The organism is Pseudomonas sp. FW305-7 (assembly GCF_058786735.1).
In genome coordinates, this window is record NZ_JBYSZA010000038.1 from 1 (window position 1) to 51,131 (window position 51,131).

The following is a 51,131-nucleotide window of genomic DNA, read 5'->3' on the forward strand; positions in this document are numbered from 1 at the left end:
ACCCTCTCCCCCAAGGGGGCGAGGGGGAAAGGGAGCTGATCGGGGGCTGTTCAGATTCTGAGTTCGACTCGATGGATCAGGTCGATGCAGGACGCAAGAACACAGCGATCAGTCCCCTCTCCCTCCGGGAGAGGGTTAGGCGGGCGTCGTTCCGATTAGGGGCTCTTGGCGATTTAGAACGCGCCCATGTAATCACGCTTGCCCACTTCAACACCGTTATGGCGCAGCAGCGCGTAGGTGGTGGTGACGTGGAAGAAGAATTGCGGCAGACCGTAAGTCAGCAGGTAAGCCTGGCCGCTGAAGCGCTTCTCTTTCGGCGTGCCCGGGCGGGTGACGATTTCGATGCCTTCCTTGCCATTGATCTGCTCTGGCTTGATCTCGCCGATGTAGGCCAGAACCTTGGCAATCAGCGCTTGCAGCTCGGCGAAGGTGGTTTCAGTGTCTTCGTATTTCGGCACCTCGACTTCAGCCAGACGCGAGGAAACGCCTTTGGCGAAGTCGACCGCGATCTGTACCTGACGCACCAGCGGGAACATGTCCGGGTACAGGCGTGCTTGCAGGAAGGCGTTCGGGTCGATGTTTTTCTCGGTGGCGTGGGCTTCAGCCTTTTTCAGCACATCGCTCAGGGCGTTGAGCATTTGTTGAAAAACCGGGACGGATGCGGCGTACAGGGAAATGGTCATGGCAGTCTCGTGTAGTGGCTGGGTGGATCGTGGGGGCGATTATAGCCATGCTTGATGACCACACGGCTTGCCTTTTGTTTGGCAAGGATTAGGCTAAGCGCCTTCGACTGCAAAGGGAACGCGCGATGACCACCGAACAAGAATCCACCTTTGACGAGCCACGGCTCAACGCCACGGAAATCCGTATTCTGGGTTCGCTGATCGAGAAACAGGCGACCAGCCCGGAAACCTATCCGCTGACCCTCAACGCGCTGGTAACGGCCTGCAATCAGAAAACCAGCCGCGAACCGGTGATGAACCTCACCCAGGGCCAGGTCGGCCAGAGCCTGCGCGCCCTCGAAGGTCGTGGTTTCGCCAAACTGGTCATGGGCAGCCGCGCCGACCGCTGGGAGCACAAGGTCGACAAGGCGCTGGAACTGGTGCCGGCGCAGGTGATTCTGAGTGGTTTGATGTTTTTGCGTGGTCCGCAAACCATCAACGAATTGCTCACTCGCAGCGGACGCATGCATGATTTTGAAGATGCCGAGCAGGTGGTGCATCAGCTGGAGCGCTTGATTGCGCGCGGGCTGGCGGTGTTGATTCCGCGTCAGGCGGGGCAGCGCGAGGATCGCTATACCCATGCGCTGGGTGATCCGGCGGATATCGAGGCGATTCTGGCGGCTCGGCAGAATCCGGGGGAACGTGCGAGCGGCGGTGTTTCGGTGGAACGAATCGAAGAGCTGGAAGCGCGGATTGCAGCGCTGGAAGAACGCCTGGCGCGCCTCGAATAACCACCACAAATCCAAGGTAGGAGTGAGCCTGCTCGAGATAGCGGAATGTCATCCAAAGATGATGTGACTGACACGACGCCATCGCGAGCAGGCTCACTCCTACAGGGGTTCTACGTTTTATTCCCCATCCCAGTAATCAACGCCATCCGCCTGCCGTGCCACGGCGACAAAGCCTGAGGCGTTGCCCTCGGCATCGACACTGAAGTTGTCCATCACTGCGTACTTGTTCGAATCCGGGTATTCACAGATGTCCGGTTGCTGCTGGGTGCTGACTGCCAGATAACGTAATTCAGCCTGGCTGGTATTGATGATCTGATGCGCCTTTTCCGGGCCACCCGCCGGGCAAGCGATCACATCACCGGCGCGGATCGGGAAGCGCTCGGCGCCGAGGCGCACCTCGCCCTCCCCGGCCACCACGTAAAACATCTCTTCATTGACCCGATGACTGTGAAACGGGCTGCCGCGCATGCCCGGCGGCAACGCATACAAACGATAACCGAGCTTCTGCGCACCGAGTTGCTGACCGATTCGGGCCATGCGCTGCTGGTAGCGCCCGGCGGTTTCGCCTTCGGGGGCCAGGGCTTCGGGCAGCGGTTCGAGTTCGACCTGATGCAGGTTGAGGATGGGCGGATGCATGCTGAACCTCGGTTTTTTTGTGGGTGGGCAAGTCTGTGCTTGCTGGTCGGGCAGTATAGGCAATGGACACCGTGGCGCGGCCATCGCGAGCAGGCTCACTCCTACAGGGGAATGCATTTCAATGTGGGAGCGAGCCTGCTCGCGAAGAGGCCCACACAGGCACCACAAAATCTTGGCTGATCAGCTGCGGGCAAATGCCACCGCTGCCTGAAACTGCTCCTCGGTCGGCCGCACGCCGGTGTACAACACAAACTGCTCCAGCGCCTGGATCGCAATCACCTCAAGTCCGGTAATCACCCGCTTGCCTTCGGCCCGGCCACGCACGATCAGCGGTGTTTCCGACGGAATCGCCACCACATCGAACACCGTCTCTGCGGCCGCGATCACCTCAGGCTCAAACGCCAACTGCCCCGCTTCCGGGCCGCCATCCATACCAACCGGGGTAACGTTGATCAGCATCTGCACACGTTCATCGCCCAGTTCAGCCTGCCAGCGATAGCCCAGCGAGTCCGCCAGCGCACGCCCGGCGCGCTCGTTGCGGGCGATGATCAAACCGTTTTGGTAGCCACCATCGCGCAAGGCACTGGCCACCGCTTTGGCCATGCCGCCGCTGCCGCGCAGAGCGAAAGTCGATGTCTTGGGCACCGCATGGGTTTCCAGCAACTGCGCGACGGCGATGTAATCGGTGTTGTAGGCCTTGAGATGGCCCTTTGTGTTGACGATGGTGTTGATCGACTGGATCGCCGCCGCCGAGGCATCCAGCTCATCGACCAGCGCGATGCAGGCTTCCTTGAACGGCATCGACACGCCGCAGCCACGAATGCCCAACGCCCGAATTCCGCCGACTGCGCCGGTCAGGTCCTGGCTGCTGAAGGCCTTGTAGTAGAAATTCAGGCCCAACTGCTCATACAAATGGTTATGAAAACGCAGACCAAAATTCCCGGGACGTCCCGACAGGGACATGCACAGCTGGGTGTCTTTGTTCGGATTCATCTGCATGAAACTTCTCCTTCAAACGCACTTTCGGATGGACGGGATTAGCCAGCCCATCGGGTTCTGAACGATCATAGCGGCCTGTCTGCACGGTGCTGAGCGGCCATGGCATGGCCCGGTAAAGAAGCCGGTACAGACCTTACACAAAATTTACTCAGTGTCCGTGCTGTTTTTCAAAATGTTGCTGTCTTAGAAGTATCCCCGCGACAACTGTGGGCCTGGTGCAGGCCCGGACGCCGGGTCGAAGAACCGAGGATTTATCATGATTCGTAAACTCCCCATTATGGCCTTAATGATTGGCGCACTCGCGGTCACAGGCCAGGCAGAAGCCGGTGGTGGCCATGGCTGGCAAGGCCCTGCGGTGTTTGGTGCGATCGTCGGCTCGGCCATCATCGGCTCGGCGCTGATCAACCAGGACCGGCCGGTGTACGTGCAGCAACAGCCGGTTTACGTTCAGCCACAACCGGTCTACGTGCAGCAACCGCCTCCACCGGTCTACTACCAGCCAGCCCCGGTTTATGTGCAACAACCGGTGTATGTGCAACCGGCCCCGGTTTACTACGGCCCTCCGCGTGGTTATTACGGCCATCCGCACGGCTACTACGGCGGCCCACGCTGGTAACCGAAAGACAAAGCCCCGCTTTTATAGCGGGGCTTTTTTATGACCGTCGGTCGGCCAACGTCTGAAAAAATCTCGCAAAGGTCGCTGTGAGGACAGTTTCAACCGTTAAAGTCGGCATGATTGAGTCGACCGTTCGCATCTTTCGCTTGAAACGGTCATTTTTTTGTCATGACGGAACCGCACTCTGAATCCGTCCGTAAACAACAGGTTGATAACAACAAGGACGACTCCATGCCTACACAAAATCCGCACCGCATCGTCGGCTTGTGCACCTCCAGCAAGGTGTACAACGTTTTGACCGAGCTCAAGCACCTGGAAGGTCACCGCTGCGCCAAGTTACTTTCGCTGCTGGCGGAAAATCTGGTGCACAAGGGCCTGCTCAATGAGCACGAAGTGGTGCACATGCTTGACCAGGTTGTCGATTGAAACAGCCCTCACTGTTATCAATGACCACTATCGAAAGCGTTGATTGTCCCTGAGGACGGCGAGCCCCTAAGGTAGCCCCATCGTTTGATGGAGGTACGCGTCATGGCTCAGGTTCAAATCATGTCAGTGATCGGTAGCGCCGTTCCCGCACCACTTAGGGAGCTGGGATTGCTCGCCTGTTGGTACGTAGTGCGTGACGGCGAGGCGATCAGCGGCCCGTTGACTTCCTTGCCGGCCGCTCAGGCGCTGTCGCAAAAGATCGTCGGCAGCGCGTTTCACGCCTAAGGCAGCTGGACTTTGGGTTTTGTCTCGATGAACAAGGCCCAGCTCGACATGAACAGCGCGGCAATCAACGGCCCGATGACAAAGCCGTTCAAGCCGAACACCGCCAGCCCGCCCAAGGTCGAGATCAGAATCAGGTAATCAGGCATGCGCGTGTCCTTGCCCACCAGAATCGGGCGCAGCACGTTGTCCACCAAACCGATCACGAACACCCCGAACAAGCCCAGCACCACGCCCTGCCAGATCATCCCGCTGAGCAGGAAGTACACCGCCACCGGCGCCCAGACAATCCCCGCCCCCACCGCTGGCAACAGCGATAGAAACGCCATCAACACCGCCCAGAGCAATGCGCTGGGGATATCGAGAAACCAGAAAATCGCCCCACCCAGTGCGCCTTGCGTGATCGCCACGACCAGGTTGCCCTTGACCGTCGCCCGCACCACCCGGTTGAACTTCAGTTGCAGGCGACGTTTGTGATGCTCTTCCAACGGCACCGCGATGCGTATCTTGCGCACCAGCTCCGCGCCATCGCGCAGAAAGAAAAACAGCAGATACAGCATGATGAAAAAGCTCACCACAAACTCGAACGTGCCCTGGCCAAAACTGAACGCCTGACTCGCCAGCACCTGGCTGCCCTGCATCGCTGCTTTGACGATTTTCTCGCGCACGCCGTTGAGTTCGCCCATGCCGAAGCGGTCGAGCAGATTCTGGAAGTAATGCGGCAGGCTGTGTTTGAACTGCGCCAGATACGCCGCGATATCAAGTTTGCCGCTTTCAATATTGCTGTAGAGCGTCGCGCCTTCCTGCACCAGCAGCACACTGAGAATGATCACCGGCAAAATCGCAATCACCAGGCAGATGCTCAACGTACACAGCGAAGTCAGGTTGCGTTGCCAGCCGAATTTCATCTGCAAGCGGCGTTGCATCGGCGCAAACAGAATGCCGAGGATTACCGCCCAGAACACCGCACCGTAAAACGGCAGCAGAATCCAGATGAAGGCCACCGTGACCAGCACAAGCAGCACGGTCAGGGATTTGAATTGAAGACTTTTTACGTTCATGTCCGGTCCATGTCAGTCAGGCGTCATGCACGCCCCGGTTGTTAGTCAGCCGGAGCGTGCACGAGTGCCATCTTTATTCATGGAGCATAGTTGCGGATCAGCGCGGGCTGATTAGCGAACCGGCAGGTTGATGATCTGCGCGGTGCTCAGCACGTCACCAAAGGTGTCTTCGACTTCCGCCAGCGCCGCGTTGTGCAGTGAATCCTTGTCGATGGAAGCACCATTGGCACGAGTGATTGCGCGGGTCGCCGAGGCATCCGACGCGACGATCACGTTGTAACCCAGCGGCGCGGCATCACGCGCGGCACCGGCGACGCAGGCGTGGGTCATCAGGCCGGCGATGATTACGGTTTCAATTCCGGATTTCTTCAGGCGCTCGTTGAGATCTGTGCTGCCGAACACGCTGACCGTGGTCTTTTGCAGCACAACATCGTTGGCGCGTGGCTGCATGTCCTTATGAAACTTCACCGTTTCGCCATCGAGGGCAAACACCGCCGAACCGGCCGGGGCGACATGCTGAACGTGGTAGACCGGGATCTTGTGGCGATCGGCGAAGGCAATCAGCTCGCGGGTTTTCGCCAGTGCGGCGGCACCGTCGGGGATTGGCATCTTGCCGGTGAAGTATTCGTTCTGGAAATCGATCACCAACAGTGCGGATTTACCCGCCGGCAAATGATCGGTCGGCGTGGCGCCGGACATCGCCCGGATGGTCGGCTGGCTGTCCGCCACAGCGGCGGCGCTGGCCAACACACCGGAAAATGCACAAGCGGCAAGAAAACGACGGGTAAAACGTTGCATGGGACTTTCCTTTTGCTATCGAGTGGGTGGGCAAAGGTTAGCGCGCATCGCCCCATCGAACACAGCGCAACCGGCACATGATCTGTGCTGTTTTTGCACAGATTCCCGCCACTCGCTGAAACATAGATCCAGATCAACAAAGCCGATCTGCAAGCGCATTACCCTGCCGCGCTTTTGCGATCGACGCCGCCATGAACCCCACGCCTGCCCTCGCCGCCCCGGAACTGCTCGCCCCCGCCGGCACCCTGAAAAACATGCGTTATGCCTTCGCCTACGGCGCCGATGCGGTCTACGCCGGCCAGCCCCGTTACAGCCTGCGAGTGCGCAACAATGAGTTCGATCACGCCAATCTGGCACTGGGCATTCGCGAGGCGCAGAGGCAGGGCAAGCGTTTCTATGTGGTGGTCAACATCGCCCCGCACAACGCCAAACTGAAGACCTTTCTCAAGGACCTGGCACCGGTCATCGAGATGGCGCCGGATGCGCTGATCATGTCTGACCCGGGGCTGATCATGCTGGTGCGCCGGCATTTCCCACAGATGCCGATCCACCTCTCGGTGCAGGCCAACACGGTGAACTGGGCCAGCGTTGAGTTCTGGCAGTTACAGGGTCTGAGCCGGATCATCCTGTCGCGGGAATTGTCGCTGGAGGAAATAGGCGAAATCCGCGAACAGGTGCCGGGCATGGAGCTGGAAGTGTTTGTCCACGGCGCACTGTGCATGGCCTATTCCGGGCGCTGCCTGCTGTCGGGGTACATGAACAAGCGCGATGCCAATCAGGGCACCTGCACCAACGCCTGCCGCTGGAAATACTCGGCCCAGGAGGCCACGGAAAACCAGCTCGGCGAGATCGTCCAGATCTTTCAGCCCGAACCGACCCTGGGCCTCGGCGCGCCAACCGACCAGGTGTTCCTGTTGCAGGAAGCCAACCGCCCCGACGAACTGATGCCGGCCTTCGAAGACGAGCACGGCACCTACATCATGAACGCCAAGGACCTGCGCGCAGTGCAGCATGTCGAACGCCTGACACGCATGGGCGTGCACTCATTGAAGATCGAGGGCCGGACCAAATCGCACTTCTATTGCGCGCGCACCACTCAGGTCTATCGGCGGGCCATCGATGATGCAGTGGCCGGGCGCGAGTTTGATCGAAGTTTGATGCTTGATCTGGAATCGCTGGCCCAGCGCGGTTACACCGAAGGTTTCCTGCGCCGTCATGTGCATGACGAGTACCAGAATTATCAGCACGGCAGCTCCGTGTCGGAGCGCCAGCAATTTGTTGGCGAGCTGACCGGCGAGCGGCGTGATCGTCTGGCCGAGGTCAAGGTGAAGAACCGTTTTGCCTTGGGCGATCATCTGGAATTGATGACGCCCAAGGGTAACTTTCACTTTGATCTGCATGAACTGCACAACCTCAAGGGTGAAGCGATCGAGGTGGCGCCGGGGGATGGGCATACGGTGTATGTGCCGATTCCGGATGCGGTGGATTTGCGGTTCGGGTTGTTGATGCGCGATTTGCGTGATGCCTGAAAAGCCCCTCACCCTAACCCTCTCCCCGAGGGAGAGGGGATTGATTGGGGGATATTGCAGAGGTACGCCGACCTGGACGCGCAGCGGCGAATCCATAATCGACTCGAATACTCAGGTCGATGTACAGCGTCAGACACCTCGGGCGGCACGGGCGGCCTTCCGATGAAGGCAGCTTTTCTTACGCCACAAACTCTTCACGCAACATCGCCACAAACGCCTCGCGCGCCGGGTGTACCCCGGCGTTTTCATGCCAATAAAACAGGTTTTCGATGGCGGTCAGTTCAGCAAACTCAAAGCCCACGCACCCCGCGCCTTTGGCGTATTGCTCGAATACGCCTTTGGGCACCAGCGCCACGCCAGCCCCCGCACTCACGCAGCCGACAATCGCACCGTAACTGGCCAGGCTGACTATCGGCAGCGCCTGCCCCTGACGCAACAACCAATGCTCCAGCGCCGCCCGATACGGACAACCTTGCGGCCACATGAACACGGTTTTGTCTTGCAGATCATTGATATCGCGCACCGGCCCAAACGAGGTAGAGGCGATCAGCAGCAACTCTTCGCGATACATCGGCGTGCGTTTGAGCTGCGAGCGTTCGACGTCCACCGCGACAATCGCCCCGTCGAGCCGATGACTGACCGTGTCGTCGAGCAACTGCCCCCAAGTGCCGGTGGTGAGTTCCAGCGCCACCTGCGGATAACGCTTGTGAAACTTCGCCAGCAGCCGTGGCAAGCGCCCAGTGGCTGACGACTCGATCGCGCCGATGCGCAGCGGCCCCGAGGGTTCGGCCGATGGATCGACGGCGCGTTTGGCTTCTGCCGTCAGTGCGAGAATCTTTTCGGCATAGGCGAGAAACGTCTGCCCCGCCGGACTGATCCGCAGCCCCCGCCCCTCACGCAGAAACAGCGCTACACCCAACTCGGCCTCCAGCGCCTTGATTCGCGCGGTGATGTTCGACGGTACACAAAACAGCTTTTCTGCCGCTCGCGCAATGCTGCCAACCTCGGCCACGGTCTTGAACATACGGATTTGTGCCAGCTCCATACCCATCACTCTGAGTGAACATTCAGCGCAGTATAAGTCAGTTGTGGCGAATGATCGGCCGCCCGGATACTCGGCGCATCAACCCCTTGGTGCCTCAATCATGCAGCCTCCCTCTTCCGTGAAAATTGTTCTGGCCATGGCTTTCGTCGTCGGCTGCTGGGCCTATTCGCCGACCGGCATTCACGTCGGCCTGCAAGCCTACGATCCCGGGCATCTGGCGCTGATGAGGTTTCTGCTGGCATCCGTGTTCATGGCGGTCATCGCCGCATTCAAAGGCATTCGCTTGCCGCGCCTGAACGATGTGCCGCTGCTGTTCGCCTTGGGCTTTTTTGCGGTCAGCCTGCATCACGTCGCGCTGAACATCGGCCAGCAAAGTGTCAGTGCCGGGGCGTCGAGTGTGCTGGCGCAATCGAGTCCGTTGTTCAGCACGTTGCTCGCGCGGTTCGTGTTCAAGGATCAGATCAGCGCCTGGCGTTGGGGTTGTGTGTTGCTCGGGCTTGTCGGCGTGGTGATTGTGGTCAGTGGCGATAGCGGCCTCGGCGAAATGGACGCGCATGGCTTGCTGATCCTGCTGGCGGCGCTGTCGTGGAGCATTTATTTCGCCCTGCAAAAGCACCATGCCCGCCGCTATGACGGCTTGAGCCTGGTGTGCTACGCGGTGTGGTCAGGGACGTTGTTGCTGATGGTTTATTTACCGGGATTGAGCGAGACCGTGATGAAAGCGCCGTTGCGGGTGCAATGGGCGGTGTTGGCGCTGGGGATTTTTCCCAGTGCACTGGCTTATCTGGCGTGGGGTTTTGTGCTCAGGCACGTGGATTTGAGTCGGGCTGCCATGACGCTGTACCTGATTCCGCCGACGGCGATGGGAATTGCTTCGGTGGGATTGGGCGAGCGGCCGAGCATGATGGTGCTGGTCGGCTCAGCGGTGGTGCTGATCAGTGTGCTGGCGTTGAATCTGGAACAACGGATTTCGCTGGGGCGGACGGCTGGAGTTTGATCCAGGACTGTGCCGAGGCTGATGCCGCCATCGCTGGCAAGCCAGCTCCCACAGGGTTCAAAGGTGTACATGGCAGTCACGTACACCCAGAGAATTCAGGAGTGTATATAACTGCCGAGTACTCCCGCATAAGTGTGGGAGCTGGCTTGCCAGCGATGAGGCCGATGCAGACAACACATCAGGTAAACCAGATGCTGATCAGCGCCTGTCATCCGACAACGGCGTCGGTTCATCTGCCGGCGGCACATCGTCATCCGCCGCCGGATCCTTCCAGTCGTCCGGCCGGTCAGCATCACTCAACGGATCTCGCCCTGGAGCCATCCCCGGCGGCACATCGTGATCGGCCAGGGTCGGTTCATCGGTACCGGGCAGCGGCCGGGTCGGGTCGGTGGGGAGAACCCCACCCTGAAACAGCAAATCGTTAGCCATGACGCACCTCACCAGGGTGGTCCGGAAAACCCGGGCCGTACAGGTTGGAATCCCGCCTGTGTGAGCCGTGCTATCGAACGGACCAACGGCGATCAGCCTTGTGCAATGAAGCGGTCACGGCTGTTGCTCAGGTGCAGCCACATGGCGGCACGCGCCGCATCCGGATCCTGGCGCTTGATCGCATTCAGAATCGCCTCGTGCTCAAGGTTCGCCAATTGCCCCAGTTTGCTCAAGTCCGCCGCGCCCCGTTCGACGGCATTGACCCGTGCACGGGGAATCATCGCGCTGCCCAGTTGTTGCATGATCTCGCTGAAGCAGACGTTGCCGGTGGCCTCAGCGATCAGCAGATGAAAGCGCCGGTCCGCCTCGACGCAACTGTCGTTGTTGGCCAGCAGCCGTTGATAGTCGTCGAGCGCCTGACGCATCTGCAGCAATTGCTGTTCGCTGCGTCGCTGTGCAGCCAGTGCAGCGGCCTGCGTTTCCAGGCCCATGCGCAATTCGAGAATGCTGCGCACCCCCAGCGCCGTATCCACATTCAGACGTAGCCCCTGCTCCGGTGCACGCTCAATGACGAACGTGCCGATGCCGTGGCGCGTCTCGACCAACCCCGAAGCCTGCAATTTGGAAATCGCCTCGCGCACCACCGTGCGGCTGACTCCGTGCTCCTGAACGATGGCGTTTTCCGACGGCAGCTTGTCGCCGGGCGACATCTGCCCGAGCAGGATGCTTTGAGTGAGTTTTTCCACCAGATCATGCGCGAGGTTGTGCACGCGTTTTCGGGCGGGAGCGTCGAGGTCTTCTTGCATGGTCGGTTCCGGTGAGGGGGCTTGCGGATCGTAGCACTGAGCGGGTGGCTGACAAGCTTGATTCTAGCTAGGAACGTCATTGAACTTGTATGACAACATTCAATGCTTATCGATTTCCTCAGTACGCCCTCCAATTCCAAACAGCGAGAACCAAGCGATAAGCAACTACATCATTTCGCCATGCCGACCAATAAAACCGCGAACAAAATCCGACATAGCATAAAAACAATTCCCATCAGAGGAAATTAATCGGTCCTCCCCACTTGTAGGACAAAAAAATCAGGTTGTATGATGTCTATCAACATCGCAACACACAGACCTACCCCGCATAAAAATAATCAGTGGGAGAAAACCAAGTGAAAACCTCCGTCTCCGGGATGAACGAGGGCGTTGATTCAACGCTGGCGTCCGCCATCTCGAAAGTGAAACGCCACGTCCTGCCGCTCTTCGTGATCATGTTCATCGTCAATTACATTGACCGGGTGAACATCGGCTTCGTCCGCGCCCACATGGAACACGACCTGGGCATCGGCGCCGCCGCTTACGGCTTCGGCGCCGGCCTGTTCTTCATCGGTTACGCGCTGTTCGAAGTGCCCTCCAACATGCTTTTGCAGAAAGTCGGCGCGCGCATCTGGCTGACTCGCATCATGCTCACCTGGGGTCTGGTCGCCGCCGGCATGGCGTTCATCCAGAACGAAACCCACTTCTACGTTCTGCGCTTTCTGCTCGGCGTGGCCGAAGCCGGGTTCTTTCCCGGGGTGATTTATTACTTCACCCGTTGGCTGCCAGGCGTGGAACGCGGCAAAGCCATTGCGATCTTCCTCAGTGGTTCGGCCGTGGCGTCGCTGATCTCGGGCCCGCTGTCCGGGCTGCTCCTGCAAATCGAAGGTCTGGGCCTGCACGGCTGGCAATGGATGTATTTCATTGAGGGGATGTTTTCGGTGTGCCTGTGCGTGTTCGTCTGGTTCTGGCTCGACGCCAAACCCCACGACGCAAAATGGCTGACCCGCGCCGAACAGGATGCGCTGGTCACGGCCATCGACGACGAGCAGAAGGCCCGCGAGGCCGCCACACCGATCCGGCCATCGATGGGCAAACTGCTCAAGGACCGCCAGATCATTCTGTTCTGCCTGATCTACTTCTTCATTCAACTGACGATCTACGCCGCGACCTTCTGGCTGCCGAGCATCATCAAGAAGATGGGCGAAATGAGCGACTTCCAGGTCGGCTTGTTCAATTCGATCCCGTGGCTGCTGTCGATTGTCGGCATGTATGCCTTCGCCACGTTCTCGGCCAAGTGGAAACACCAGCAGGCATGGGTCGCTACCGCCCTGTTGATCGCTGCGGCGGGGATGTTCATGTCCACCACCGGCGGGCCGATCTTCGCCTTCGTCGCGATCTGCTTTGCGGCGCTGGGTTTCAAATCCGCCTCGTCGCTGTTCTGGCCGATTCCCCAGGCGTATCTGGATGCGCGCATCGCCGCCGCAGTCATCGCCTTGATCAACTCGGTGGGCAACCTCGGCGGCTTCGTTGCGCCGACCACGTTCGGCCTGCTCGAAGAACACACCGGCTCGATTCAGGGCGGGCTCTATGGCCTGGCCGCGACCTCGATCATCGCTGCAATCATCGTGTTCTTCGCACGGACTACAGCGAAACCCGCACCGGCCATCGCCGTGGCCGACGCCACGCCGAAACACGCCTGACTTTCCGTTTCCAGGGATAAAAACAATGAACGCACACGACACCGCCAAAGCCCCGATCATTACCGCCATGCAAGTCGTCCCGGTGGCCGGTCACGACGGCATGCTGCTCAACCTCAGCGGCGCCCACGGGCCTTTCTTCACCCGCAACATTGTCATTCTCAAGGACAACGCCGGGCACACCGGCGTCGGCGAAGTGCCCGGAGGCGAACGCATTCGCCATACCCTGGAAGACGCACGCAGCCTGGTGATCGGCAGCCCGATCGGCACGTATCAAAAGATCCTCAACCAAGTGCGTCAGACCTTCGCCGACCGCGACGCCGGCGGCCGTGGCCTGCAAACCTTCGACCTGCGCATCACCATCCACGCGGTCACCGGCCTCGAAGCCGCCCTGCTCGACCTGCTCGGCCAGCACCTCGACGTACCGGTCGCGGCGCTGCTCGGCGAAGGTCAGCAGCGTGATGAAGTGAAGATGCTCGGCTACCTGTTTTATGTCGGCGATCAGCGCGAAACCGACCTCGCCTATCGCAGCGAACCGGATGCGGATAATGACTGGTTTCGCCTGCGTCACGAGAAGGCCATGACCGCCGACGCCGTGGTACGTCTGGCTGAAGCCGCGCATGCGAAGTACGGATTCAAGGACTTCAAGCTCAAGGGCGGCGTCCTCAGTGGCGATGCCGAAATCGAAGCGGTGACGGCACTGGCCGAGCGCTTCCCGGAGGCGCGGATTACGCTCGATCCGAATGGTGCATGGTCACTGAAGGAGGCGATTCGTCTGTGCCGTGATCAGCATCATGTGCTGGCTTACGCAGAAGACCCGTGCGGTGCGGAAAACGGTTACTCCGGCCGCGAAGTGATGGCCGAATTCCGCCGCGCCACCGGGCTGAAAACCGCCACCAACATGATCGCCACCGACTGGCGCGAGATGGGTCACGCGATCCAGTTGCAGTCTGTCGACATCCCGTTGGCCGACCCGCATTTCTGGACCATGCAGGGTTCGGTGCGCGTGGCGCAGATGTGCCATGAGTGGGGCCTGACCTGGGGCTCGCACTCCAACAATCACTTCGATATTTCCCTGGCAATGTTCACTCATGTAGCTGCCGCAGCACCGGGCGACATCACCGCCATCGACACCCACTGGATCTGGCAGGACGGCCAGCGCCTGACCAAAGCGCCGCTGCAAATCGTCGACGGTTGCGTGCAAGTGCCGCAAAAACCGGGGCTGGGCGTAGAACTGGACATGGACCAGTTGGCCAATGCCCACGAACTGTATAAAGGCATGGGCCTGGGCGCGCGGGATGACAGCGTGGCGATGCAGTTTTTGATTCCCGGGTGGAAGTTCGATAACAAGCGGCCGTGTCTGGTGCGCTGACGCTTTCAATGCAAACTCCACCGTCCCTGTGGGAGCTGGCTTGCCAGCGATGGCGGTGGATCAGCCGAATAAATGTCGACAGACCTGACGCCATCGCGGGCAAGCCCGCTCCCACAGGGTTCAGGGCTGCCCTGAGATTTGTAGCAGCCAGTTTTTGAACGCGAGCATCGCCGCGCTCTCCGGCCGCGACTGCAACCGTGTCAGCCAATAACTGCCAGTGGTGATCTCGATGGCAAACGGCTGGCAAATCGCATCGGCCGCCAATTGCCGGGCGAACATCAGCGGCGGCGCCAATGCCACCCCGCCGCCCTGCAACGCCGCTTCCATCATTGCCAGTGACGAGTCGAAGACGATGCTCTGTGGCGGCGCTGCCTGGGTCGCCAAACCCGCCGCCTGAAACCACTCCGGCCATTCATCGGTGCGATAGGAACGCAGCAAGGTCTGCTGCAACAGGTCCCCGGGCGTATGTAATTGCCGGGCGATTTCCGGCACGCACAACACCGACAACGGCGCGTCGAGCAACCGCGTCGCTTCGATACCATGCCAGGCGCCAGCGCCGAAGCGGATCGCGTAATCCAGCCCTTCAGCGGCAACATCCACCCGGTTGTTATTGGTCGACAGCCGCAAATCTATGAGCGGATGTTTCAATCGAAAGTCCGCCAGCCTCGGCAACAGCCAACCCACGGCGAACGTGCCGACCGCGCCAACAGTCAACATCTCGCGGTACTGTCCCCCGGCAAGGCGCTCAAGAATCTGCGCGATGTGGTCAAACGAAGTGCTCAACACCGGCAACAAGGTTTCGCCTTCACTGGTCAGCATCAGCCCACGGGGCAGGCGTTTGAACAGAGTTACGCTGAGCTGCGCTTCAAGGCTTTTGACCTGATGGCTGACGGCGGCCTGGGTCACGCACAGCTCCACGGCAGCACGGGTGAAGCTCAAATGACGCGCCGACGCCTCGAAAGCGCGCAGTGCGTTGAGCGGCAATTGCGGTCGAATCATGCCCAGCCCCCAATTTTTCTAATGGCTCATCCGAGTTTTCATCGTTTGTCGATGAATGCCAGACTGCCTAAATTGTCGGCGCTGATCAGCCACCTGACGTTTCAATTGCCCGCAGTCTAGCGGGATAACGCCATCAACACTCATGGAGAGTGGTTCACTCATGTCATTCATCAACCCAAGCAAAGTCATTTCCCGCAGCGCTTTCGGCCTGTTCTTCGGCGCCGCTGCCTGCGTTGCCGCACCGCAAACCGACGAACAACTGCAAGCAGTGGTCAACGCTGCTGTCACGCCCGTGATGCAACAACAGAACATTCCTGGCCTGGCCATCGCCCTGACCGTCAACGGTAAGGCGCATTACTTTAACTACGGCGTCGCCGCCAAGGACACCGGGCAGAAAGTCAGCGAAAACACCCTGTTTGAAATTGGCTCGGTGAGCAAAACCTTCACCGCAACGCTCGCCGGCTACGCCCAGGCGACGGGCAAACTGGACCTGTCGACCAAGGCCAGTCAACTCTGGCCGGAACTCAAAGACAGTGCCTTCGACAACATCAGCGTGCTGCAACTGGGCACCTACAGCGCCGGCGGTTTGCCGCTGCAATTCCCTGCAGAGGCGGATTCGGCGGACAAGATGCTCGGCTATTACCAACAATGGAAACCGGCTTATCCGCCAGGTAGTCATCGTCAGTATTCCAATCCGAGCCTGGGTTTGTTCGGTTACCTGACCGCAAAGAGCCTTGGCCAGCCGTTTGATCAGGCCATGAGCGAAACCCTGCTGCCGAAACTGGGCCTCAAACACACCTACATTCAAGTGCCCGCATCCGAAGAGCACCTGTATGCCAAGGGATATGACAAGCAGGATCAACCGGTTCGCGTGAGTCCGGGAGCATTGGATTCCGAAGCCTACGGCATCAAAACCAGCGCGGCGGACATGCTCCGTTACGTCGAAGCCAACCTGAAACCGGCGAGACTGCAACAGCCGCTGCAAAACGCCGTCGCCGCGACCCACACCGGTTACTACAGCGTGGGCGACATGACCCAAGGCCTGGGCTGGGAGCGCTATGCCTACCCGATCAGCCTGAGCAAACTGCAGGCCGGCAACTCGACAAAGATGGTGACGGACGCGCACAAGGCCAATTGGCTGAATCCGCCACAGCCTGAACCGGCCAATGTGCTGTACAACAAAACCGGCGCGACCGGAGGTTTTGGCGCGTACGTGGCGTTTGTGCCGTCGAAGGATCTGGGCATCGTGATCCTGGCCAACAAGAATTACCCGAATGCGGAACGGGTGAAGATTGCGCATGAAATCTTCAGCGCTCTGAAGGACTGACCCTCACCACAGGGTTCTCTACTCACAAAAAAAATGGGCGACCTCTTGAGGTCGCCCATTTTGTTTCAGCGCTTAAAGCTGCGCCTGCAACCGCCACCCGATGACATCCATCAAGTCACAACTGTCACGCAACGGAATCGCCAACACCCGGGCGAAATCCTGCAACAGCAGCGCATCGTGTCCCTTGCCCTCTTCCAGCGACAGGGTTTCCATCAACTGCGTCACGCAGCGCAAGCGATACGCCGCCGTGCCGTGCAACACGTCGATGGGCGCTTCGCTGTCGATCAGCAGGCATGGAATCTTGCAGTCGATACCGGTGATGGGAATGTAGCGCGCCATGGTTGAACCTCCGTGTTCAATGTTGAGTTGCGATGTGCAGTGGGTCGAGATTGTCCAGTGCGCGGTTGACCAGCAACTCGCCAATCACGGCCAACTGCTGAATCGCCAAGGCGAGGCTGCGCTGGGAATCGTCCAGTTTGCAGGCCATGTCGGTGGTCAGAACGTTAAGTGAGGCGAGGGTTTCGCAGGCGTGGGTGAGTAGCGTGGGGGTGTCGATATCGGGGCGGAGGGTGAAGACGTAGCTGACGGGATCGGGGTGATTGGGGGCGCGGAGGCGATTGTTGCGGGAGTCGAAGGATCCTGAATCGGTTGATGATTCGGGAGGATTCGGAGTGTGTTTTTTCATAAGTGAAGACCTCAATTTATTGAAGAAAAAACTGCCGAACTCACTTCCACGAGAGGGTGGCAGCTTTGCGCAGGTGTGGAAGTCCGGGTGAGGCCGAGGAACCCGGTGCACTCGTGAGTGCTCCTGCGCATAGCTGCCATAAGCAAACAATGTTGGCATAAAAAACACCAACATGTGTTTACAGGCGCACATGCGCTCACGACCATCCCGGACTTCCACATCCGACCACTGTTTTTTTCAGTGGCCAAAGAAGGTTATCCCCCTGCCCCACAACGCACCAGTTCACCAACGCCGCGCGTCTTGCAGGAAATATCCGCGGTAGACGCAGGCCTTTGCCTCAGACATTTCTGTAGGAATATGCTGCAACGAATTTTGAGGAGCGACTGAATTTGTTGTATCTACACTGCATCGAATCAATCCGTGGCCACGAGTGACATAATGCGCGCCAAAGCATACAAACCGACTGAGCGGCAAAGGGCGTTGTAATGGAAATTAAAGGATTCAAGCTCACCGATGTCGGACCATTTTCCGATTTGAGCGCGGCATTTGCCCCTACCCTAAAACATCACTCGAAAATTACGGTTCTGGTAGGCAACAATGGCGCCGGAAAAACCACCCTTTTAAGATCACTTGCCACCTCGCTGAGCTGGCTCATCGCAAGAATTCGCACTGAAAAAGGCACTGGTAACCACCTCATTGATGAGGACATTCGAAACGGTGCCCCCGGGGGCGTAATAACTATTGGTGTAGCGGACGTTACCCATCCAAGGGTACTTGCTGCGGACGGCGACTCAGAAAGCGAAGTGTTTGTATGGGGTATTGCTCGTGCCAAACAAGGACGCAAGGCTTCTTACCATAGCTCTTTAGGCGAGGTAACACTGCTCGCAGACCACTACCGTACCCAACTTACCGCCAGTAACAAAGCCTCCCTCCCCCTGATCGCCTACTACCCGGTCGAACGCTCCGTCCTCGAAATTCCGCTAAAACTCCGCACCAAACACACCTTCGACCAACTCGACGGCTACGACAACTCGCTCAACCGAGGCGTCGACTTCCGCCGTTTCTTCGAATGGTTTCGCGAGCGCGAAGACAGCGAAAACGAGACCGGCATTTCCGACACGGCACTGGCCGAAATCTCCGAAAAATTCGGCACCGACAGCGACGTCTGGAAAACCCTGGCCAATCTGAAAGCCTCCTCCCGCGACCGCCAGTTGACCGCTGTGCGCTCGGCCATCGCCGCATTCATGCCCGGTTTCACCAACCTGCGCGTCCAGCGAAAACCGCGCCTGCACATGGCCATCGACAAGGACGGCGTCACCCTCAACGTCGCCCAACTCTCCCAAGGTGAGAAGTCGATGATGGCGCTGGTCGGCGACATCGCGCGACGTTTGGCGATGATGAACCAGTCGCTGGACAACCCGCTGCACGGTGACGGCATTGTGCTGATCGACGAGGTCGATTTGCACCTGCACCCGAGATGGCAACGCAGCCTCATTCGGCAGTTGAGCGAAACCTTCCCGAACTGCCAGTTTGTCCTGACCACCCATTCACCGCTAGTGATCAGCGACGCTAAGGATGTGCTGGTTTACGTACTCAATGACGGCGAAATCCACGAACACAACGGCCTGTATGGACTGGATGCCAATCAGGTTTTGCTGGAAGTCATGGACACCGACATCCGCAACGAAGACGTACAGAAAAGCCTGAATCAATTGCTGAAGTACGTGCAGGACGGAAGTCTGGATAAAGCCAAAAAACTCTTCGCCGAGCTTTCAAGCGAACTTCCCGAAGGTCACCTGGAGCTGGCAAAAGCCGCTTTGCTGATCCGCAAACTGGAGTTGCGTCGTGCGTAAGATCATCAAAGGAACTGAGCCTGTATCACTCACTCGATGGAAACGAGCAAACAACACCGCGACTTATCGGGATTTACCAAACGAAGAGAGCCGATCCATTCGCACAGTCTGCATCAGCGAACAGTTCGGTCTGTGCGCTTATTGCTGCCAGTCCATCAACGTCGATGCAGCGCACAACGAGCATGTGCAGGCCCAAGATAAAACGCCTGCTCGCACTCTGGACTTCACCAATATCGTTGCCAGTTGCGAGAACCGCCATCACTGCGGACACGGTCGAAAAACTCAGCCGCTCAAACTCACACCGTTCATGGATGAATGCGAAACCGAACTCAAATTCTATCTGTCGGGTTTGGTCGTTGGCGAAACCGCACGTGCCCAAACAGCCATCGAAGCGCTGAACCTTGGCCACACCGAGGAGAGCAATCGGGGGCTTATCGGCAGGCGAAAAGCGTTGGTTGATGCCCTGATTTACAGAGCAGGTGTACTCCCTGACGAGTTGCCGCAGATTGAAGATAAAGAACTTCTCGACCTGATCCTGGACGATCTACTGGTCCCAAAAGGGCAAAAGCTTGAGCCCTTCTCACCGGTACTGGTCAACGTAATTCGGCAAATACCGGCGTAAAAAAAGGCGAGAGGCTAAATCCTCTCGCCTTTTGTCGTTGGAAACCACTCCTACAACAACCTTCAATCATCCGGCATTTCCGGTGGCTTGCTCGGTTTTGCAGACTTGGTCGGCTTGGCGCCTTTTGCACCTTTGGCCGGTTCCGGCGCGGTGGCGGCCGGGGCCTGTGCGGCGGCCGCAGCGGCCGCTTCCTTCTCGGCCATTGGCATGGCGTCGATGGTGTCGAAGATTTTCTTCAGGTCCACTGACTTCGCTTCGTCCCCCGATGCCGAGAGTTTGGTCTCACCGTCCTTGCCCACCAGGAACACTTTCGGATATGCCCCGGCACCCAGCTTCAGCGAGCGCAGCAGTGCCATGGTGTCCTGCTGACCGAGGTCCTTGCCATCGAGCTGACCGGTCATGTTGAGGATGGTGTAAACCTTGATGTTGCGGTCGGCGACGCCCTTCTTGTTCACAGGATCCTCCAGCGACTTTTTCAGGCTCACCCACACGGGGTCAACGGTGCTTTGCGCGATGACGATCAGCGGTCGGGCACGGCCTATGTCTCCGGCAATCGGCGAATCGTTGTCAGCGGCGAACAAGGGGCCGGCAATCGCCAGCAAGAGTGTCAGGGTCATTGACCTGATGAGCATGCGCATCTCCTTTTGATATCCACGCTCTAATGATTGCGCATCGTGGCGATTGTTCCGGGGTGAGCCGGCAAATATGTTTCGCCTTGTCAGAAGCTTAGGTCAGGCCCGACATTGCGCAACCGGATGCGCGCAATCGTGAGGTGGATTTGATTACCTTGCATGAGCGCATTAGGGTGGCAGTTCTGCCGACGAAACGGAGTTCACCCGCATGCACATCGATTACCTTTGCGATCACCCCGAATTGATTGAAGAACTGGCCGAACTCAACTTTAAGGAGTGGGGTGAGTTCCGGACAGGTGACACCCTTGAGGCGCGCACCGAACGCATGCGCGCGGCATGCGGCAAGGGTGCGATTCCCAGCGTCGTAGTGGCGATCGAAGACGGCAAGTTGCTCGGTGGCGCGCTGCTGATCGACAGCGATATGAAAACCCGCCCGGACCTGACGCCGTGGCTGGCCGGGGTTTATGTGAAAGCCGAAGAACGCGGGCGCGGTATCGCTTCGCAACTGGTCAATCGAATCGTTGAAGAGGCTGCGGGGCTGGGTGTGCGGGAGTTGTATCTGTACACCGACGCAGCGCAATCACTTTATGCGCGGCTGGGTTGGGAGGTGGTCGAGGATCTGGTCTACGAAGACTTACCGGTGACGATCATGAAGTACACTTTCGCCGACTGAGACAATCCCTGTGGCGTGGGTGCTTGTCTCAGCCCAGTGCCAAATCGAGTGCCGCCAGTAATTGTGACGGTTCAATGCAGTGCTCGCCGAGTCTGAGTACCCCGCCGTCGAGATCAACGCTCAGCATTACCGATGCGCGATCTCCAGGATATTTGCGCAGGAGCAAGTCGATGCCACTGGCTGTCTCGTCCGCCGTGCCGATCAAATCCCATAGGCTATCGCCAAGATCCAGCAACACTTGCTGACGCTGCTGATCAACCACAAGCGGCGCATACAGCCAATGGCTCATACGCATTTCTCGCGGTTCGACGGTAATTGCGATGCGGCCATCGCAATGAAAGGTGGTTTCACTCATGGTCTTTCATCAAAACGCCAATTTGTAACCGATCAACACCAGCATCGTCGCCAGGCACGGGCGCAGCACTTCATCGGAGATGCGTCCGGTCAGGTGGCTGCCGAGCCAGATGCCCGGCAATGAACCCACCAGCAAAAAGCCCAGCACGCCCCAATCCATGTTGCCCATGCTCGCGTGGCCAAGACCTGCCACCAGTGTCAGCGGCACGGCGTGAGCGATTTCGGTGCCGACCAGACGGCGGGTCGGCAGCAGCGGATAGAGGATGAACAGCGCGACCGTGCCCAGGGCGCCAGCGCCGATCGAGGTCAGGGCAACCATGGTGCCGAGGATCAGACCGGTGATCACCGTCATCACGTTCAGCCGCGAACCGCTCGGGTTGTAGTTGCCACCCGCGCGTTTGTGGGCGAATTCGAGCAGGCGTTTCTTGAAGAAAATCGCCAGCGCCGTCGCGAACAGTACAAAACCCAGGGCCTGTTTGATGATGGCGTTCATCGCGTCCGGCGCGGTGTGCAGGGTGCTGAGGAACCACAAGGTCATGGCCACCGCCGGCACGCTGCCGAGGGTCAGCCAGCCGGTAATGGCCCAATCGATGTTCTTGTTCTTTCTATGGACGAGCACACCACTCGATTTGGTGATGGCCGCATACAGCAGGTCGGTGCCCACCGCTGTCGCCGGGTTGATGCCGAACCACAGCAGGATCGGCGTCATCAAGGAACCGCCGCCGACACCGGTCATGCCGACGATAAAACCTACCACCAGCCCGGCAATCACCAGGCCGAAATTTGCCAAATCCATTAAGACGTCCAGAAAAACGACAGGAAAAAACTGGCCCGCAGCATAGCGATTTTTCTTATAACCACATATATCGATGCGGTCTATCGTTATGCCATATAGAACTCCCAATCGCTCTACTGTAGGAGTGAGCCTGCTCGCGATAGCGGTTTATCAGTGACCGATTCAGTGACTGACCCAACGCTATCGCGAGCAGGCTCACTCCTACAGGGGATATTTTGGTGAGCCGCAGATTAGTGCACTCGCCGACCCGGTTTGAAGCTGTGGGTTTTGTTGATCCACACCGTCGCCAAGGCGATCAGCGAAAGGATCAGCAGCGCCCACGGAAACGACATCGCGCCTGCCCGATCCAGCAACAAGCCGCCAAACAATCCGCCGCCGGCAATCGCCACGTTCCAGGAGGTGGTGAGCATCGCTTGCACCACGTCGACATGCTCACCGGCCGAGTCCGCCGCCGAGGTCAGTAGCAAGGTGGCCGAGCCGCCAAATGACAATCCCCACACCGCCATGCAGGCAAAAATGAGCAATGGTGACGGTGTAATCAGCGCCAACACCAGTGCCGTCAGAGCAAACACCGCGAGACTGATCAGCGTCAGCCAGCGCAACCAGCGATCCACCAAAAAGCCGATGATCCAGATCCCCACCAGCGAGCACAGGCCAAACACCAGCAACACCAGATCGACCCGGTCCGCGAGACTGGCCTGCAGCAGAAACGGTGAGATGTAGGTGTAGAGAATGTTGTGCCCGAGCATCCACGTCAGCACCACGAACAGCACCGGCCGCACGCCCGGCAGACGCAACGATTCGAGCAATGGCAGACGCTCGTCACTGGCCTGCCCCGGTCGATCCGGCACCGCAATGACAATCCACGCCGCCAGCACCAGGGCCAGCGCCGACATGATCCCGAACGAGGCACGCCAACCGATCAGATTGCCCAGCCATGTCCCCGCCGGCGTGCCCAACGACAACGCCACCGGGGTGCCGAGCATGGCAATCGCCAGCGCCCGCCCCTGTTGATGCACCGGCACGATCCCGCGTGCATACCCGGCCATGATCCCCCACGACAGCCCCGCCGCCATCCCGGCGAGAAAGCGCGAAGCCAGGGTCAAACCGTAATGGCTGGAAAACGTAGTGATGGTGTTGAACAGCAGGAACCCGCCCACCGTCATCAACAACACTCGACGCCGAGGCCAGCCACGCGTGGCAACGGTCAGGGGAATCGCCGCGACAATCGAGCCAAGGGCATACAGCGTTACCAGTTGCCCGGCGAGCACTTCGCTGACGTTCAGCCCTGCGCCGATCTGCGGCAGCAGCCCGGCCGGCAGGGTTTCGGTGAGGATGGCGATGAAACCGGTCATGGCGAATGCCAGCAACGCGGCATAGGGCAGTTTGTCGGCACGGGCGGTGCGATCGACACGGCTGAAATCGGCGCTTGCAGGATCGGTCATGAGGGGTGCGGCTCCATTTTGATCAATAGCGGCGATGGATTGTATACAAAAAACCGCACTGGCTATCCGTCAATGTGGGAGCTGGCTTGCCAGCGATGAGGCCCCGTCAGGTGACATTGTGTTGCCTGACCCACCGCCATCGCTGGCAAGCCAGCTCCCACAGGGTTTTGTGCTGCATTGATCAGCATCGCCACCCCAACCGAACTCACTGCACCGGCAAGAAATTCAGGAACAGCAGACTCTGCGCGTAGTTCAGACCGATCCGCCGGTAGCGCTCATCGAGCATTTGCGTCAGCAAATCCAGGCGCGCGACGATTTTGCTGAACTCGGTGGCGAAGCTCAGGTTGCTGCCCTCCTCCGAGATCTCATTGGAGAACAACAACGGCTGGCCTTCCTTGTTCTGCCGTTGCGACAGAATCCACATGGCCTTCTCAATATTGCGCGCCGAGTTGTGCACAAACGTCGGATTGATCGCGTCGGTCATGTAGAACTCGGTGCGATTGCCATGGGCAGTCACCAGCATGCTGCCAATGGCATAGATGAACGCACCGACCCGGTCACCGAGAAACTCCGGGCTCATCGCATAGCTGAGCGCGGCCAGATCCTTGCGACCGCCGAGCACCGGCAGCGGCTGTTGCTGCTCGATCGCCAGGCGCACCTGTTTCACCGCCGTGTTGATATTGAGGGAACCGGATTTGCGCAGCTCTTCGGGGTTACGCAGATACAGCTTGCCCATCAAGCGGTAGAGGCTGTTGAGGTTGTCGCGCATCGCCATCGTGGCCATGCGATCAACGCTGGTCTGCAGGAATTCCTGCGGCTGACCTTCACGCATCTGATTGAAGAAACCGTTGCCGTCCTGATGGCTGCAACCGCTGAACAACAGCGACGACAGACACACCAGCAGCAAGCACGGTCGGCGAAAAAATACGGTGATCAGGTCAAAAACGCTCGGCATGAATTCTCGAACAGGCACATTCCTGTGCGGCGGGAGTCACCGCATCCTGGCCATGGATAGAGCCGCCGATTGCAAAAAAGTGCAGTGCTCACAGTGTTTCCCGACCTTCGGCAACCATTTAGTCCGACTTTATCATTGCAATAAACGCTTAGTCGGCTATAAATTTTCACTCACATCTTAAATAGCATGACTATTACCATCCCTATGTAGGAACGGCCTGCGGCAGCTCCTATACCGGGATTTGAAAACAACAACAAAAAGGAAGGTCAACCATGCTTCAATCCCGTCACCTGCTCTCCGGCCTCGGACTCTCTCTGATGATCGCCACCCTTTCCGCCAACGCGGCGGGCCTCAGCGCCGAACACAAAGCCTTCGGCAAAACCAATGACGGCACGCCCGTCGAGCAATACATCCTGCGCAACAGCCATGGCATGCAAGCCACCGTCATCACCTACGGCGCGACACTGCAATCGCTGAAAGTGGCGGACAAGCACGGCAAGTTCGACGACGTGGTGCTCGGCTTCGATGATGTGCAGGGCTATCAGAAAGGCACCGCGTATTTCGGCGCGACCATCGGCCGCTTCGGCAATCGCCTCGCCGAGGGCAAGTTCGAACTCGATGGCAAGCGCTATCAAGTGCCGCAGAACGACAAGACCAATGCCCTGCACGGCGGCACATCAGGCTTCGATAAAAAAGTCTGGAAAGCGCAGGAAACCAAGGACAAGGATTCGGTCGGCGTGACCCTGACCTATCTGTCGCCGGACGGCGAAATGGGCTTTCCAGGCAACCTCACCACTGAAGTGACCTATCGCCTCACCGACAACAACGAACTGCGCATCGACTACAAGGCCAGCACCGACAAACCGACGGTGCTCAACCTGACCAACCACAGTTACTTCAATTTGGCCGGCGCGGGAAATGGCGACATTCTCAAACAGGTCGCGACCCTGCATGCCAGTCATTACACCCCCGTCACGGCCAAGTTGATCCCGACCGGCGAACTGGCGCCGGTAGCCGGCTCGCCGATGGATTTCAGCAAACCGACAGCGATTGGCACGCATATAAAAGCTGATCATCCGCAGTTGAAATTCGCCGAACCAAAACAGGGCGGCTTCGATTTCAATTGGGCGCTAGATACCAAGGGTGATGTAAACAAGGTCGCCGCTGAAGTCAGCGATCCGCAGTCAGGCCGGCATCTGCAACTGTTTACCAACGAACCGGGCGTGCAGTTCTACACCAGCAACTTCCTCGACGGCACGGTCAAGGGCAAGGGTGGCAAGGTGTATCCGCATTGGGGGGCGTTTACTCTGGAGACGCAGCACTATCCTGACTCGCCGAACCAGCCGGACTTCCCGAGTACGCGTCTGGACCCAGGGCAGACTTACACCCAAAGCGTGGTGCTGAAGTTCTCCGCAAAATAGATCCACACTGGATCTGTGGCGAGGGAGCTTGCTCCCGCCGGGCCGCTAAGCGGCCCCCCGTCATCTATCGTTTTCGAAGCTTTTGGGAACGGCAAAAACCCTGACAATATCCTCACCACAGGCAACGTCATAAAACCTGCTTTCGTAGAAATCAAAGAGCGTCTCTACACCGCAGTTGGAAAAATGCCTTCTGACTTCTTCCATCTCTCGCGACACCGTTGCGACGGGGTCACTCTTTAATTTCTCCACAAAACCAATAGAGGATGGTTTTGGATAAACAAAGATATTGGGGATCGCTACACCCTGCTCCTCCAGAGCTTCGAAATCGGTGTAAGTCACAGCATAAAAGTGCTTGTTATCAGCGCCCGCCGCAGTCAACGCCTTTATTGAGTTCAGAAGAAATACGGCGAGACCGGTCAGAAAATCGGAGACTCGGTCACTGCTCATCTGCGCCTGCAAAAACGCCAATCGGCTGTATCGTGAAACAAGCGGTATCTCTTCAAAACTCTCATAGCTTGAAAAGAACACCCCCATATCGTTATAGGGTTCCTGGCTAATCACCTTGCTATAAAAGTCTGTCAGCTTCATCTTCCCGAACATTCCATCAGATCTCAAAACCCTCTACTGTCCGCTGTGCAATGCTGGGCCGATTAATTTGTCGTACTGTTCGCGCCATCGCCCAGCCACCAGTAGAGAAGCGTTTCGTCTTCTATATCATCGATATTCTTGTAAACGTTCGCGTAATACCATTGAAGCCCGGTCTCCTCGCGGAACGCGTCGAAGAACAGTGCGATGTTATCCATTCCGGTCTTCGCGGGAATGGCCAAAGTCAAATTCCCTTTGTATACGCCGTCCAAGGTACCGTTGAGATGGTTGGCAACGTCCGCCTCCAGCCTCGCCAGACGGTCTGGCGAAATGTGGCTGGAATAGATGTGAATACAGAAATTACCTCCCCTTCTCAGTACCTCAGCGTGTGTCTGAGAATTTTCCAGGGAAACCACATCGCCTCTGGCCAGATTCAACGCCAGCCCCGGTGATGAAAGCAATTCATAGGTATGCTCAGCCAGTTTTCTCGCGGGTAAAGATTCAAACACCGCCCCTTTGGAGTTCTTTCCGGCATACACGCGAATATGTTCTACAGATCCTTCGTCTACCATCCAATACTCCTAACCTGGTGCTCTAAAGCAAAATCAGACCCTGTACACACAAAGCGAGGATCAAATGCGGTGCTCAAGAAAGCTGTAGAAATTGCTGATGAAGTCTCTCCGTAGACCCGGCAGTATCCTCTTCAAGATCAGGAAATAAAGATAGACCGGTGTGCCGCCATCCCCTTCCTCTTCCCAGATTTCCTCTGTGCCAAAGCAATAGAGCACAGCCCGAACAAAATTTACAAAACACTCATCCGTCTTACGGTACTGCTGCTCCATCTGCCAGAGTTCAACCTTGAGCTTCTTTCGGAATGCCTCATCACCTTCTATTCTTTCCCGCGAGAGGCCTGCCTTCAGATAGGGAAGCAACAACTCCAATTTGGCACTGGAAATAGCGTCAAGCTTGCCTCTCTGGATAAGACCCAATAGATAACGAGTGTACTCACAGGTCATTTCTCCAAAAGACACACTCGCCTCAAGCAGCTGTTCTTCCAGGCGATCAAACTCATTATTTTCCAAACTATCCAGCATCATAAAATGCTTCTTCCATTTCTGACCGATGCGTGGCTACAGCAGACGCAGTTGTCGACTGTTACAGAAAAAGGCCCACTCTTTACTGGGCCTTTAAATCACAGACGCTCGCGTTCAGTGAGCGTCTGTTGTATCTGACCTGTCAGATCACCCCTCGATCAGCCCGGCGCTTTTCAAGCCCTCGCGCATGCCCTGATCCGCCTGTTCGCACCACTGCTTGAGCGTCAGACCCGATGGCAAGTTGGCTTCAAGCTTCTGGTATTTACCTTCCGTCAGCACTTCCCCCTTACGACCGTTGGCTTCGCTCTTGTCGCCCTCGCTCTTGTCCATCTCACCCGGCATCTCGGAGACAAACCCCACCATTTTATTAGCGTTATCCACGCTGTCAGCTTTCAGCAAGCCCTTGTCAACGCAATGCTTGATCAGGCCGGCCGTGTTACGCCCCATGTCGTAAATCCCCTTCAGCGTGGCAGCGTCCGGCCCCTCCGCGTGGGCAACATTGACGGTGCCGAAAGCGGCGGTGATTGCAAAAATGAAAGCGGCTTTTTTCATGTTTATTCCTTTAAAGATGAGGCGGGTTGTTGAATACAGAACTATGACTGAGGCTTCCTACTTGCGAAATTATATCTCGCCATACTGACAACACTTTCACTCTCGTCCTCAAGCAGCTTCTCCAGGATTGCAATAGGCGCTTTTCTATTTGCAGCTATTGCCCCCCTGACAAGAGAATTGGGGTCTTGAGAAAGACGCTCAAACAATGTTTGCGATAACTTTCGCTTTGAAGCAACAAAATACCGGACGTCATCGAATACACACAGCTCTTCAAGAATTTCCACCGGCACCGTTTTATTGTGCGCAACCCATCTTCTGTACTCGGGGAATTTCTCGATCACCTCACGCCATACCGCAATCGGCGCCTCTTCCATAGCGGCTCGATCGTACTCGTCTTTTACTTCACTTCCACGCAGTGCCACAAACTCTTCAGCAGAGGTAATCATATTGCTTCCTTACATTCATTGCAGTGACCTTATGCACCGTCACCACCAGGTACGTCATCCGTAAACTGCTTCATGGCAGGCCTGACCAGCAGTGCGGATTAGAGCGCTGCAATCAAACGATTAAATGCACGTGCGCAGCCCCGTTGTTTTGCATCTCTAATCATTGAATCGTGAGTGAACGGTTCAAGCGTTTCGCGAACCGCTTTCGTAGCTATTGCATTGAAGTGTGCATTATCAAAATCACACTCCAGCGTTGAAACCCTATAAGAATTGCGCTTGGACCACTGATCGAATCGTATTACGATTTTCTCGTCAAAAATCAGTGCCCCATCACTTTTATCCTCGAAAAAGAAGAACTCCTTACGATTCGTATCGACATGCCCCGTTGATGTAGCAAATGGCTGCTTTCTTAAAAGCGAAGTCAGCCTTACCCCACCTGCAATACCAAGACCTCCCCCCAGACTCTCACTCGCGAAAAAATACTGCTTGAAAACAACCATTATTTTTCTACGAAAATAAGGAACTTCGTATGCTTTCTCGAAAGAATGAAAACCATTCGGATCGCCGATCAGTTCAAAATCGGCACTTATCAAATCCGCCCCGGAGAAGCCGTTCAACCCAAAAATACCTGGCTGAAGATTACCCGCCCTCTCTATAAACAACTGAACAAGCTGATGAAAATCAGTAGAAATCACATATTCCCTTATTACGCGCTACCGGCGTTCGTACCCGCGGCATGCTCCTCACTAACAATGGCTCCCAGCTGTTTCAGTTCAGGCACACGCGAAGAGTCTGGATCTGAATCGATGCCCGCTCCTGCGGATTTCTTGAGCCGATCCACACTCATCGTTTTATCGAGGCATCTTAAAACACACTAGCAGGCTAACGCTATTGCCGGTCAGAATGGCGATGAGTGATCAAACTTCATGCCAGATATCACAAAGCCCTGCGGATCAAGGTGCTGAGCGAAACCTACCGTCTTCCTGCGTCACTTGAACCGAATCAACAATGAAAAGTGCGCAACTTCTTGCGCACTTGCCCGGGCAGGTGTTTAACGAAAAATTGTTAAATGAAAAGCGCAAGATCAAAAGATCGCAGAGGAGCTGCCGAAGGCTGCGATCTTTTGCGTTGTGAGCCTCATGGAACCCCTGCGCTATCCTGCTGCCCACTAAAAGGTATCGACACGTTCAGAAAGGAGGATTGCATGCGTACTCTCGAGTTGGCCGGTGTGCAGGTGCCGGTGATTGGCCAGGGCACCTGGCGCATGGGCGAAGACCGTTCGGCGCACACGCGTGAAGTGGCGGCGCTGCGCACGGGTATTGAGTTGGGCATGACCCTGATCGATACAGCGGAGATGTACGCCGAGGGCGGTGCCGAAACAGTCGTCGGCGAGGCCATCGCCGGGCTGCGCGATCAGGTGTTTCTGGTGAGCAAGGTCTACCCGCACAACGCCAGCCGCACAGGCATCCCACAGGCTTGCGAGCGCAGCCTGCGTCGGCTCGACACCGATTACATCGACCTCTATCTGTTGCATTGGCGCGGCCAGTATCCGCTGGAAGAAACCGTCGAAGCGTTCGAACGCCTGCGCGAAGAAGGCAAGATCGGCCGCTGGGGTGTGTCGAATTTCGATGTCGACGACCTCGAAGAACTCTCCAGTTCAGCCTGTGCGACCAATCAGGTGCTCTACAACCTGGAAGAGCGTGGCATCGAATTCGATCTGCTGCCGTGGTGCCAACACCAGCGCATGCCGTTGATGGCCTACTGTCCGATTGGCCAGGGTGGCGCGATGCTGGCTGAACCGCTGCTGAAGCAGATAGCCATTCGTCATGGCGTCACTCCCGCACAGGTTTCGCTGGCGTGGATTCTGCGTCAGGATGGTGTGATTGCGATTCCCAAGGCTGTGCGACCGGAACATGTGCAACTCAATGCACAAGCGGCGCAGCTGCAATTGGAGGCCGGGGATCTGGCGGCGCTGGACCAGGTGTTTCAGGCGCCACAACGCAAGCAGCGACTGGCCATGGTCTGAGCCAGCGGCTGGCGAGGGCTTCGCGATGAGAAGCACTGATCAGTACGACCCCTTCAACCTGCAACGATTTGTCCAGGCCCAGGACCCGGTGATCGAACGGGTCCAGCGTGAACTCGACGAGGGCCGCAAACGCAGCCACTGGATGTGGTTTGTCTTCCCGCAGTTCGCCGGGCTGGGCGGCAGCGAAATGTCCCGACGCTATGCCATCGGCTCGGCCGAAGAGGCCCGAGCCTATCTCGATCATCCATTGCTCGGGGCGCGGCTGCGCACCTGCACGCAACTGGTATTGAATGTGCAGCAACGCTCGATCGCCGAGATTTTCGGCCATCCCGATGACTTGAAATTTCACTCCTCGATGACGCTATTCGCCCAGTTCACCGCTGACGACAGCTTGTTCAATCAGGCGCTGGAACGCTATTTCCACGGCATTCTCGATGAATGGACGCTGCAGCTGCTCGACTCAAAACAGGCCCAGTTGCCCCCCGATCAGGGTTGAGAAATCGTCGTCGACAAACGGCAGAATCGCATCCGCCACCGGTTGCAGCTGCCGGGTGATGTAGTGGTCGTAGTCGATGGCGGCGCGGCGCACTTCCAGCGGCTCGGGGCCGGCCAGGGTGATGAAGTAGCTGATCCAGCCGCCATTCTGGTATTGCCGAGGGCGCCCGTGCTGGGCGTTGTAATCGTCCGCCAGGCGCGCCGCACGCACGTGCGGCGGGACGTTGCGCTCGTAATCGTCGAGTGTGCGGCGCAGGCGCTTGCGGTAGACCAGTCGCTCGTCGAATTCACCGGCGAGGGTTTTGCGCACGTAGTCGCGTACGTAGTCTTGATACGGCTTGCGCTGGAAGATCCGCTCGTAGAGTTCCTGCTGAAATTGCCGGGCCAATAGCGACCAGTCGGTGCGCACGGTTTCCAGGCCTTTGTAGACCATTTCCTCAGTACCATCGGCGCGGGTGACGAGACCGGCGTAGCGCTTCTTGCTGCCCTCCTCCGCGCCGCGAATGGTCGGCATCAGAAAGCGTTTGTAGTGAATTTCGAATTGCAGTTCGAGGGCGCTTTCCAGACCGTACTCATCACGTACATGCGCACGCCACCAGTCGTTGACGTGTTTGACCAGCGCATGGCCGATGGTTGCCGCTTCTTCTTGCCCGTGCGGGCGACGCAGCCAGACGAAGGTCGAGTCGGTATCGCCATAGATCACCGCGTGACCCTGCTCTTCGATCAGCTTGCGCGTGCGCAGCATGATCTCGTGGCCGCGCAGGGTGATTGATGAGGCCAGCCGCGTATCGAAGAAGCGGCAGCCGCTGGAGCCGAGCACGCCGTAGAAGGCGTTCATGATGATCTTAAGCGCCTGCGACAACGGCGCGTTGTGCTCGCGCTTGGCCGTCTCGCGGCCCTCGGCGACCCGCGAGACGATGGCCGGCAGGCAATGGCGGGTGCGCGAGAAACGTGCGCCACGGAAGCCCGGCACCGAGTCGGCGTCGTCGGGGTGCTGCAAACCTTCGATCAGCCCCACAGGGTCGATCAAAAAGGTGCGGATGATCGACGGATACAAACTCTTGTAATCGAGCACCAGCACCGATTCATACAGGCCCGGTTGCGAGTCCATGACAAAACCACCGGGGCTGGCCTGCGGCGGGTTGGTGCCGAGGTTCGGCGCAACAAACCCCTGTCGATGCATCAACGGCATATACAAATGGGTGAACGCCGCCACCGAACCGCCGCTGCGATCCGCCGGTAGCCCGGTGACGCTGGCGCGCTCCAGCAAAAAGGTCAGCAGTTCAGTCTTGGCGAAGATCCGCGTGACCAGTTCGCAGTCCTTTAGGTTGTATTTGGCCAGCGCCGGTTTGTCCTCGGCGAACATGCGGTTGATTTCGTCCATACGCTGGTACGGATTGTCGATGGACTTGCCTTCACCAAGCAGGGTCTGCGCGACGTTCTCAAGGCTGAACGAAGGAAAACTCCAGGTCGCCGAGCGCAGCGATTCGATGCCATCGATGATCAGCCGCCCCGCCGCCGAGGCGAAGTAGTGATTGCGACTGCCGTGTTCGCGCCACTGCATCTCTTCGCCGCCACGGCCGATTTTCAGCGGCACGCCGAGGCGTCGCGCGTGTTCGTGGAGGATGCGCAGATCGAACTGGACGACGTTCCAGCCAATGATCGCGTCGGGGTCGTGCCGCGCAAACCAGTCGTTGAGTTTCTTCAGGATGAGCGTGCGCGAGTCGCAGTATTCGAGGTCGAAGTCGACGATGCTGGCGTCACCGTTCGGCGCACCGAGCATGTACACCTGGCGCTCGCCGCAGCCTTCCAGGGCGATGGAATACAACTCACCGGTTTCGGTGGTTTCGATGTCCAGCGAGACCAGGCGCAGTGTCGGCCGGTACTTGGGGTCGGGTTTCAATTGCGCGTTGAGCAATACGCCGTCGGTATCGGCGGTACCGTTGAACAGTACCGGCGCGGTGATGAAACGCTCCATCAGATAGCGTTCCGGCGGGCGCACATCAGCTTCGAAGACATCGACACCGGCACGATTGAGCGCGGTTTCCAGGCGCATCAACTGGCCGTGTTGCTGGCAATACAGGCCAAGCACCGGGCGATGCTCGAAATCCTGCAGGGCCAACGGGCGCAGTTCGACATTCTTTTCGTCGTGCAGCAGGCGTTCGGCCGCCTCGCGCTGTTCGGCGGGGATAAACGCCACCGACGGCTGATGCGGCAAGCGCACACGGCGCGGCCCGGCGTCGGTCGCCAGCCAGAACTCGACTTCGGTGCCGGCCGGGGTATCGCGCCAATGCCGGGTCAGGACGAAGCCCTGCTGTAAATCCACCACTGCGACCTCAGGAATTGAAACAGAGGGGCATTCTACGCTGCCCTTCCGGAGATAACCCCATCCCCTGTGGTGAGGGGATTTAGCGAAACGTCGCACCGCCCCGATGGGTTGCGAAGCAGCCCCAAAACCATCCGACACGGTGTATCAGGCAAGCCCGACGGGCTGATTCTGGGCCTGCTGCGCAGGCCATCGGGGATGAATCCCCTCGCCACAAGGCTCCACTGGCCCCAAAGCCTCTTTGCAGGTTGAGAATATCGAGTAAATGACGTTTTTTGCGTGTTATCTGCCGCTTTGCCACCTTGCTCTGCGCGCTTGCGTCTACGATGCTTGGATAACAACGACAACACCTGAGTAACCGCCATGAAGACCGTCGCCCAACTGCTCAAGCTCAAAGATCAGAAAAATCAGGAAGTACACCAGATCAAGCCTGATCACATGGTGCTCGAAGCGCTGATGAAGATGGCCGAGAAAAACGTCGGCGCCTTGCTGGTGGTGGAAAACGACGAAGTGGTCGGCATCATCAGCGAACGCGATTACGCGCGCAAACTGGTGCTGCATGGCCGCTCATCGGTGGGCACGCCGGTTCGCGACATCATGGTGGCGAACGTGATCACCGTGGATACCCACCAGACTGTCGATACCTGCCTGGGCATCATGTCCGACAAACGTCTGCGCCACTTGCCGGTGGTGGAGAACGGCAAGCTGATCGGCTTGCTGTCGATTGGTGACCTGGTCAAGGAAGCGATTGCCGAACAGGCTGAGCTGATCAAGCAGCTGGAGCAGTACATTCGCGGGGAGTGACCCACGTCCTCCTCATGATCATTCCCACGCTCCGCGTGGGCATGCCTCCGGTGACGCTCTGCGTCACGCTTTGGGACGCAGAGCGTGGGAACGATCACCTCGGTCAGGCTGGCCAATGCCGGGCGAACACCGGTGCCAATACCGGATGCCGGTCGATCCGCTGTAACCACGCATAAAACCCCGGCCGAGTCTGACGCAAATGCTCGCGGCTCCCGGCCCAGCGCGTCACCACCGCCGCCAGCACATCCAGCGCCCCCGGAGTTTCGTCATCCAGATACAACTCCGCTGAAAACTGATCAGCAAACACCTCCCAACTCCAATGCAAACGTTCTCGAGCGCCGGCAATCAGGTTTTGCCGCGACGCTTCGTCGGGCATCACCAGCCAGCGCTCGGGGTAATCGATGACGCCGATCGCCGAGTAACAATTGCTGACGATGTAGACCACACCACGAATCGCCTGATCGCGATCCTCCGCCTTGACCGGCAATAAACCGGACTTGGGAAAGGTCAGGCCCAGATGAATCAGAATCGCCGCGCTTTCGGTGATGGCGCTGCCATCGGGCAGTTGCAGAGTCGGAATCTGCTTCAGTGGATTGAGCTGCGCCAACGCCTCGGCGGCTTCGGTACTGGCTTCGACATCAATGAAGCGATAAGCGATCTGACACAACTCCAACGCCGCTTCGATGGCGGCTGCGCCTGAATTTCTGTGCCCATACAGTTGATACATAAATCCCCCCTTCTACTGGCTACCCATCCCCTGTGGCGAGGGAGCTTGTCGGAACGCCGCCCGTCCCGCTTGGCTGCGCAGCAGTCATAAAATCAGAGACTGCGGTGTATCAGTTGTAGTGCATTTACCGGGTTTGGGCCTGCTTCGCAGCCCGGCGGGACGGGCGGCGTTCCGACAAGCTCCCTCGCCACAAGAGCGAATTTGTCAGCAGTTGTATCGGTATTGGCACGTTTTCCCATGCACTCGCGACTTGCGAATTCAAACCTCGCAAAACAGCGCTGGCGGTGCCCATCCCGCACCAAGTGCATCAAGAACCCGTGGGAGCTGGTTTGCCAGCTCCCACAAGTAACGAGGTGATTGAAAAATATTTGTCGGATTCTGCATCCAATTGCCTCCGCCACGGGTAGTCCCTGTAACAGCCCTCCTCGGCTGCCAGCGGTCTACCCTTTTCGGAGAAACACTGATGAACATCACCCAGCTGATTGGCCTCACCGGTTTGCTCGCCCTCTCCTCGACAACCTTCGCCCAAAGCAGTTACCCCGACGCGATCAAAGTCCCGGATGGCCACAAGATCGCGATGGAAACCACCGGGGTCGGCGAGATCACCTATGAGTGCCGCGACAAGCCCAATATGGCCGGGCAGACCGAGTGGACCTTTGTCGGTCCGAAAGCGGTGCTCAATGACCGCAGCGGTAAACAGGTGGGCACCTACTTCGGCCCGCCCGCCACTTGGCAGGCCAAGGACGGTTCGAAAATCACCGGTACGCAGTTGGCCGTGGCGCCGTCGAGCCCGGGTAACCTGCCTTATCAACTGGTCAAGGCCAACCCGGCCGAAGGTAAGGGCGCGATGAGTGGCGTGAGTTACGTCCAGCGCGTTGCGCTCAAGGGCGGCGTGGCGCCAGCGAGCGAATGCACAGCGGCGAACAAGGGCAAGCAGGAAGTGGTGAAGTACCAGGCCGATTACATTTTCTGGGCGGCGAACTGAAGTCACAGGCCCAACACAAAACCTGTGGGAGCGGGCTTGCCCGCGATAGCGGTAGATCAGTGAAGTAGAAGTTGGCTGACACGACGCCATCGCGGGCAAGCCCGCTCCCACAGGGGTTCCGTGTGCTGAAGTTAAATGTGAGCTAGATTGCACGACATGTCTTTGCCTGAATCAGTGTTCGATTATGAAGCCCGTCTCGCTGCCTGTGCCCGCGGCGAGCAGTCGGCCCTGCGCGATTTGTATCTGCAGGAAGGCCCACGCCTGCTCGGCGTGGCCAGGCGACTGGTGCGCGACACCGCGCTGGCGGAGGACATCGTGCATGAGGCATTCATCAAGATCTGGAACGGTGCCGCCGGGTTTGACCCGGCGCGCGGTTCGGCGCGGGGCTGGATGTTCAGCGTGACCCGGCATCTGGCGCTCAATCTGCTGCGTGATCAGGGTCGGGAAACGCCGTTCAGCGAAGACCATGAAGTGCCGACACACGACGATGATGCCTTCGATGCGCACTCACACTCGGCGCGCATCCATCGCTGTCTCGAACAGCTCGATGCGCAACGTCGACGCTGCATCCTCCACGCCTATGTCGACGGCTACAGCCACGCGCAAATATCGGCGCGCCTCGACACACCGCTGGGCACCGTCAAAGCCTGGATCAAGCGCAGCCTTAACGCGTTGCGGGAGTGCATGGGATGACCACCGAATCGGCTCAGGAACGCGATGAACTGGCCGGCGAATACGTGCTCGGCACGCTCTCTGCCGAACAGCGGCGCGAGGTGCAGAAACGTCTGGTGCATGAGCCGCCACTGCGTGCGGCAGTGGATGCCTGGGAGCGACGGCTGCTGGAGTTGACGGACTATGCCGAATCGCAGCAACCGTCGGCGCAGTTATGGCCACGAATTGAACGCAGTGTCGAGCGCTCGACGCACAAAGCGCCCTCAACTTCCTGGTGGAATCTGCTGCCATTGTGGCGCGGGCTGAGCGCTGCCGGGCTGACCGCGACCTTGATTCTGGGCGCGATCCTGCTGACCCAGACCACACCGAAACCGAGTTATCTGGTGGTTTTGGTCGCGCCGCAGGACAAGGCGCCGGGCTGGGTGATCCAGGCCAGCAATGCACACGAGATTCAGTTGATTCCACTGGGTGTGGTCGAGGTGCCGGCGGACAAGGCACTGGAGTTCTGGACCAAGGCTGACGGCTGGCAAGGGCCGGTGTCACTGGGTCTGGTCAAGCCGGGGCAGGCGCTGTCGGTACCGCTGGACAAGTTGCCGCCACTGCAACCCAACCAGCTATTCGAGCTGACGCTGGAGGGCGCCAACGGCTCGCCAATCGGCAAGCCGACCGGGCCGATTCAGGCGATCGGGCGCGCGGTGAAGGTGTTGTAAGGCTCTGGCGCGGGGGTTCTGGCAATCATCATTGGCGTCGATGTTCACCATTACATCAATGAAGTTCTCATAAAAAATCCCCGGCGTAACATCCGCTCCATACCAACCAACAACACCCCGGAGCACACCATCATGAAACGCCAGACTCTTCTCAGCATCGCTTTCTCGGTTTTCGCAGTAAACGCTTTCGCCGCCACGCCAGCTCACACGATGATCGCCGCTGATGGCTCGGATCGTCTGTATCAAAACGCTGTTGCGGCTGATGGTTCCGATCGTCTGCAAGGCAACACCGTCGCCGCTGATGGTTCTGATCGCCTGCAAGGCAACACCGTCGCCGCTGATGGTTCCGATCGTCTGCAAGGCAACACCGTTGCCGCCGATGGCTCCGATCGTCTGCAAGGCAACACCGTTGCCGCCGATGGCTCCGATCGCCTGCAAGGCAACACCGTCGCCGCCGATGGCTCCGATCGCCTGCAAGGCAACACCGTCGCCGCTGACGGTTCCGATCGCCTGCAAGGCAACACCGTTGCCGCCGATGGCTCCGATCGTCTGCAAGGCAACACCGTCGCCGCTGATGGTTCCGATCGTCTGCAAGGCAACACAGTTGCCGAAGGTGGTTCGGATCGTCTGAACGAACGTCGCGCTGTTTGAATGAATGGCGTTACCGCAACAACCCAGAGAAACCCGGCTCCCGTCAGCCGGGTTTTTTACGTCTGCGTGAATCAGCCGCCCTTGGCCATGCAGCGCTTGTAACGTTCATCCACGCGCTTGGCGAACCAGGCAGTGGTCAATTTTCGGGTGATTTTCGGGCTCTGCAGCACGATCCCCGGCAACACCGCACGCGGCAGTGGTTTACCTTCTGCCTTCTCCGCCAGCTCGAACACGCGTTGATAGAGTCTGGTCTCTTCGAACTCCAGGGTTTTGCCCTTCTCCAATTGATCGCGAATGGTCGGATTGCGCATGCCCAGCGATTTGCCGAGGGTGCGTACCGCCAGTTCGGTGCCGCCGGGCATGATCGAGTCGTAGCGGATCAGGTCGCCGTCCAGCGCCAGCGGGATGCCCGAAGCGCGGCTCACCGCATTCTGGAATGCCGCATTGCGACTGGCGTACCACCCGGCATTGAAGTCGGCGAAGCGGTACAGCGGCTCGCGATAGCTGACCGGATAACCGAGCAGATGCGCGATGCCGAAATACATGCCACCGCGCCGGCTGAACACCTCGCGGCGGATGGTGCCGTCCACCGGGTACGGATAATCCTTGGCGTGCTGTTCGGCAAATTCGATGCTGACCTGCATCGGCCCGCCGGTGTGCACCGGGTTGAAGCCGCCGAACAGCGTGCGGCCCATCGGCACTCGGCCAATGAAGTCATCGAAAATGGCACTCAACTCTTTTTCGCTGCGCGCCGCGCTCAGGCGCTCGCTATAGGTTTTGCCGTTGGTTGAACGCACTTGCAGGGCGCCGCTGACCAGCAGGCTGGGGATGTGCACTTTGGCGGCGCGGCGGTCGATTTCGTCACGGGCAATTTTGCCGAGGCCGGGCACTGTCGGGTCGGCTTGAAAGGTGGATTCCTGTTCGGCCACGGCGAGCACCGAACAGAGATTCTGTGTGGTCGGGCTGATGTTCTGCGCGGCGAACGCGGCATAGATATCCGTGGCCCAGCCCTGGCGGTCGGCGGTTTTGGCGGGCATCAGCCGCACGATCTCGGCCTTCACTTCGGCGGGGGCACGGGGTGCAGGCTCGCTGCTGCGCTGACCGGCACAACCGGCCAACACCAGCAGTGCGGCGAGGGTGATCAGTAATCGAGAGTTGTGCATGAAGCTTCATCCAGTCCGTTGAGGCGGGTTCACCATACGATCAATGGGGTTCCACAAACCAGACTTACACAGACCTTGTGGCGAGGGGATTTATCCCCGATGGACTGCGCAGCAGTCCCCTTGGAAATCAAAAACGGGGGCCGCTTCGCGCCCCATCGGGGATAAATCCCCTCGCCACAAGGAAGCAAATCAAGCCGTGGATTAGAGGTTTCAGCCGTAATGACAAACTGATTGCAAAACGTTACTGAGAAAAACTATCATTTGTGCCTGGAGTCGCATTTGCGCAAGGAGTTCCCGCGCCGCCCTTACTTTTCTCACTGGCCGTGCGCCTCCAGGTACAAAAATGCCCGCTCCAGCTCGACTTGCCGTGCCCTTTCGCCCGACGCTTCTCGCCCTGCTGTGCTCTCTGACCATCACCGCCCACGCTGCTGAAAAAGACAACAAAGCGCTGGTGCTGGACGACGTCAACGTCAACGCTCAAGCCCCGACATCCAACGCCCTGCCCCCGGTCTACTCCGGTGGTCAGGTCGCACGCGGCGGCCAACTTGGCGTACTGGGCAATCAGGACATGATGGACGTGCCGTTCAGCGCGGCCTCCTACACCGAGCAACTGATCCAGGATCAGCAAGCCGAGGACGTCGCCGATGTGCTGCTCAACGATTCCTCGGTGCGCCAGGCTTCCGGTTTCTCCAACCAGGCACAGGTCTTCATGATTCGTGGCCTGCCGCTGAACGGCGACGATATTTCCTATAACGGCCTCTACGGCGTACTGCCTCGGCAGATCATCTCAACCGACGCCCTGGAGCGCGTGGAAGTGTTCAAAGGCCCGAACGCCTTTATCAACGGCGTGACCCCGACCGGTTCCGGCATCGGCGGCGGCGTCAACCTGCAGCCAAAACGCGCCGGCGACGTGCCGCTGCGCCGCTATACCACCGACATCAACAGTGAAGGTCGCGTCGGGCATCATTTCGATATCGGCCAGCGTTTCGGTGAAGACAACCGCTTCGGCGCGCGGATCAACCTGTCGCAACGTGAAGGCGATACCGGCATCGATCACGAAAACCAACGCTCGAAACTGTTCGCCATCGGCCTCGACTATCGCGGCGATGCGCTGCGGATTTCCGGCGACTTCGCCTACCAGAAAGAACGCGTCAACGGTGGTCGCAACTCGGTCAACCTCGGCACCGCCACGCACATTCCGGACGCACCATCGGCCGACACCAACTACGCGCCGAAGTGGGGCTACACCGATATCGAAGACACCTTCGGCATGCTTCGCGCCGAATATGACCTCAACGACAACTGGACCGCTTACGCGGCCGGTGGCGCCAAACACACCCGTGAAGTCGGGCGCTACAACTCGACCACGCTGGTCGGCAACAGCGGCGCATCGTTCACCACTGGTTCGTTCATCCCTCACGATGAAGACAACACCAGTGTGATGGCCGGTCTCAATGGCAAGTTCAACACCGGCCCTGTCAGCCACAAGCTGAACTTCGGCTTGACCGGCATTTGGGCCGAGCAGCGCAGCGCCTATGACTTCGACCTGACCAAGTACGCCAACAACATCTACCACCCGGTGGAAACCCCGGCGCCGGTCGGCAACTTTTCCGGCGGCGACCTCAATGACCCGGGCATTGTCGGCAAGACCTTCAACCGTAGCCTGGCGATTTCCGATACCCTCGGCTTCTTCGATGATCGCCTGCTGATCACCGCCGGCCTGCGTCGTCAGCAAATGGTGGTGCAAGGCTACAACTACGCCAGTTGGGGCAGCGGCGGCCGTAAATCGAGCTACGACGAGTCGATCACCACACCGGTCTACGGCTTGGTGTTCAAGCCGTGGGAGCACGTGTCGTTCTATGCCAACCACATTGAAGGCCTGGCCCAGGGGCCGACTTCGCCGACCAGCAGCGGCGGCTTTCGTGTGACCAATGGCAACGAAGTCTACGCACCGGCACGTTCCAAGCAGACCGAAGCCGGGGTGAAAGTCGACATGGGCACCTACGGCGCGAGCCTGGGGGTGTATCGCATCGAGCAACCGAGTGACGGTTACTGTGAAATCAACAGCGCCACCACTTGCACCTACGTGCGTGAAGGCGAGCAGGTCAACAAAGGCGTGGAACTGAACGTGTTCGGCGAGCCGATCAATGGTCTGCGCCTGATCAGCGGCCTGACGTTGATGGACACCGAACTGAAAAACACCCTCAATGGCGCCAACGACGGCAACCGTGCGATTGGCGTACCGACCTTCCAGTTCAACGCTGGTGCCGATTGGGACGTACCGGGCCTGCAAGGTGTAGCGCTGAATGCGCGGATGCTGCGTACCGGCGGCCAATATGCCGACGCTGCGAACAACCTCAGCCTGCCGACGTGGAACCGTTTCGATGCCGGTGCGCGTTATGCGTTCAAGGTGTCGGAGAAGGACGTGACGCTGCGTCTGGGCGTCGAGAACCTGGCGAACAAGAAGTACTGGGAATCGGCTCAGGGCGGCTACCTGACTCAGGGTGAGCCGCGAGTGGCGAAGTTGTCGGGGACGATCGACTTCTAAGCCGCTGTCGAACACACACCTGTGGTGAGGGAGCTTGCGCCCGCTGGGTCGCGAAGCGGCCCCCGCTTCTTTGACAGAAGCGGACTACTGCGCAGTCCGGCGGGAGCAAGCGCCCTCGCCACAGAATCTCTGCCAGAAATCAAAAAGGCCCCGCCGCCCCAACGCTGCGGGACCTTTTTCCGTCTGGCTGATCAACTGGCCACCCTCTCCTTCTGATCCATACTTGCTGCACAGCAAACGGAGAACAGGCCCATGAACCGCAGCGACGTCCTGATCATTGGCGCCGGCCCGACCGGCCTGGTGCTCGCCCTGTGGCTGAGCAAACTGGGCGTGCAGGTGCGCATCATCGACAAATCCTCCGCCCCCGGCACCACCTCCCGGGCGCTGGCGGTGCAGGCGCGCACGCTGGAGCTGTACCGGCAACTGGATCTGGCCGACACCATCGTGCGCAGCGGCCATCGCGTTGCGGCAGCCAATTTCTGGGTCAACGGTAAACCGGTCGCGCAACTGCCGCTCAATCGCATCGGCGAGGGCCTGACACCTTATGCGTTCATCGAAATCTTCCCGCAGGACGAGCACGAACGGCTGCTGATCGATCGGCTCGAAGACTATGGCGTAAGCGTCGAACGCAACACGACGCTGGAGAGTTTCGAGGAAACCGGCGACGGTCTCACCGTGCATTTACGCCTGCCCGATGGCGAACAGGAAATCTGCCAGGCCTGCTATCTGGCCGGTTGTGACGGCGCGCGATCGGTGGTGCGTAAAACCCTCGACACCGGTTTCCCCGGTGGCACCTATCAACAGATTTTCTACGTGGCGGATGTGCAGGCCAGCGGGCCGGCGATGAATGGCGAGTTGCATCTGGATCTGGACGAAGCGGACTTTCTCGCGGTGTTCCCGCTGGCCGGAGCAGGCCGCGCACGGCTGATCGGCACCGTACGCGACGAACGTGCGGAACGCGTCGACACACTGGAGTTTTCCGACGTCAGCAGTCGCGCCATCGAGCACCTGAAAGTGCATATCGAAGAGGTCAACTGGTTCTCCACCTATCGCGTGCATCACCGAGTGGCGGAGCATTTTCGCAGTGGTCGCGCGTTCCTGCTCGGCGACGCGGCCCACGTGCACAGCCCGGCGGGCGGTCAGGGCATGAATACCGGCATCGGCGATGCGATCAATCTGGCGTGGAAACTCGCCGCGGTCATCAGCGGTGGCGCCGAGACCCGACTGCTCGACAGCTACGAAACCGAACGCATCGCCTTCGCCCGGCGGTTGGTCTCCACCACCGACAAAGTCTTCAGTTTCGTCACCGCAGAGGGGCGCATGGCTGATCTGCTGCGCATGCGTGTGGCACCGTTTCTGATCCCGAAAATGGCCTCATTCGAAGCGAGTCGCGAATTCCTTTTCCGCACGGTGTCGCAAGTCACCCTCAACTATCGCGGCATGTCGCTCAGCCAAGGCGTGGCCGGACACGTCCACGGCGGTGATCGCCTGCCGTGGGCGCATGACGGTGAAGGGGATAACTACGAGCCACTGCGTCAGCCTTGCTGGCAAGTGCATGTGTACGGTGACACCAGCGACGAGATGATCCAATGGTGCAACGAACATCACCTGCCGCTGCATGTGTTCGACTGGCGACCGGCGTTTGAGACGGCAGGATTGGGGCGCAACGGCTTCTACCTGCTGCGCCCGGATACCTACGTGGCGATTGCCGATAACAGCGCGGATCCGAAGGTAATCGAGCGCTACTTCCGTGATCACGGCATCCGGCCGTTCTTCAATTGCGCGTAACCAAAGAACAACATAGAAACCTGTGGGAGCTGGCTTGCCAGCGATAGCGGTGGCTCAGTCAACATTGATTTTGAATGTGCTGGCCTCATCGCTGGCAAGCCAGCTCCCACAGGGTTACACGATGTGGCCTAGATCCCGGCCAGGGCCAGATCCATCGCAAAGTAAGTGAAGATCAGATCCGCACCCGCCCGCTTGATCGCGCCCAGGCTTTCACGCACCACACGATCCTCATCAATTGCCCCGGCCTGTGCGCCGAACTTGATCATCGCGTATTCGCCGCTGACCTGGTACGCCGCCAGCGGCAGGTTCGAGGCCTCGCGAATATCGCGGATGATGTCGAGGTAGGCGCCGGCCGGTTTGACCATCAGCGCATCGGCGCCTTCCTGTTCGTCCAGCAGCGATTCGCGCAGGGCTTCACGGCGGTTCATCGGGTTCATCTGATAGCTTTTGCGGTCGCCCTTCAACGCGCTGCCACCGGCCTCGCGGAACGGGCCGTAGAGCGCCGAAGCGAACTTGGTCGAATAGGCCATGATCGGAATCTGGGTAAAACCGGCCGCATCGAGTGCCTGACGAATCGCCCGTACCTGACCGTCCATTGCCGCCGACGGCGCAATCACGTCAGCGCCGGCACGAGCCGCTGACACAGCCTGTTTGCCGAGATTGATCAGAGTCTGGTCGTTGTCGACTTCATGGTTGTGCATCACGCCGCAATGGCCATGATCGGTGTACTCGCAGAAGCAGGTGTCGGACATCACGATCATTTCCGGCACAGCATCCTTGGCGATCCGCGACATGCGCGAGACCAGGCCGTTTTCACGCCAGGTGTCGCTGCCGTTGCTATCCAGATGATGGGACACGCCGAAGGTCATTACCGACTTGATGCCGGCGCGAGCATAACGCTCGATCTCACTGGCCAGTTTGCGCTCGGGAATGCGCATCACGCCGGGCATGCTCTTGATCGGCACGAAGTCATCGATCTCTTCTTCGACGAAAATCGGCAGCACCAGATCGTTCAGGCTGAACTCGGTTTCCTGGAACAGACTGCGCAGGCTCGCATTGCGGCGCAGACGGCGGGGACGTGCTTCGGGGAACTGACTGGACATGGGGCTTTCCTGAAAACGCAAGATGAGACGAAAGTCGTAGGGGGCGAAGCTTATGCCTTGCGAGGGTTGGCGTACAAACCTGGATCAATCAAGAGTGCATTACTGAGCGCGCAACAATCCTCCAGACCACCATAAAACCCTGTGGGAGCTGGCTTGCCAGCGATGGCGGTGGGTCAGTCAACATGGATGTCGACTTGCCGGCCTCATCGCTGGCAAGCCAGCTCCCACAGAGTCATGTGTCATTCAAGAAGGAATGGTCAGGCCTCGGGTGACCGCCGGCCGCGCCAGGAAGCGCTCGAGCACACGAGTCACATTGGGGAAGTTGCTGATGCCCACCAGATCGCCCGCTTCATAAAAACCAATCAAATTGCGCACCCACGGAAACGTCGCGATGTCGGCAATGGTGTAACGCTCGCCCATGATCCAGTCGCGGCCTTCCAGACGTGTGTCGAGCACCTTCAGCAGACGTTTGCTTTCGTCGACGTACCGGTCACGCGGACGCTTGTCTTCGTAGTCCTTGCCGGCGAATTTGTTGAAGAAACCGAGCTGGCCGAACATCGGGCCGATACCGCCCATCTGGAACATCAGCCACTGAATGGTTTCGTAACGCAGCGCCCCCTCCTGGGCCAGCAACTGGCCGCTTTTGTCCGCCAGGTAAATCAGGATCGCGCCGGACTCGAACAGCGGCAGCGGCTGATCTTCAGGGCCATGAGGGTCGAGGATCGCCGGGATCTTGTTGTTCGGGTTCAGCGACAGGAATTCCGGGGACAACTGGTCATTGGTGTCGAAACCGACACGGTGCGGCTCGTACGGCAGGCCGATCTCTTCAAGCATGATCGAGACCTTGACGCCGTTGGGGGTCGGCAGGGAATAGAGCTGAATCCAGTCAGGGTACTGCGCCGGCCATTTCTGGGTGATCGGGAACGCGGACAGATCGGTCATGGGAAGCATCCAGTCACAAATTAAAGGCTGATCATAATGTAGGGGCTGCCGAAGGCTGCGATCTTTTGATTTTGACCTTTGAAGCAAGATCAAAAGGTCGCAGCCTGCGGCAGCGTCTACAGGAACCGTAACATTCAGTGATTAATCTCCTCCGCAAGCCGATCCAGGTTGCCGTTAGAGTGCCGCGCACGCTTGCGGATCGAACCAAAAGGGCCTCAGGGGACTCTGAGCTATGCCCTTGTTGCAGAGGAAGCGCTTCACGACATGGAAACCACCCGGTGCTGGGAGCCCGTGGTGCAAAGGTTTGTCAGCCTTAATCGAACACGCTGAAGACTCTTTTATTTCATGACGAACCTTATGCGTTTCGCCAAACGTTTCAAACATCGCGCGTATGTGGCCCTGCCCTCCCTGTTGGCGGTCAGCGCGCTGTTCCTGTCGCTGGAATCCAGCGAAAGCCGTGCCCAAACGGTGGACGGCACCCAGACGTTGGTGTTCCTGCGTCACGCGGAAAAACCCGAAGGCGGTCTCGGCCAGCTCAATTGCCAAGGCCTGAACCGGGCCATCGACCTGTCGACGCTGCTGCCGGAAAAATTCGGCAAGGCCGATTATGTGTTCGCCGCCAACCCGACACGCAATGTCGAGGAAGGCGAGCTGGACAATTCCTACAGCTATATTCGCCCGCTGATGACCATCAGCCCGGCCGCGATCAAGCTCGGCCTGCCGGTGAATATCGAGTTCTCGGCCAACGACACCAGCGATCTGGCGCGCGAACTGCTCGAAGACAAATACCACAACTCGACGATCTACACTGCCTGGTCTCACGGCTACCTGCCGGAACTGATCAACAAGGTTGCAGGTAACGCGGTCGGCAAGAAACAGAACATCACCGATGACTGGGCGGGCAACGACTTCGATTCGCTGTATGTGCTGACCCTGACGTGGCACAACGGCAAGGCCAGCCTGCAGAGCCACAGCTACAAGCAGGGGCTGGATAATGGCAAGGCGACCTGCCCGACCTGAGTTTTTTGCTGTCAGTCAGGGCCTCATCGCTGGCAAGCCAGTTCCCACAGCGTTTTGTGGTGACCGCCACTATGGGCATCACTCAAGACCTGTGGGAGCTGGCTTGCCAGCGAAGGGCCAGTCAATACGCCATCAACCCGGCTGACTCAGCCGCTCCCACAGGTACTCAAGTACCGCCCCGCGCTCCCCCGCGAACTCGATCCGCCCACCCTTCTTCTCGCGTTGAAACGCATACATCGGGTCGTAATATTCGCGCAGCAAGCCTTCGATCCAGCCCCGGTGCAAATCCACAGCACCACTGCGGCCCTGCTCGGCCAGAGCGTCTTCCATGAGGATCAGCATCCGTCGATGGCGCTCGCCGCCGAGACGTTTCTGCACGTTGTTCAAACTGTCCAGCAAGCGCTCGGCAAACAGGGCAAAACCCTGCTCGCCATGCACCAGCGAAAACTCCGCCGACAGATCCACCACATAATCACGCAGGATCCGCTCGACACGATCTTCAAAGCGATCCTCCAGCCAGACCATCGGGTACTGCTGCATTCCCTGATACAGCGGCAACGGCAAGGCACAACTACCGACGACCCGGCTCTCGTCCTCCAACACGAACTGCCCGATACCGGCATCGCGCTTCTTCAGAATGTCGATGGCCAGGCGGTTTTCAAAATCGATGTTCGACGGCTGCCCGGTGGCTCGTTTGCCGAAGCTTGAGCCGCGATGATTGGCGTGACCTTCCAGGTCCAGCCCGTTGCGCAATTGCACCAGCACTTCGGTCTTGCCCGTGCCGGTCATGCCGCCCAGCAAGACGAAATCGCACTGGGCGATGGCCTGCTCAAGCGTGTCGATCAGGAAGCTGCGCATCGCCTTGTAACCACCGCCGATGCGCGGGTAATCGATGCCCGCCTCGTCACGCAGCCACTGTTGAGTGATCTGCGAACGCAAGCCGCCACGAAAACAATAAATGAAGCCCTCGGGGTGAGCCCGGGCGAACTCGGCCCAGGCCTGAATGCGCTCGGCCTTCACCGTGCCGGACACCAGTTGATGCCCCAGTTCGATGGCGGCGTGCTGCCCGTGCTGTTTGTAACAAGTACCAATCTTCTGCCGCTCGCTGTCATTCATCAGCGGCAGATTGACCACGCCGGGGAACGCGCCTTTGTGAAATTCGACCGGCGCGCGGGCGTCCATCAGCGGTCGGTCGTTGAGGAAAATATCGCGGTAATCGGTGCAGTCGCGGAACATCAAATCACCTCGACTGCGTTCGTCTGTCGCTCGACCAGTTCACCGATTGGCGCAAGGTTCAGGCCCAGTTCTTCGGCCAGGGCAAGAAACTCGTCATTGCCTTCTGGGGTAACAGCAATGAGCAGACCGCCACTGGTTTGCGGGTCGCAGAGCACGCGTTTGTGCAGCTCTTGCACGCGACCGACCTTGGACGAATAACTGTCGAAATTTCGCAACGTACCGCCAGGCACACAGCCCTGATCGAGGTAGTACTCGACGCTGTCCAGACGCGGCACCCGGTCGTAAGCAATACGGGCAGTGAGTTTACTGCCGTCCGCCATTTCCACCAGGTGCCCGAGCAGGCCGAAACCGGTGACGTCGGTCATTGCAGTGACGCCGGCGAGTTTGCCGAAGCGACTGCCGGGTTTGTTCAGGGTGCACATCCAGTCGCGGGCGACGCCAACATCGCTGTGGCGCAATTTGCCCTTTTTCTCCGCCGTGGTGAGGATGCCGATGCCCAGCGGTTTGGTCAGGTACAACAGGCAACCGGCGGTCGCAGTGTCATTGCGTTTCATGTGGCGCTTTTCCACCAGACCGGTGACGGCGAGGCCGAAAATCGGTTCCGGCGCATCGATCGAGTGCCCGCCCGCCAACGGAATGCCCGCCGCATCACACACCGCGCGACCGCCACGAATCACTTCCCGCGCCACCTCCGGCGCCAGCACATTGACCGGCCAGCCGAGGATCGCAATCGCCATCAACGGGTCGCCGCCCATGGCGTAAATGTCGCTGATCGCGTTGGTCGCAGCGATGCGGCCGAAGTCGAACGGATCGTCGACGATCGGCATAAAGAAATCGGTGGTCGACACCACGCCACGCTCGGCATCGATCTCGTAGACCGCCGCGTCATCACGCGAGGCATTGCCGACCCACAGTTTCGGATCAAGATTCTGCGCCCCGCTACCGGCCAGAATCACCTCCAGCACCTGCGGGGAAATCTTGCAGCCGCAACCGGCACCGTGGCTGTATTGGGTCAGACGAATCGGCTCGCTCATGGGGGCAGTCTCAGGCTGGGGAATGGGGCGAATTCTAGCAGAGCGCAGGAAAGCTGATTTTTGCGCTGAATGCCAAGGCCCCTTCGCGAGCAAATGGCTGCCCGATTGCTCACTGACCTGCATAACTTTCATGCACGACGCTTGCCGGCTGATGATGTTTTTTGGACCTCGGCAAAAATCTCCGTGATGGGCCGGTGCGGTTGGCGTTTTTGCATTTGTCTTACCTGCTCACTCAGCCGCAGCAACTCCTCACTCGGCTTGGCCCATTGATCTTCCGGCAGCGGCTCCGACCATTCGCGCATGGATTCGGGCAACGTCTGCTTGCCAATCCTTTCGAGGCGCCGCACTTCCCATTCGACGAGACGGTTGGGAATCGTCCACAGGGTCATGACGTGGTACAGGTACCAGAAAAACCCTGACAGCCGAGTGCGCGAGCTATCGCGTATCTGCTGGTGCATGCGAGCGCGGGCGTTGCGAAAGGTGTGCAGGCCTTCGTGGGGCGGGTCGTCGGGGCCTTGGAGGTCTTGTAGGTCCTGAATCGATTTGAGGTCGTTGACCTCGTATTCCATGTAGCCGCGAATGGCTTCCCAATGGCTGATGGCGAGCGGCAGGCCGGCGCAGGGGAATTCGAGGCTGGTGAGGGTTTCGCCGTGGTAGAAGCCGATGCCCATGCCGTATTGGCGGTGGAGGCCATATTGGGTCGCGCCTTGGGCTTCGATGATCCAGGCGGAGAGGGATTCCCAGGGGACGAAGACGGGGTCGGTTTCGCCTTCGGGCATGAAACAGACTTCGCGGCGTTGACGGTTGAAGCGGGTTGGGATGATTGAGGCGCGTTTTTTGTGGTTGTGATGCCAGACGGCGAGGCCTATGAAGAGACTTAGAAAGCCTGCAATTAAAGAGACTCCGTAAGCCTCCTGAAAAAGGCCCACTATGGCGTGAGAGATGTCACCCCATCCCATCCCAAATAAAAAGAACATGAAACCGCCAATGAGAGGGAACAAACAAGCGGTCATAAAAGTGCCACTCAACGGTCCTCCCAATATGACCTGCCACGAAAACACCTGCGGTAATCCCAACCCAAAATCCATATAAACATTATTCAGCTCGCCTATATGAGGACCGTATGGCGGCAATGGTGTTGGAAGAGGCAGCGGTGCGAGATAGGTAATCTTTCCACTCGGAAAGGGCTCGACATCTCCTGCTCGCTGCTGCTCAAGCCGTTCATGGACGGGCACATCGTGATTACTCGGCATGATCGGCCAGTTCCAGAAATTGGGTCTCGACAAGCAAAACTGGTGGGGACTCTTTAATCAACTGAGGAGAAACCACCGAAAAATGTCCCTCACCCCGAGGGTCCAAATGTATGACGCGTGTTCGCGATGACCACTCACCGTTGGTATTCAAGGTTTGTATGCAGACTGCCAGTTCCAGCGTCTCTCTGGCAGGCGTAAATTCAGAACCGAGACCCACCGGGTACTGAAGACAGAGCACGAGTCCCTCCGGGGATGACTTTACGATGCGCAAGCTACTTACGACCTCATCGCTGATTATGTCCTTGCGTTCTCGGGGCGCTCCTTGACTGTGTAATGGCAGAGAAATACGGTGAGCGCCGATGCCTAGACGATGTGTCGACTTACCGCCAAAGGGAGGCAGCAGATCACTCAACGTCAGTCTTGGCAGCACCAGATGGATATCGCTGGGTTTGGCTTTGAACAACAGTTTTTTCAGCCAAGAGTCGTACGGGTTTGGGCCAAGTTGGGCGTAAGGCGCGTGAATCAGAAAAGCCAGATACTTTTGATAGTCATCCAGTGAGTGATCACCGCACATTTCCGCATCCCGGCTCCAAGGCGTGATTTGCAGCCATTTATCGTGAGCGCTTAGGTTGTAGCGGTTAAATAGCCAGGTGCCGCTCAGCTCAAGCACAGTGAACAGCGCCCCTGCGAGATTGAAGCGGAAAAATACAGTGGACAGACGTGTGCCCGCGGCCGCCCAAGCGGCAGTTCGCGCGGCACGATTCGGTGCAGTCAATACCTTGAACGTGGCGTGGGCGGTGTTGCTCAAGCCATAGGCGTTGACTGTCACCATTCCACCTGCTCCGAATGTACCAAGTGCTGCACTGTTACTCGCCGCTCGATTTCCACTTCGAGTAGCCTGCTCCCAGTTCTTGTGTTGTGTGCGAAGACTAATTGTGGAAGCCACCAACCCTAAGAAGAAGTTTAAAAAGCCTAGCCCTATGTGCAACTTCCCCATCTGCACATATACATGCTGCAAGGCATGAGGTTGAAGCGCAGCTACAAGCGCAGTGCTACGAGC

General features: G+C 58.6%; 53 protein-coding genes and 1 pseudogene. 23 read left to right on the forward strand and 31 right to left on the reverse strand.

The window, feature by feature from the left end:
- Positions 1-173: 173 nt before the first annotated feature.
- Complete coding sequence (locus tag AC3WMT_RS28180) at positions 174-683, reverse strand: DUF1993 domain-containing protein (RefSeq protein WP_103306618.1); 510 nt, start codon at positions 681-683, stop codon at positions 174-176.
- A 125-nt stretch (positions 684-808) separates the two neighbouring features.
- On the opposite strand from AC3WMT_RS28180, the gene AC3WMT_RS28185 reads away from it, so the two are divergent.
- Positions 809-1,453, forward strand: a complete 645-nt coding sequence (locus AC3WMT_RS28185) for a YceH family protein (RefSeq protein ID WP_103306619.1) — start codon at positions 809-811, stop codon at positions 1,451-1,453.
- Positions 1,454-1,570: 117 nt separating this feature from the next.
- Here the strand turns inward: AC3WMT_RS28185 and AC3WMT_RS28190 are convergent, their stop codons facing one another.
- Positions 1,571-2,089 carry a cupin domain-containing protein gene (locus tag AC3WMT_RS28190; RefSeq protein ID WP_103306620.1) on the reverse strand — a complete coding sequence of 173 codons (519 nt, stop codon included), beginning with the start codon at positions 2,087-2,089 and terminating at the stop codon, positions 1,571-1,573.
- A gap of 180 nt (positions 2,090-2,269) precedes the next feature.
- Entirely contained in the window at positions 2,270-3,088 is an 819-nt protein-coding gene (locus tag AC3WMT_RS28195; protein ID WP_103306622.1) for a shikimate 5-dehydrogenase, read from the reverse strand.
- A 256-nt stretch (positions 3,089-3,344) separates the two neighbouring features.
- Here AC3WMT_RS28195 and AC3WMT_RS28200 point away from each other — a divergent pair, with 256 nt between their 5' ends.
- The 3 genes from AC3WMT_RS28200 to AC3WMT_RS28210 all read left to right on the forward strand — a co-directional run bounded on the left by AC3WMT_RS28200 (position 3,345) and on the right by AC3WMT_RS28210 (position 4,415).
- On the forward strand, positions 3,345-3,704 hold the full coding sequence (locus tag AC3WMT_RS28200; protein ID WP_103306623.1) for a hypothetical protein: 360 nt from the start codon (positions 3,345-3,347) through the stop codon (positions 3,702-3,704).
- Positions 3,705-3,935: 231 nt separating this feature from the next.
- Positions 3,936-4,130 carry a hypothetical protein gene (locus AC3WMT_RS28205; RefSeq protein WP_103306624.1) on the forward strand — a complete coding sequence of 65 codons (195 nt, stop codon included), beginning with the start codon at positions 3,936-3,938 and terminating at the stop codon, positions 4,128-4,130.
- Positions 4,131-4,232: 102 nt separating this feature from the next.
- The gene (locus AC3WMT_RS28210) at positions 4,233-4,415 is read left to right on the forward strand and encodes a hypothetical protein (protein ID WP_103306625.1); all 183 of its coding nucleotides are present in this window, start codon (positions 4,233-4,235) and stop codon (positions 4,413-4,415) included.
- Here AC3WMT_RS28210 and AC3WMT_RS28215 read toward each other — a convergent pair.
- Together AC3WMT_RS28215 and AC3WMT_RS28220 are read right to left on the reverse strand one after the other, a co-directional pair.
- Entirely contained in the window at positions 4,412-5,473 is a 1,062-nt protein-coding gene (locus tag AC3WMT_RS28215) for an AI-2E family transporter (protein ID WP_103306626.1), read from the reverse strand. The genes AC3WMT_RS28210 and AC3WMT_RS28215 overlap by 4 nt on opposite strands.
- A gap of 111 nt (positions 5,474-5,584) precedes the next feature.
- Positions 5,585-6,271 (reverse strand): cysteine hydrolase family protein, encoded by a 687-nt coding sequence (locus AC3WMT_RS28220; RefSeq protein ID WP_103306627.1) that lies wholly within the window; start codon positions 6,269-6,271, stop codon positions 5,585-5,587.
- A gap of 191 nt (positions 6,272-6,462) precedes the next feature.
- On the opposite strand from AC3WMT_RS28220, the gene trhP reads away from it, so the two are divergent.
- Positions 6,463-7,800 carry a prephenate-dependent tRNA uridine(34) hydroxylase TrhP gene (trhP, locus tag AC3WMT_RS28225; protein WP_103306628.1) on the forward strand — a complete coding sequence of 446 codons (1,338 nt, stop codon included), beginning with the start codon at positions 6,463-6,465 and terminating at the stop codon, positions 7,798-7,800.
- Positions 7,801-7,978: 178 nt separating this feature from the next.
- Here trhP and AC3WMT_RS28230 read toward each other — a convergent pair whose 3' ends face one another.
- On the reverse strand, positions 7,979-8,845 hold the full coding sequence (locus AC3WMT_RS28230; RefSeq protein WP_103306629.1) for a LysR family transcriptional regulator: 867 nt from the start codon (positions 8,843-8,845) through the stop codon (positions 7,979-7,981).
- Positions 8,846-8,945: 100 nt separating this feature from the next.
- Between AC3WMT_RS28230 and AC3WMT_RS28235 the strand changes: the two genes are divergently transcribed.
- A complete protein-coding gene (locus AC3WMT_RS28235) occupies positions 8,946-9,842 on the forward strand; it encodes a DMT family transporter (RefSeq protein ID WP_103306630.1) in 897 nt (298 codons plus the stop codon).
- Between the two features lie 198 nt (positions 9,843-10,040).
- Here the strand turns inward: AC3WMT_RS28235 and AC3WMT_RS28240 are convergent, their stop codons facing one another.
- On the reverse strand, positions 10,041-10,271 hold the full coding sequence (locus AC3WMT_RS28240; protein ID WP_103306631.1) for a hypothetical protein: 231 nt from the start codon (positions 10,269-10,271) through the stop codon (positions 10,041-10,043).
- Positions 10,272-10,363: 92 nt separating this feature from the next.
- On the reverse strand, positions 10,364-11,077 hold the full coding sequence (locus AC3WMT_RS28245; RefSeq protein ID WP_103306632.1) for a FadR/GntR family transcriptional regulator: 714 nt from the start codon (positions 11,075-11,077) through the stop codon (positions 10,364-10,366).
- A 356-nt stretch (positions 11,078-11,433) separates the two neighbouring features.
- On the opposite strand from AC3WMT_RS28245, the gene AC3WMT_RS28250 reads away from it, so the two are divergent.
- On the forward strand, positions 11,434-12,780 hold the full coding sequence (locus tag AC3WMT_RS28250) for an MFS transporter (RefSeq protein WP_103306633.1): 1,347 nt from the start codon (positions 11,434-11,436) through the stop codon (positions 12,778-12,780).
- A gap of 25 nt (positions 12,781-12,805) precedes the next feature.
- Positions 12,806-14,149: a glucarate dehydratase gene (gene gudD, locus AC3WMT_RS28255; RefSeq protein ID WP_103306634.1), complete on the forward strand. Its 1,344-nt coding sequence runs from the start codon at positions 12,806-12,808 to the stop codon at positions 14,147-14,149.
- 120 nt (positions 14,150-14,269) lie between these two features.
- Here gudD and AC3WMT_RS28260 read toward each other — a convergent pair whose 3' ends face one another.
- Positions 14,270-15,148: a LysR family transcriptional regulator gene (locus AC3WMT_RS28260; protein WP_103306635.1), complete on the reverse strand. Its 879-nt coding sequence runs from the start codon at positions 15,146-15,148 to the stop codon at positions 14,270-14,272.
- Between the two features lie 160 nt (positions 15,149-15,308).
- Here AC3WMT_RS28260 and ampC point away from each other — a divergent pair, with 160 nt between their 5' ends.
- Positions 15,309-16,475, forward strand: coding sequence for a class C beta-lactamase (gene ampC / locus AC3WMT_RS28265; protein WP_103306636.1), 1,167 nt, complete (start codon positions 15,309-15,311; stop codon positions 16,473-16,475).
- A 72-nt stretch (positions 16,476-16,547) separates the two neighbouring features.
- On the opposite strand, the gene AC3WMT_RS28270 is transcribed toward ampC, so the two are convergent.
- Both AC3WMT_RS28270 and AC3WMT_RS28275 read right to left on the reverse strand, forming a co-directional pair.
- Complete coding sequence (locus AC3WMT_RS28270; protein ID WP_103306637.1) at positions 16,548-16,814, reverse strand: hypothetical protein; 267 nt, start codon at positions 16,812-16,814, stop codon at positions 16,548-16,550.
- 16 nt (positions 16,815-16,830) lie between these two features.
- Entirely contained in the window at positions 16,831-17,160 is a 330-nt protein-coding gene (locus AC3WMT_RS28275; RefSeq protein ID WP_103306638.1) for a DUF6124 family protein, read from the reverse strand.
- Between the two features lie 485 nt (positions 17,161-17,645).
- Here AC3WMT_RS28275 and AC3WMT_RS28280 point away from each other — a divergent pair, with 485 nt between their 5' ends.
- Positions 17,646-19,013, forward strand: a complete 1,368-nt coding sequence (locus tag AC3WMT_RS28280) for an AAA family ATPase (protein WP_103306639.1) — start codon at positions 17,646-17,648, stop codon at positions 19,011-19,013.
- A complete protein-coding gene (locus AC3WMT_RS28285; RefSeq protein WP_103306640.1) occupies positions 19,006-19,635 on the forward strand; it encodes an HNH endonuclease family protein in 630 nt (209 codons plus the stop codon). The genes AC3WMT_RS28280 and AC3WMT_RS28285 overlap by 8 nt, the downstream gene beginning before the upstream one ends.
- 62 nt (positions 19,636-19,697) lie before the next feature.
- On the opposite strand, the gene AC3WMT_RS28290 is transcribed toward AC3WMT_RS28285, so the two are convergent.
- The gene (locus AC3WMT_RS28290) at positions 19,698-20,267 is read right to left on the reverse strand and encodes a DUF4174 domain-containing protein (RefSeq protein WP_103306641.1); all 570 of its coding nucleotides are present in this window, start codon (positions 20,265-20,267) and stop codon (positions 19,698-19,700) included.
- A 208-nt stretch (positions 20,268-20,475) separates the two neighbouring features.
- Here AC3WMT_RS28290 and AC3WMT_RS28295 point away from each other — a divergent pair, with 208 nt between their 5' ends.
- Positions 20,476-20,940, forward strand: coding sequence for a GNAT family N-acetyltransferase (locus AC3WMT_RS28295; RefSeq protein WP_103306642.1), 465 nt, complete (start codon positions 20,476-20,478; stop codon positions 20,938-20,940).
- 28 nt (positions 20,941-20,968) lie between these two features.
- Here the strand turns inward: AC3WMT_RS28295 and AC3WMT_RS28300 are convergent, their stop codons facing one another.
- The 4 genes from AC3WMT_RS28300 to AC3WMT_RS28315 all read right to left on the reverse strand — a co-directional run bounded on the left by AC3WMT_RS28300 (position 20,969) and on the right by AC3WMT_RS28315 (position 24,490).
- A complete protein-coding gene (locus AC3WMT_RS28300; RefSeq protein ID WP_103306643.1) occupies positions 20,969-21,295 on the reverse strand; it encodes a hypothetical protein in 327 nt (108 codons plus the stop codon).
- A 9-nt stretch (positions 21,296-21,304) separates the two neighbouring features.
- A complete protein-coding gene (locus AC3WMT_RS28305; RefSeq protein WP_103306644.1) occupies positions 21,305-22,090 on the reverse strand; it encodes a sulfite exporter TauE/SafE family protein in 786 nt (261 codons plus the stop codon).
- 230 nt (positions 22,091-22,320) lie between these two features.
- Positions 22,321-23,535, reverse strand: a complete 1,215-nt coding sequence (locus AC3WMT_RS28310; RefSeq protein ID WP_103306645.1) for an MFS transporter — start codon at positions 23,533-23,535, stop codon at positions 22,321-22,323.
- A gap of 205 nt (positions 23,536-23,740) precedes the next feature.
- Complete coding sequence (locus AC3WMT_RS28315) at positions 23,741-24,490, reverse strand: hypothetical protein (RefSeq protein WP_103306646.1); 750 nt, start codon at positions 24,488-24,490, stop codon at positions 23,741-23,743.
- Between the two features lie 272 nt (positions 24,491-24,762).
- Here AC3WMT_RS28315 and AC3WMT_RS28320 point away from each other — a divergent pair, with 272 nt between their 5' ends.
- Entirely contained in the window at positions 24,763-25,911 is a 1,149-nt protein-coding gene (locus tag AC3WMT_RS28320; RefSeq protein WP_103306647.1) for an aldose epimerase family protein, read from the forward strand.
- A gap of 60 nt (positions 25,912-25,971) precedes the next feature.
- Here AC3WMT_RS28320 and AC3WMT_RS28325 read toward each other — a convergent pair whose 3' ends face one another.
- The 6 genes from AC3WMT_RS28325 to AC3WMT_RS28350 all read right to left on the reverse strand — a co-directional run bounded on the left by AC3WMT_RS28325 (position 25,972) and on the right by AC3WMT_RS28350 (position 29,283).
- The gene (locus AC3WMT_RS28325) at positions 25,972-26,499 is read right to left on the reverse strand and encodes an Imm15 family immunity protein (protein ID WP_256583593.1); all 528 of its coding nucleotides are present in this window, start codon (positions 26,497-26,499) and stop codon (positions 25,972-25,974) included.
- A 62-nt stretch (positions 26,500-26,561) separates the two neighbouring features.
- A complete protein-coding gene (locus AC3WMT_RS28330; RefSeq protein ID WP_103306649.1) occupies positions 26,562-27,068 on the reverse strand; it encodes a DUF4265 domain-containing protein in 507 nt (168 codons plus the stop codon).
- Positions 27,069-27,128: 60 nt separating this feature from the next.
- On the reverse strand, positions 27,129-27,593 hold the full coding sequence (locus tag AC3WMT_RS28335) for a hypothetical protein (RefSeq protein WP_256583594.1): 465 nt from the start codon (positions 27,591-27,593) through the stop codon (positions 27,129-27,131).
- Between the two features lie 144 nt (positions 27,594-27,737).
- Positions 27,738-28,142 carry a hypothetical protein gene (locus AC3WMT_RS28340; RefSeq protein WP_103306650.1) on the reverse strand — a complete coding sequence of 135 codons (405 nt, stop codon included), beginning with the start codon at positions 28,140-28,142 and terminating at the stop codon, positions 27,738-27,740.
- Positions 28,143-28,183: 41 nt separating this feature from the next.
- A complete protein-coding gene (locus tag AC3WMT_RS28345) occupies positions 28,184-28,588 on the reverse strand; it encodes a hypothetical protein (RefSeq protein ID WP_103306651.1) in 405 nt (134 codons plus the stop codon).
- A 98-nt stretch (positions 28,589-28,686) separates the two neighbouring features.
- Positions 28,687-29,283 carry a hypothetical protein gene (locus AC3WMT_RS28350; RefSeq protein WP_103306652.1) on the reverse strand — a complete coding sequence of 199 codons (597 nt, stop codon included), beginning with the start codon at positions 29,281-29,283 and terminating at the stop codon, positions 28,687-28,689.
- A gap of 509 nt (positions 29,284-29,792) precedes the next feature.
- Here AC3WMT_RS28350 and AC3WMT_RS28355 point away from each other — a divergent pair.
- Together AC3WMT_RS28355 and AC3WMT_RS28360 are read left to right on the forward strand one after the other, a co-directional pair.
- A complete protein-coding gene (locus AC3WMT_RS28355) occupies positions 29,793-30,614 on the forward strand; it encodes an aldo/keto reductase (RefSeq protein ID WP_103306653.1) in 822 nt (273 codons plus the stop codon).
- A 25-nt stretch (positions 30,615-30,639) separates the two neighbouring features.
- Entirely contained in the window at positions 30,640-31,110 is a 471-nt protein-coding gene (locus AC3WMT_RS28360; RefSeq protein ID WP_103306654.1) for a DUF1810 domain-containing protein, read from the forward strand.
- Here the strand turns inward: AC3WMT_RS28360 and AC3WMT_RS28365 are convergent.
- Positions 31,075-33,435, reverse strand: a complete 2,361-nt coding sequence (locus AC3WMT_RS28365; protein WP_177431460.1) for a DNA polymerase II — start codon at positions 33,433-33,435, stop codon at positions 31,075-31,077. The genes AC3WMT_RS28360 and AC3WMT_RS28365 overlap by 36 nt on opposite strands.
- 363 nt (positions 33,436-33,798) lie before the next feature.
- Here AC3WMT_RS28365 and AC3WMT_RS28370 point away from each other — a divergent pair, with 363 nt between their 5' ends.
- Positions 33,799-34,239 carry a CBS domain-containing protein gene (locus AC3WMT_RS28370; protein ID WP_103306656.1) on the forward strand — a complete coding sequence of 147 codons (441 nt, stop codon included), beginning with the start codon at positions 33,799-33,801 and terminating at the stop codon, positions 34,237-34,239.
- A 103-nt stretch (positions 34,240-34,342) separates the two neighbouring features.
- Here the strand turns inward: AC3WMT_RS28370 and AC3WMT_RS28375 are convergent, their stop codons facing one another.
- Positions 34,343-34,966, reverse strand: coding sequence for a glutathione S-transferase (locus tag AC3WMT_RS28375; RefSeq protein ID WP_103306657.1), 624 nt, complete (start codon positions 34,964-34,966; stop codon positions 34,343-34,345).
- 463 nt (positions 34,967-35,429) lie between these two features.
- Here AC3WMT_RS28375 and AC3WMT_RS28380 point away from each other — a divergent pair, with 463 nt between their 5' ends.
- From AC3WMT_RS28380 to AC3WMT_RS28395, 4 genes are all read left to right on the forward strand, one after another.
- Complete coding sequence (locus AC3WMT_RS28380) at positions 35,430-35,951, forward strand: DUF3455 domain-containing protein (RefSeq protein ID WP_103306658.1); 522 nt, start codon at positions 35,430-35,432, stop codon at positions 35,949-35,951.
- Between the two features lie 156 nt (positions 35,952-36,107).
- Positions 36,108-36,644: a sigma-70 family RNA polymerase sigma factor gene (locus AC3WMT_RS28385; RefSeq protein ID WP_103306659.1), complete on the forward strand. Its 537-nt coding sequence runs from the start codon at positions 36,108-36,110 to the stop codon at positions 36,642-36,644.
- Positions 36,641-37,333 (forward strand): anti-sigma factor, encoded by a 693-nt coding sequence (locus tag AC3WMT_RS28390; protein WP_103306660.1) that lies wholly within the window; start codon positions 36,641-36,643, stop codon positions 37,331-37,333. The genes AC3WMT_RS28385 and AC3WMT_RS28390 overlap by 4 nt, the downstream gene beginning before the upstream one ends.
- Positions 37,334-37,465: 132 nt before the next feature.
- Positions 37,466-37,984, forward strand: a complete 519-nt coding sequence (locus AC3WMT_RS28395) for a hypothetical protein (RefSeq protein WP_103306661.1) — start codon at positions 37,466-37,468, stop codon at positions 37,982-37,984.
- 71 nt (positions 37,985-38,055) lie between these two features.
- Here the strand turns inward: AC3WMT_RS28395 and AC3WMT_RS28400 are convergent, their stop codons facing one another.
- Positions 38,056-39,147, reverse strand: coding sequence for a DUF1615 domain-containing protein (locus tag AC3WMT_RS28400; RefSeq protein WP_103306662.1), 1,092 nt, complete (start codon positions 39,145-39,147; stop codon positions 38,056-38,058).
- A gap of 343 nt (positions 39,148-39,490) precedes the next feature.
- Between AC3WMT_RS28400 and AC3WMT_RS28405 the strand changes: the two genes are divergently transcribed.
- Both AC3WMT_RS28405 and AC3WMT_RS28410 read left to right on the forward strand, forming a co-directional pair.
- Positions 39,491-41,695, forward strand: coding sequence for a TonB-dependent receptor (locus tag AC3WMT_RS28405; protein WP_103306663.1), 2,205 nt, complete (start codon positions 39,491-39,493; stop codon positions 41,693-41,695).
- Positions 41,696-41,947: 252 nt separating this feature from the next.
- Complete coding sequence (locus AC3WMT_RS28410) at positions 41,948-43,483, forward strand: FAD-dependent oxidoreductase (RefSeq protein WP_103306665.1); 1,536 nt, start codon at positions 41,948-41,950, stop codon at positions 43,481-43,483.
- Between the two features lie 128 nt (positions 43,484-43,611).
- Here the strand turns inward: AC3WMT_RS28410 and hemB are convergent, their stop codons facing one another.
- The gene (gene hemB / locus AC3WMT_RS28415) at positions 43,612-44,586 is read right to left on the reverse strand and encodes a porphobilinogen synthase (RefSeq protein ID WP_103306666.1); all 975 of its coding nucleotides are present in this window, start codon (positions 44,584-44,586) and stop codon (positions 43,612-43,614) included.
- Between the two features lie 243 nt (positions 44,587-44,829).
- Entirely contained in the window at positions 44,830-45,528 is a 699-nt protein-coding gene (locus AC3WMT_RS28420; protein WP_103306667.1) for a glutathione binding-like protein, read from the reverse strand.
- Between the two features lie 345 nt (positions 45,529-45,873).
- On the opposite strand from AC3WMT_RS28420, the gene AC3WMT_RS28425 reads away from it, so the two are divergent.
- Positions 45,874-46,548, forward strand: a complete 675-nt coding sequence (locus AC3WMT_RS28425) for a histidine phosphatase family protein (RefSeq protein WP_103306668.1) — start codon at positions 45,874-45,876, stop codon at positions 46,546-46,548.
- 132 nt (positions 46,549-46,680) lie between these two features.
- Here AC3WMT_RS28425 and mnmH read toward each other — a convergent pair whose 3' ends face one another.
- The 4 genes and pseudogenes from mnmH to AC3WMT_RS28445 all read right to left on the reverse strand — a co-directional run.
- Positions 46,681-47,784, reverse strand: a complete 1,104-nt coding sequence (mnmH, locus tag AC3WMT_RS28430; protein ID WP_103306669.1) for a tRNA 2-selenouridine(34) synthase MnmH — start codon at positions 47,782-47,784, stop codon at positions 46,681-46,683.
- The gene (gene selD, locus AC3WMT_RS28435) at positions 47,784-48,818 is read right to left on the reverse strand and encodes a selenide, water dikinase SelD (protein ID WP_103306670.1); all 1,035 of its coding nucleotides are present in this window, start codon (positions 48,816-48,818) and stop codon (positions 47,784-47,786) included. Before selD ends, mnmH begins: the two co-directional genes overlap by 1 nt.
- A 128-nt stretch (positions 48,819-48,946) precedes the next feature.
- Positions 48,947-50,071 carry a hypothetical protein gene (locus tag AC3WMT_RS28440; protein ID WP_103306671.1) on the reverse strand — a complete coding sequence of 375 codons (1,125 nt, stop codon included), beginning with the start codon at positions 50,069-50,071 and terminating at the stop codon, positions 48,947-48,949.
- A pseudogene (locus AC3WMT_RS28445) lies at positions 50,061-51,131 on the reverse strand (toxin VasX); the annotation flags it as partial. The gene AC3WMT_RS28440 and the pseudogene AC3WMT_RS28445, both read right to left, overlap by 11 nt.

Coding starts and splice junctions, on each gene's coding strand:
- AC3WMT_RS28180 (WP_103306618.1), bottom strand. CDS start 683: ATGACCATTTCCCTGTACGCCGCATCCGTCCCGGTTTTTCAACAAATG.
- AC3WMT_RS28185 (WP_103306619.1), top strand. CDS start 809: ATGACCACCGAACAAGAATCCACCTTTGACGAGCCACGGCTCAACGCC.
- AC3WMT_RS28190 (WP_103306620.1), bottom strand. CDS start 2,089: ATGCATCCGCCCATCCTCAACCTGCATCAGGTCGAACTCGAACCGCTG.
- AC3WMT_RS28195 (WP_103306622.1), bottom strand. CDS start 3,088: ATGCAGATGAATCCGAACAAAGACACCCAGCTGTGCATGTCCCTGTCG.
- AC3WMT_RS28200 (WP_103306623.1), top strand. CDS start 3,345: ATGATTCGTAAACTCCCCATTATGGCCTTAATGATTGGCGCACTCGCG.
- AC3WMT_RS28205 (WP_103306624.1), top strand. CDS start 3,936: ATGCCTACACAAAATCCGCACCGCATCGTCGGCTTGTGCACCTCCAGC.
- AC3WMT_RS28210 (WP_103306625.1), top strand. CDS start 4,233: ATGGCTCAGGTTCAAATCATGTCAGTGATCGGTAGCGCCGTTCCCGCA.
- AC3WMT_RS28215 (WP_103306626.1), bottom strand. CDS start 5,473: ATGAACGTAAAAAGTCTTCAATTCAAATCCCTGACCGTGCTGCTTGTG.
- AC3WMT_RS28220 (WP_103306627.1), bottom strand. CDS start 6,271: ATGCAACGTTTTACCCGTCGTTTTCTTGCCGCTTGTGCATTTTCCGGT.
- trhP (WP_103306628.1), top strand. CDS start 6,463: ATGAACCCCACGCCTGCCCTCGCCGCCCCGGAACTGCTCGCCCCCGCC.
- AC3WMT_RS28230 (WP_103306629.1), bottom strand. CDS start 8,845: ATGGAGCTGGCACAAATCCGTATGTTCAAGACCGTGGCCGAGGTTGGC.
- AC3WMT_RS28235 (WP_103306630.1), top strand. CDS start 8,946: ATGCAGCCTCCCTCTTCCGTGAAAATTGTTCTGGCCATGGCTTTCGTC.
- AC3WMT_RS28240 (WP_103306631.1), bottom strand. CDS start 10,271: ATGGCTAACGATTTGCTGTTTCAGGGTGGGGTTCTCCCCACCGACCCG.
- AC3WMT_RS28245 (WP_103306632.1), bottom strand. CDS start 11,077: ATGCAAGAAGACCTCGACGCTCCCGCCCGAAAACGCGTGCACAACCTC.
- gudD (WP_103306634.1), top strand. CDS start 12,806: ATGAACGCACACGACACCGCCAAAGCCCCGATCATTACCGCCATGCAA.
- AC3WMT_RS28260 (WP_103306635.1), bottom strand. CDS start 15,148: ATGATTCGACCGCAATTGCCGCTCAACGCACTGCGCGCTTTCGAGGCG.
- ampC (WP_103306636.1), top strand. CDS start 15,309: ATGTCATTCATCAACCCAAGCAAAGTCATTTCCCGCAGCGCTTTCGGC.
- AC3WMT_RS28270 (WP_103306637.1), bottom strand. CDS start 16,814: ATGGCGCGCTACATTCCCATCACCGGTATCGACTGCAAGATTCCATGC.
- AC3WMT_RS28275 (WP_103306638.1), bottom strand. CDS start 17,160: ATGAAAAAACACACTCCGAATCCTCCCGAATCATCAACCGATTCAGGA.
- AC3WMT_RS28280 (WP_103306639.1), top strand. CDS start 17,646: ATGGAAATTAAAGGATTCAAGCTCACCGATGTCGGACCATTTTCCGAT.
- AC3WMT_RS28290 (WP_103306641.1), bottom strand. CDS start 20,267: ATGCTCATCAGGTCAATGACCCTGACACTCTTGCTGGCGATTGCCGGC.
- AC3WMT_RS28295 (WP_103306642.1), top strand. CDS start 20,476: ATGCACATCGATTACCTTTGCGATCACCCCGAATTGATTGAAGAACTG.
- AC3WMT_RS28300 (WP_103306643.1), bottom strand. CDS start 21,295: ATGAGTGAAACCACCTTTCATTGCGATGGCCGCATCGCAATTACCGTC.
- AC3WMT_RS28305 (WP_103306644.1), bottom strand. CDS start 22,090: ATGGATTTGGCAAATTTCGGCCTGGTGATTGCCGGGCTGGTGGTAGGT.
- AC3WMT_RS28310 (WP_103306645.1), bottom strand. CDS start 23,535: ATGACCGATCCTGCAAGCGCCGATTTCAGCCGTGTCGATCGCACCGCC.
- AC3WMT_RS28315 (WP_103306646.1), bottom strand. CDS start 24,490: ATGCCGAGCGTTTTTGACCTGATCACCGTATTTTTTCGCCGACCGTGC.
- AC3WMT_RS28320 (WP_103306647.1), top strand. CDS start 24,763: ATGCTTCAATCCCGTCACCTGCTCTCCGGCCTCGGACTCTCTCTGATG.
- AC3WMT_RS28325 (WP_256583593.1), bottom strand. CDS start 26,499: ATGAAGCTGACAGACTTTTATAGCAAGGTGATTAGCCAGGAACCCTAT.
- AC3WMT_RS28330 (WP_103306649.1), bottom strand. CDS start 27,068: ATGGTAGACGAAGGATCTGTAGAACATATTCGCGTGTATGCCGGAAAG.
- AC3WMT_RS28335 (WP_256583594.1), bottom strand. CDS start 27,593: ATGATGCTGGATAGTTTGGAAAATAATGAGTTTGATCGCCTGGAAGAA.
- AC3WMT_RS28340 (WP_103306650.1), bottom strand. CDS start 28,142: ATGAAAAAAGCCGCTTTCATTTTTGCAATCACCGCCGCTTTCGGCACC.
- AC3WMT_RS28345 (WP_103306651.1), bottom strand. CDS start 28,588: ATGATTACCTCTGCTGAAGAGTTTGTGGCACTGCGTGGAAGTGAAGTA.
- AC3WMT_RS28355 (WP_103306653.1), top strand. CDS start 29,793: ATGCGTACTCTCGAGTTGGCCGGTGTGCAGGTGCCGGTGATTGGCCAG.
- AC3WMT_RS28360 (WP_103306654.1), top strand. CDS start 30,640: ATGAGAAGCACTGATCAGTACGACCCCTTCAACCTGCAACGATTTGTC.
- AC3WMT_RS28370 (WP_103306656.1), top strand. CDS start 33,799: ATGAAGACCGTCGCCCAACTGCTCAAGCTCAAAGATCAGAAAAATCAG.
- AC3WMT_RS28375 (WP_103306657.1), bottom strand. CDS start 34,966: ATGTATCAACTGTATGGGCACAGAAATTCAGGCGCAGCCGCCATCGAA.
- AC3WMT_RS28380 (WP_103306658.1), top strand. CDS start 35,430: ATGAACATCACCCAGCTGATTGGCCTCACCGGTTTGCTCGCCCTCTCC.
- AC3WMT_RS28385 (WP_103306659.1), top strand. CDS start 36,108: ATGTCTTTGCCTGAATCAGTGTTCGATTATGAAGCCCGTCTCGCTGCC.
- AC3WMT_RS28390 (WP_103306660.1), top strand. CDS start 36,641: ATGACCACCGAATCGGCTCAGGAACGCGATGAACTGGCCGGCGAATAC.
- AC3WMT_RS28395 (WP_103306661.1), top strand. CDS start 37,466: ATGAAACGCCAGACTCTTCTCAGCATCGCTTTCTCGGTTTTCGCAGTA.
- AC3WMT_RS28400 (WP_103306662.1), bottom strand. CDS start 39,147: ATGCACAACTCTCGATTACTGATCACCCTCGCCGCACTGCTGGTGTTG.
- AC3WMT_RS28405 (WP_103306663.1), top strand. CDS start 39,491: ATGCCCGCTCCAGCTCGACTTGCCGTGCCCTTTCGCCCGACGCTTCTC.
- AC3WMT_RS28410 (WP_103306665.1), top strand. CDS start 41,948: ATGAACCGCAGCGACGTCCTGATCATTGGCGCCGGCCCGACCGGCCTG.
- hemB (WP_103306666.1), bottom strand. CDS start 44,586: ATGTCCAGTCAGTTCCCCGAAGCACGTCCCCGCCGTCTGCGCCGCAAT.
- AC3WMT_RS28420 (WP_103306667.1), bottom strand. CDS start 45,528: ATGACCGATCTGTCCGCGTTCCCGATCACCCAGAAATGGCCGGCGCAG.
- AC3WMT_RS28425 (WP_103306668.1), top strand. CDS start 45,874: ATGACGAACCTTATGCGTTTCGCCAAACGTTTCAAACATCGCGCGTAT.
- mnmH (WP_103306669.1), bottom strand. CDS start 47,784: ATGTTCCGCGACTGCACCGATTACCGCGATATTTTCCTCAACGACCGA.
- selD (WP_103306670.1), bottom strand. CDS start 48,818: ATGAGCGAGCCGATTCGTCTGACCCAATACAGCCACGGTGCCGGTTGC.
- AC3WMT_RS28440 (WP_103306671.1), bottom strand. CDS start 50,071: ATGCCGAGTAATCACGATGTGCCCGTCCATGAACGGCTTGAGCAGCAG.